Here is a 57671-nt window from a genome sequence, read left to right on the forward strand (position 1 = left end):
GAAGTTAAGCTCTTCAGCGCCGATGGTAGTTGGGGCTTTGCCCCTGCAAGAGTAGGACGCCGCCAGGCATTTGTACTTTCCATTCAGGAAGGAACAAGTTTCCATTTTACACATTTATTATTATCGCGGGGTGGAGCAGTCTGGTAGCTCGTCGGGCTCATAACCCGAAGGTCGTAGGTTCAAATCCTGCCCCCGCAACCAATTTGGTCCGGTAGTTCAGCTGGTTAGAATGCCTGCCTGTCACGCAGGAGGTCGCGGGTTCGAGTCCCGTCCGGACCGCCATTTTAAAAAATGATATACATACACAGCACATGACAATTATAAGTCATGTGCTTTATTTTATGTCGTTACATAAAAAACTACTAAGGATGGATCATTTGGAGACAAATTTATTTCCAGTGACCCAGAAGCGATATGGATAATCTTTCGCCTCTCCCGAGTTATCAATACCTATTCTGGTTCCTATTGATATATCTGGTAGTTTATTGGCTTTTGCGATAAAGAGTCCCGGCTCTGTAAATGAACGGCCATAATCCTGCATAGTGATTCCCATTGCCTGAGTCAATTTTCCGGGGCCGCTAGTAAGGTTTTGAAACTTGCTTACAGGCCTTCTTTTTAACATCAATTCAATTCCGGAATATGGTTCCAGCGCCCGGATCAAAACAGATTCCGGTTCACCTTTTGTTCCGCTGACAACATTGATGAGGCAATGGGTATGCATCACATGCGTATAAGCATATCCGGGCTCTCCAAACATAATTTCAGTCCGTTTAGTCCGACGGTTGCGGAAGCCATGAGCGGCACGGTCTTTTGCGCCAAGATAACCTTCTGTTTCGACGATGATGCCAGAAGTCACGCCATCCTCTGTATGTTTTACGAGCATACAGCCCAGGAGGCTTTTAGCAAGTTCAATGGTTGGTTTTTGGTAAAATGTTTCCGGGAGAGGGTATAGTTTAGATAGATGATTCATGTGGCTGTTTTCCTTTCTATGCGTTGTTTCAATCAATCGTTGTTACGGTTAGGCCGTATTTGTAATATACCCTTAAACAGCAGCGGAAAACAGGGAATTGCGGATTTACCGCAGGTCTGTAATAAAATACACGCTACATTATGGAGGCAGAAACAGCATGTTCTCTCCATCCAAGTAAAGTGAAATGAAAAGCCTGTTAAGAAATAGTTACTGCTAAAAAAAGCTGTTTTGAATAAATACTAACTCATCAATGAAATACTTTTTCCTTTTCGAGTTTTTTTTGCTATCATGAGTATAGTCAATATGCTGATAGAATGGGCAAATAATGTTTTGCCAGTAGATAAAATGAAGCGCAGCTTAAATAAGCAGGTGAAAATATGGGCTATGAATATCGTGCAGATTCATTGGAAAAAACAAAGAATTTAGCTGTCTCATTGGCGAAGTCATTAAGGCCAGGAGATGTGATTACACTGGAAGGTGAATTGGGAACTGGAAAAACAACTTTTACAAAAAGTTTAGCTTCTGGATTGGGTGTAGAAGCTACTGTAAGCAGTCCCACATTTACCATTATAAAGCAATATGAAGGGCGTTTACCCTTGTACCATATGGACGTGTATCGTTTGGAACATGAAGAGGAAGATCTCGGTTTTGAAGAGTATTTTCAAGGTGGCGGAGTGACTGTAGTAGAGTGGGCACAGTTTATTGCCGATTTTCTACCTGACGAATTCTTGAACATTTCCATTGCATATGAAGATGAAAGCTCACGAACTTATTCTTTTACCCCGAGAGGGAAGCACTATGAAGAACTTGTTGATCAGTTAATGTGGGAAATGAAGGAGAATGCTTAAGATGTACATACTTGCAATAGATACGTCTAATCAGGTGCTCGGTGTGGCGATCATGAAGGATGATGAAGTTGTTGGAGAAATGGTGACCAATATCGCCAAGAATCATTCCGTCCGATTAATGCCTGCTATTGATCAATTGATGAAGGATGTACAAATCACTCCTGAACAACTGGAAAAAATCGTTGTAGCGGAGGGACCTGGTTCTTATACGGGTGTCAGAATCGGGATGACAACAGCCAAGACATTGGCCTGGGCACTACAAATCCCTATCACAGGTGCATCAAGTTTAAAGGTACTTGCATATCAAGGTATATACTTTGATGGGTTGATCTGCCCTTTTTTTGATGCAAGAAGAGGGCGGGTATATACTGGGCTTTATCATCCTAGGGATGAGCGTTTACAGCTTGAGAAGGCAGAGAGAAATACAGATATGCAGGGATGGCTCCATGAACTGGCAGTAATTGGCAAGCCTGTGCTTTTCTTAAGCCCGGATATGGAGAAACACCGCGCAGCAATAGCATCGACTCCTGGATTAAATGCATTCATTCCACAAGCCAAAGCTTTACAAACCTCAAATCCTTCTCATCTGGTACTGGCAAGTGAAGAAAATAGTGCCGATGCCGTATATCATATGACTCCCAATTATTTGCGGCTGGCAGAAGCAGAAGCGAAGTGGCTAAAAGCAGAAGGGAAGAAGGTTGATGAATGAACCATTAATTCGACCCATGGCCTTGGCAGATATAGAAGCAGTGATGAAGGTGGAAACAGCAACTTACACCTCACCATGGGAGAGGCATATTTTTTTTCAGGAGCTTTCTCAAAACTTTCATGCGCATTATTATGTGCTTGAATTGGAGGGGGAAGTGATAGGATATGCCGGTATGTGGGTGGTAGTTGATGATGCGCAAATTACCAATATTGCTATTTTACCGGGATATCGTGGTAAAAAGTATGGAGAGCAATTATTCCGTTTCATGGTGGGTAAGGCGGTTATCCTTGGGGCGGTGCACTTATCATTGGAAGTGAGGGTTTCCAACCATATAGCACAGCGAATGTACAGCAAGTTCGGCCTTGTGGAAGGGGGCATTCGCAAAAATTATTATTCAGACAATCAGGAAGATGCGATTGTAATGTGGGTGACATTGAAATGAAAAATGCGACTTATATACTTGGAATAGAGACAAGCTGTGATGAAACTGCTGTGGCGATTGTAAGGAACGGTACTGAAATCGTCGCAAATGTAGTTGCTTCACAAATAGAAAGCCATAAACGTTTTGGCGGGGTAGTTCCTGAGATTGCATCACGTCATCATGTAGAGCAAATCACTGTGGTTTTGGAAGATGCTATGAAGCAATCCGAATTGAATTGGGAAGATATAAATGCAATTGCAGTGACACAGGGGCCAGGCCTAGTTGGTGCATTGCTGATAGGTGTAAGTGCTGCGAAAGCTTTGGCGTTTGCAAAGCAGAAGCCGCTAGTGCCTGTCCATCATATTGCAGGGCATATTTATGCCAATCGGTTGGTCCAGGAACTGGAATTCCCATTGCTTGCTTTAGTTGTATCAGGTGGTCATACTGAGTTGGTTCTGATGAAACAACACGGCCAATTTGAGTTGATTGGCGAGACTCGGGATGATGCTGCAGGAGAAGCATATGACAAAGTTGCCAGAATGCTTGATATGCCTTACCCGGGCGGGCCCCATATAGACCGGCAGGCTGCTGAAGGAAAAATCAGCATCGATTTTCCGAGAGCCTGGCTGGAACCAGATAGTTTCGACTTCAGCTTTAGCGGATTGAAGTCAGCAGTTATTAACACTATTCACAACGCACGACAACGTGGAGATAGATTGGAAAAAGCGGACATAGCCGCAAGTTTCCAGGAAAGTGTTGTGGACGTATTGACGGCGAAAACGCGAAGGGCCGCTGAATTGCACCAAGTCAAGCAGGTACTGGTAGCTGGAGGCGTCGCGGCGAATAGGGGACTTCGTACAGCGCTTGAAAAAGCATTTAAACCGATGGGCATTCCGCTTCTCATCCCACCAGTCAAATTGTGTACAGACAACGCCGCAATGATTGCTGCAGCAGGAACCATTGCATATGAACAAGGAAGAAGAGCTGGACTGGAGTTAAACGCTGATCCCTCCTTATCGCTCCAATAGTTTATGACAAATATATTTACGGCCATCCATGTCATGAAATGATGGCCCATTTTTATGCACAAATGTTTATCCACAGGTGTGTGAATAATAACTGAATATGTGATAAGTAAAGTAATTGTGGGTGTGGACCTTTTTGTGCATAATTTTGCCTTGTTCTGTGGATAATGTGGATTACTTTGTTAATATGTGATTATAACAACGTTCAGTTGTTAATAGGTTTGTGGATAAGTTCAATGATAATGTTCCTAGGCTTTCAGGACATTTCCTGGATCTGGAATGGCGTGAGGAAAATCCAGCGGCTAACCCTTTTAGCACAATGGTTCACTTTATGAAAAATGTGTTTCATATGCTACAATGTCAATATGCATTTTGGAAAAATATTACTGTTTGAATTGAGGAATGAAAGAAACTGGTGATAAGGTATGTCAAACAAACAATCACATTATTTGCAATTTGACTTTATCCTTTTATTCATGCTGTTTGCCGGCGTCAGTCTACTGGCGATTTACAATGCACAGCAGCTGGAACAATATGCTGGCAAAAATTTTGTTGTGTTACAGATTTTTTGGTTTGCAGTCGGAGCAGGTATTGTAGCTCTGATTCAATTGTTCGATTTGGAACAGTTATATAAAATTAGTCTTTTTGCATATATTTTTGGGGTTTTGCTATTGGCCGTTCTCCTTGTGAGTCCGGAAAGCATTGCGCGGACAATTAACCATTCCAAGAGCTGGTTCACTTTGCCAGGATTCTCCATGCAGCCTTCAGAGTTTGCCAAGATATCCACAGTGCTTTACTTTGCGGCAGTTATCAGTAAACATAAAGAAAAATACCCCAAGTCGAATTGGAAAACAGACGTATTTTTGTTGCTTAAAATTGGAATGATTGTCATCGCTCCTGTTTTACTAATCAATATGCAGCCTGACTTCGGTTCTTCCATGGTGTATTTGTTTATCGCAGCTGTTTTTGTACTGTTGTCGGGTATCGATTGGAAAATCATTGCTACGCTTGTTTTGGGCGGAGCAGCAGTGTTATTTTCTGCGCTTTGGGTCATCGTCACCTTTCCGCAGATGTCTGAACAGGTGCTTGGTCTCGAACAATACCAAGTTCAGCGTGTGCTCACATGGTTTGATGCTTCAGGGCAGACAAGTGATGACACGTTCCATTTCGACCGCTCGCTCTCGGCCCTTGGGTCTGGGCAGCTTACAGGAAAAGGGATGAGTGCCCTGCAAGTGTCCTTGCCGGAGGCACACACTGATTTTATCTTTTCAGTGGTGGGGGAAAGCTTTGGATTTGTAGGGTGTGCTATAGTCGTTTTCTTGTATTTTCTATTGCTTTACCGTATGTTGATGCTTGGATTAAATAGCTTCCATTTCACCATGTTCGGCGCTTATATTTGTTTTGGATTTTTGAGTTTGATCTTTATCCATGCTTTCCAAAACATCGGGATGATTGTGGGGATCATGCCGATAACAGGAATCCCGCTCTTGCTGCTGAGCTATGGAGGCAGTTCAGTCATGTCGTCGATGATTGGACTTGGGCTTGTATATCGTGTCGCCGTGGAAAATACGATGCAGAATGATTACTTATTTAAATAGGAATCAAAAAAGGCGGGCCCTATGTTTTGCGGGCCCGCCTTTTTTTAGGAGCAGTGACAGTTTTCTCTACTGTTCAATCTTTTCTATTCTTCCTGCAAAATCTCCCATGCCTGCATTTCTTCCTCTATTCTCGATTTGATTTCTTCGCTTTGACGGGTCAATTTCAACGACATTTCATGATCCTGGAAAATTTCCGGCTCTGCCATTCTTTCTTCGAGTTGGGATAGCTCATTTTCAAGCTGATCGATTTTTTCTTCTATGGCTGCAATTTGTCTTTCTCTTTTTCGTTTTTCGCTTTGCAGTCTTTTTTCTTCTTCAAAGCTAAGCCTGTTTTCAGATGGGGCTGTCTTGCCCTTGCCGTTTGTTTGTTCCAAGGCTGCCATTTCCAGCTCTTCCTGTTTCTTAGCAATGTAGTAATCATAATCTCCAAGATAGATGGTGGCACCGCCCGGCTGCATTTCCACGACATGATCGGCAATTTTATTAATGAAATACCGGTCATGGGATACAAATAAGATGGTACCTTCAAATGCAGTTAATGCAGATTCCAGTACTTCTTTACTGTCGATATCCAGATGGTTGGTCGGTTCATCTAATACAAGCAAATTCGCTTTTTGCATTCGCAGCTTCGACAGGGCCAGCCGGGCTTTTTCCCCACCAGATAAAGAGTGGACGATTTTTAACACATCATCCCCTGAAAAGAGAAAATTGCCAAGCACTGTACGTATATCTTTTTCATTGGTGGTGGGATAGTCATCCCATAGCTCATGCAGCACCGTTTTGGAAGAAGAAAGGTCAGCTTGTTCCTGGTCATAATAGCCGATCTCGACATTTGTACCTACCCGGATTTCCCCGGAAGCCGGTTTCAATTTGCCGATGACATTTTTCAGAAGCGTGGTTTTGCCTACACCATTTGGACCGACTATGGCAAATCTGTCTCCGCGGTGGAGCTGCATATCGAGATGGCGAAACAGAAATTCTTCCGATTCATCATAACGAAAAGAAAGATTTTGTACGGATAATACATCATTGCCGCTGCGCTTATTCGCTTGAAAAGCGATACTTGCTGATGATTCTTCGCCGAGCGGTTTGTCGATACGTTCCATTTTTTCCAGTTGCTTACGCCGGCTCTGTGCGCGTTTTGTAGTGGAGGCACGTACAATATTTTTCTGAATGAAGTCTTCCATTTTTTTAATTTCTGTTTGCTGTTTCTCATATTCATCCAATTCTTGCTCGTATTGAAGAGCGCGTTGTTCCAAATAAGATGAGTATGTGCCGTGGTATTTTTTTATATGATGGCGCGACACATCATAAATGATGGAAACGGTCTTGTCCAAGAAATAACGGTCGTGAGAGACGATGACGACCGCACCCGGATAGCTTGAAAGATACCCTTCCAGCCATGTCAGTGTTTCAATATCCAGATGGTTGGTCGGTTCATCCAATATTAATATATCTGGTTTTGCAAGAAGCAATTTACCGAGTGCCAATCGTGTTTTCTGACCGCCGCTGAGTTCATTGATCACGGTGGCTTCATCGTAATCACCAAAATGCAACCCGTGCAGTACTGTACGAATTTCTGACTCATAATTGTAGCCGCCGGCTTTTTCAAAGGCATGCTGCAGCTGGTCATAATTTTTAAGCAGCTGTTCATAATCATTGGAACTCAAAGCCGCAGCATTGGCCATTTTTGTTTCTAACTCGCGAAGTTTCTTTTCCTGTTGAAGAATATCGGTGAAGACTTCCAGCATCTCATCCCAAATGGTATGCTCTGATTCAAGGCCGGTATGCTGAGATAAATAACCAGTACTGACATCCTTCGGTTTGAAAAATTCGCCCGTGTCATACGATTGCAGGCCGGCCATGATCTGAAGCAGGGTAGATTTTCCCGCTCCATTTCTGCCAACAATAGCCATCCTGTCTTTCATTTTTACTTCCAATTTGATATCGGATAATATTTCATCGGCTCCAAAGGATTTGGAGATGCCGTTGAGTTGCATCAAAATCATACGCTTTCACCTCTATTGATAAATCCTCCCACATCTCAGTGTATCTTAAAGGGAATCAACTGGGCAATCCTTTTGTGAAAAGAATCACGACTTCCGAACGATTTTCTGCTAGAATAGGAATGAGATCTTTTGAACTATTTGCTTTGTTCTTGGTTATTATACATTGGGAACGACAAAATGATATCAGAAATAAAACATATTAGTGAAGGGAAGGATGACGGTACAGATGGCTGAATTCACACATTTTAACGAGCAGGGACATGCCCGAATGGTTGATATCAGCGGCAAAGCGGACACAGAACGTACAGCGTTGGCTGCAAGCAGTATTTTCGTCAATGAGGAAATCCATGAAGGCATCGTGAAGCAAACAATAAAAAAAGGCGATGTACTTGCTGTTGCACAAGTAGCGGGAATCATGGCTGCCAAAAAAACGTCTGACTGGATACCGATGTGCCATCCGCTTTCACTGAAAGGCGTCGATATATCTTTTAGCTGGGAGCAAGCGGGAGATACGTATGAATTGAAAATAGAAGTCTTTGTAAAAACCAAGGGAAGTACCGGGGTGGAGATGGAGGCGCTGACAGCCGCATCTGCGACGGCATTGACAATTTATGATATGTGTAAGGCATTGGATAAAGGGATGGTTATCGGCCAAACATATTTATTGGAAAAGAAGGGCGGGAAATCCGGGGATTTCCATCGGGGCATGAAGGAGGAGTAATATGGAACGCAAAATTCCACAAGCCACTGCAAAGCGTTTGCCGCTTTATTATCGTTTTTTAAATAATTTACAGCATCAAGGCAAATCACGGGTTTCATCTAAGGAGCTGAGTTTGGCTGTCAAGGTTGATTCAGCGACTATTCGCAGAGATTTTTCTTATTTTGGCGCTTTAGGCAAAAAAGGATATGGCTATAATGTAGAATATTTATTGGGTTTTTTCCGTAAAACATTGAACCAGGATGAATTGACGAATGTGGCAATCATCGGTGTTGGTAATTTAGGTACAGCATTTTTACATTATAATTTCTTGAAAAATAATAACACCAAAATCGTGATGGCATTCGATGCAGATCCTGAGAAAGCGGGCCAGGATGTTGAAGGAGTCCCTATTTATTCAATCGATGAGCTGGAAGAAAAACTGAAGGACGTGAAAGTGGCTATTCTGACAATCCCCGCGCAGGTCGCAGATGCTGTCACCGAGCGATTGGTCAATTGCGGGATCGAAGGCATTCTGAATTTCACTCCCGCCAGGATCAGTGTGCCAAGTCATATTCGCGTACATCATATCGATTTGGCGGTTGAACTCCAGGCATTGGTATATTTCCTGAAGCATTATCCTTTAAATGAAAAAGAAGAAATATGAGCATAACAACCTGGCAGCGGATTTTCGCTGCCAGGTTTTTTTATGTACAGGATAGTCATGGGTATTAAGGCTCAATATTTTGAAAAGATGGTACTTTCGACATCTTCTATTCATCGCTTGCATTGGCTATGATGAATTGGTGAGAAAAAGAAAAACGTAGAGGAGAAGTGCAAACAATGTGGGGTAAAAAACTGATGGCTCTTTGCGTGATGCTATTACTGAGCTTGGCTATTGCTGCCTGTTCAGACAACGCCAGCAAAGATAAGAAGGATGAAGACAAAACGAAAACAGAAGAAAAGGGCAGTAAAGTTGCTGCGGCAGAAAAAACAGAGACAGACAAAGAAAAAGAAAATGCTGTCGCTAGCGATGAAGTGTTATTTGCTGTATTGGATGCTAATTTGCAAGCATACAAAGATAAAGACCTTGATGCGTACATGGACACGATCCATAGTGGATCTCCTGTGTTCGATACGACCAGACAACAGATGGAAGCGATCATTGACAAAGATCTGGACATGGAAATCACGGATATGAAAGTAGAAGAGAAAAACGAGGATAAAGCAAAAGTGAGTTATGTGCAACGGACTGTAGCGAAGGAACCAATTCCCGAATTTAAAAACAATGAAGTGAAGGGTTATCATGAACTGCGCCAGGAAGACGGCCAATGGAAAATTTACGCCTCACAGGCGAACGATGTGACGTATCTGGATGAGGATGGCAATCCGATTGATGAAGATACGATTGCAGAAACGCAGGCAAGTGCTGATAATGGTGAAATGGACGGACAATATGCAGATCAGCTAAAGCAGATGCAGCAAACCATCGCCATGAAATTGACGGTAGCGGAATATACTGAAGATGATGGCTTTGCTTCCGCACTTTTCACCATTGCTGATGGGAAATATAAGGATAACCAGGTTACATTGGAATATGTAGCAGGTGCCAAGGGCGAGCTTTCACCGAAGGAATGGATGGAGCTTGTGCGAGAACAGTATACAGCACAGGTCGGCGACAAGTTCGATTTGCAAGTTTACGATACGACGAAGAATGAAACGATGTTCGAATTGGTTATCAAAGCTGACGATGACCAGATCGATCAGGCACAAATCGGCCGTGTTTTCTTTAAAGGGAATGATTTGTACGCAGTGACATTCGGTGCTTCAGGGGCGGATGAAGTCCCTAAAGAAGTCAAACAGGATTTGACAAAGGTATTGAAAAAGGTGAAATAGGAATCGATCAAACGGGTTACTCTGGAAAAGACAGCATGTCTCAATCAAAAGCGAATGTCTCGTTCAACCAAAAAAGCGTCCATCGCCTGGACGCTTTATATAAAAAGTTATTTTTTTTGATCCCGTTTCAGTTTAAAATGCAATCCTATTAATTTGAACCCCATGCCGAAATCCAAGGTGGCAATCACTGCCAATAACATAGTAGTGATATTCCACATCGTGTCATGCGCGCTGCGGACCGCAAAAAATATGAATAAGGCCCCCATGGCGAAATATAAAATAGCCCGGCTGATAAGAGATGAAATCATAAAAGTTATCCTCCAATAATTTGCTGCTGTATGAAATTCATTTGCTGTTCCAATTTTTCCATTTTTTCCGGGGTCAACAACAGCTGCCCCAATACTGCGGTCGTGTTCATCCCCATATGAACAAGGATTGGAACGATAATCCGTTTTGTCTTGACATATAGAAATGCAAATGTGAGCCCCATAGAAGCATACACCAGAATGTGTTTAGGGTCTTGATGGATAACAGCGAAAATGACTGATGAAATCAATGCGGCTATCCAAAAATTGGTGCGGTTATACAATGCTCCGAAGATGATTTTTCGGAACAGGATTTCCTCCAAAATCGGTGCGATCAACACAGGAATGACGTAGAATATTGGAAATGCTTTTGATATATCCATGATATTTTTCGTGTTTTCCGATTCTGTTTTTATACCGAATACATGGATTTCAATATTTGCAGCTAAAGCTTGTGCTGCCAGTGCCATAAATACGCCGCCGATTATCCATCCAACCGTGGTGCCTGTGGCGGATGCGTCCGGGGATACTCCTTCCTTCATATCCGGTTTCATCAATAGAAGGAAGACGACAAGGCCGGCGAGGAAACTGAAAATGGTAAAGTAAATGATTGCCTCGGCCTCTGTCAGTTTAAATAGAAAGTAAAATAAAGGGGCGCCAAGAATTACGGAAAATTGCATAATCACGTAGGAAATGACTACCCACCAATAGCGTTTTGTCAAAGTATAACCGTCCCTTTCGAAATTGGAATCATCTATTCATTGTATGTGCTTGAACATTTTTTATTTCAAATCCAACTTTATTTATCATGCACAATGCTATAATATAATTCATTCTAACATATTACGGATATCGGAGGCGACTGTGGTCATCCAGAGCAAAAAAAGAAAAAGATTTTTCGTTTGGCGATTCGGGAATTGTCAAACGGGTGGCTGCGAGATTTGTCTAAAAAAGCAGAACGAAATTGAAGTGCAATGCTTGCAATTTCAGACAGAATTAATTATTATAATAATGGTGTTAGCACTCAGTTGCTTTGAGTGCTAAATTTAAAAAATACTTTTTGATAGGAATTAAGGAGGTTGTCTACATGATTAAACCACTAGGAGATCGTGTTGTCATCGAGCTCGTAGAACAAGAGGAAAAAACAGCAAGCGGAATCGTATTGCCAGACTCTGCAAAAGAAAAACCGCAGGAGGGCAAAGTTGTTTCAGTTGGATCCGGCAGAGTTACTGACAGCGGTGAAAAAGTAGCGCTGGAAGTAAAAGAAGGAGACCATATCATTTTCTCTAAATTCGCCGGCACCGAAGTGAAATACGAAGGCACTGAATACTTAATTCTTCGCGAAAATGACATTTTGGCTATTGTTGGTTAATAGAACGATTGAAATAAACTTGAATGAATCATAGGGAGGGCATTTTATATGGCTAAAGAAATTAAATTCAGTGAAGACGCTCGTCGTGCAATGGCACGCGGTGTAGATACATTGGCAAATGCTGTAAAAGTGACATTGGGACCAAAAGGACGCAACGTCGTATTGGACAAGAAATTCGGTTCCCCGCTAATTACTAATGACGGTGTAACTATTGCCAAGGAAATCGAATTGGAAGACCATTTTGAAAATATGGGTGCACAATTGGTTTCTGAAGTAGCATCTAAAACAAACGATGTTGCCGGTGACGGTACAACTACTGCAACTGTTTTGGCGCAAGCGTTGATTCAGGAAGGTTTGAAAAACGTCACTTCTGGTGCAAACCCTGTAGGTATTCGCCGTGGTATCGAAAAAGCGGTTGAAGCTGCTGTATCCGAGTTGAAAGTGATCTCCAAGCCAATCGAAGGCAAAGAATCCATCGCACAAGTTGCTGCTGTTTCTTCTGATGATAAAGAAGTCGGCAATCTGATTTCTGAAGCAATGGAGCGCGTTGGCAACGATGGTGTTATCACTATTGAGGAGTCCAAAGGCTTCAATACTGAGCTTGAAGTAGTCGAAGGTATGCAATTCGATCGCGGATATGCTTCGCCATACATGGTTACTGATCAGGATAAAATGGAAGCAGTACTTGAAAATCCTTATATCCTTATCACAGATAAGAAAATCACAAACATCCAGGAAGTATTGCCTGTATTGGAACAAGTTGTTCAACAAGGCAAACCGCTTCTGTTGATTGCTGAAGATGTAGAAGGCGAAGCACTTGCTACACTCGTATTGAATAAACTGCGTGGCACATTCAACGCTGTAGCTGTAAAAGCTCCTGGCTTTGGTGACCGCCGTAAAGCAATGCTGGAAGATATCGCTGTATTGACTGGTGCAGATGTTATTACAGAAGACCTTGGTCTTGAGTTGAAAAACGCATCTGTAGAACAGCTGGGCCGTGCTTCTAAAGTAGTTGTTTCCAAAGAAAACACTACAATCGTAGAAGGTGCTGGCAATCCAGAAAACATTGCTTCCCGTGTGACACAAATCCGTGCACAAGCAGAAGAAACTACTTCTGAATTCGATAAAGAGAAATTGCAAGAGCGTCTTGCTAAACTTGCTGGCGGTGTAGCAGTTGTTAAAGTCGGTGCAGCTACTGAGACAGAATTGAAAGAACGCAAGCTTCGCATTGAAGATGCTTTGAACTCAACTCGTGCTGCTGTAGAAGAAGGTATTGTTTCCGGTGGTGGTACTGCTCTCTTGAACGTATACCACAAAGTGGAAGAACTCGCTTTGGAAGGCGACGAAGCAACAGGTGCAAGCATCGTACTTCGCGCACTGGAAGAGCCAGTACGTCAGATCGCTCACAATGCTGGTCTGGAAGGATCAATCGTTGTTGATCGCCTGAAACGCGAAGAAGTTGGCGTTGGTTTCAACGCAGCAACTGGCGAATGGGTAAACATGGTTGACACTGGAATCGTTGACCCTACAAAAGTTACGCGTTCTGCATTGCAAAACGCAGCATCTGTAGCGGCTATGTTCCTGACTACTGAAGCTGTGGTAGCAGACCTGCCTGAAGAAAACGCTGGTGCGCCAGCAATGCCTGACATGGGCGGAATGGGCGGCATGATGTAAGGAACGCCTTATCCATTGATATACAAAGGTTTGAAGGTCGCGAGTTTATCTCGCGGCCTTTTTTTGATCTTATTTATCAATTTTGAGGACATTTTTTATAAGGTTTCCGAACTTTTTAGCATCTTGTTTTCGGACAGCGTCGGTCGTATGTAAATATACTTGTTTAGTTGTTTCATCATCCGAGTGCCCTTGTCGTTCCATTATTCGTTCGATACTTACTCCTGCTTCCGCAAGCAATGAAGTGTGAGTATGTCGTAAAGAGTGTGGGGTTAGTTCTTCATTAAGTTTAGCTAACTTTAAAATACGTGCCATGCGTTGCTGAATTATTTTTGGATAGATCGGATAATCTGCATACCGACTGGTGACAAAAATAAATTTTTCGTTGTGATACTCAGTGCCCACTTCTTTTTTTAGCTGCTCATCCTTTGGCTATCAGACCGCGTTAAGAAAAAACCAGACTTGCATGTGGTGCGTAAAACCAATATGCCAGCGGTACTCACTGAAGACGGCTTTATTGATAATAAAGCTGATTCGGATAAGATGAAAGATCAATCTTGGATCAATAAGGTTGCACGTGGCCATGTTAATGGATTAGCTAAAGCATTCAATTTGAAAAAGAAATCCGACGGTGGTTCTGGTGGCGGATCAGCGAAAAACAAAGTATGTTGAAGTATTGGCACCAGCTTGTGGATATATGATAAGCCTGATTGGCACGCTCGCTATCAGATAGTTTCTAAAGGAGAAGTATTCACCATTAAGAAAACGATTATGGTGGCCGGAGCCAAAATGCATCAGCTGAAATCTGGTTTGTATATTACAGACAATCGTAATTACGTCCGGGTTTATACAAAATAATAAAAACACCCCAAGTGTTAGTTTTTTACTCTAACATTTGGGGTGCGGCACCTATGCGGGGGCTAAATACATATCACTGCATATTTTTTCGATTTGTCTAATAGCTTTTATTGTGGTAAAAGTGATATAAAGGGTATTGTAGAATTAGGAGCTGTATAGATGAAATTTGTTATTAGACAAGAACGGGAAAGTGACTATAAATTAACTGAGAAGGTTGTAAAGATTGCCTTTGCTTCTGCAGATCAAAGTGATCACAATGAGCATAAGTTAGTTTCACGAATCAGGCAATCTGATGTATTCATTCCTGAACTATCCTTAGTGGCTATAAATAAGGATACTAATGAAATACTGGGGCATATACTTTTATCTAAAGTGCTAATTGTTAATGGCAATCAAAAGACAGGGTCATTAGCGCTTGCACCTGTTTCTGTTTTACCTAACTACCAAAATAAAGGGGTGGGGAGGGCTTTAATACTCAGGGCGTTAGAGAAGGCAGGAGAGCTTGGATTTCGGTCGGTTATTGTATTGGGTCATCCAGAATATTATCCGAAATTTGGCTTTAGGAAGTCTTCTCTGTGGCAAATAAAAGCGCCATTTGAAGTGCCGGAAGAAGCATTAATGGCTATTGAATTACAAAAAGGTTCTCTTGATAATGTCTCTGGTGTAATTCAGTATCCGAATGTCTTTTTTGAATAAGGTTTTCCATTAACAAGCACATAAAAGCAAGGAGAAAATGCCCTCACGCTTGTGGGGGCTAAATACATAAGTGCATATTTTTTTGATTTGTCTATTGCCCATCATTGTGGTAAAAGTGATATAAGGTTATTCAGTTACGCCATTTATTTGAATAAAGCAAGGGATAGGTGTTGAACAGAAACTAGGGAATTGTTCCAACAAATGATTTCACGTTTTTTTAAAAAGGGGGATTTAAATTGGGTAAAGTAATTGGATTTGAATTAAGTAGTCAGGAACCAGAAAAAGCAACAAAATTTTATCCCGAAGTATTTGGATGGAAGATTTCTGAACCAAAATGGGATTATTGGGCCATTTCCACTGAAAAAGATACTGAGAATAGCGGAATTAATGGTGGAATAAGTAAAGGACCTAACGATTATCCACATGGAACACGAATTCAAATTGAAGTCGAGTCAGTGGATGAAGCTATCTATAAAGCGAAAGCAAACGGGGCAATGGTGGTACGAGAGAAGATGGATTTCGATGAATTCTACCTCGCTTATTTAGTTGATCCAACGGGAATTGGCTTTGGTCTCATCCAAAATAAATGAAACAGGTTTATTAAACAAAAGAGCGCGATTGCTCAACAATGGTATTCGATTATCGGGTCATTTAGTTGAAGGTGCCTTGAATAATAATTTGAGTTTTATTTTGTATGAGTTGGGAGGAATATCAAATGGAAGCAAAGGAATTTCAAAAGTGGATTGCTGAATATTATAAATCAAGAGGTTGGGCTGATTTAGATATTTTTGTACGTATCGGCTTCCTGTCGGAAGAGACAGGGGAAGTCGCTAGAGCAATAAGAGCACTTGAAATAGGACGAGATCGTCCAGATGAACAAGCCAGTTCATTCACTGAAAATAAGAGTAATTTAACAGAAGAACTAGGGGATGTACTAGGTAATGTAGCAGTCATTGCGAATAAATACGATATTGATTTGGAAGAAATCTTCCTAGAACATAAACGTAAACTGTCAAATAGATATTATCTAGAACAATAAACAAGAATGAAGGTGTGATTGGAATGGAAATTAAAAGTCTTGCTGTGTTTTGTGGATCAAGTAAGGGATTAAACAGCGTTTACATAGAGCATGCGGAAAAGTTCGGTAAAGAGTTAGCCAACAATAATAAGACCTTAATTTATGGTGGCGCACAAGTCGGATGTATGGGTGCATTAGCCGACGCTTCTTTACACAGTGGCGGTAATGTAATAGGGGTGATTCCTGAAAAACTAAAAGCTGTAGAAATTGCTCATGACAGATTAACAGATTTGCATGTAGTTAATACAATGCATGAACGTAAATCAAAAATGGCAGAATTAGCAGATGCATTTGTTGCTTTGCCTGGAGGGTCAGGAACATTAGAGGAATGGTTTGAAGTATTTACTTGGTCGCAACTTGGTTATCATGCAAAACCCTGCGGATTGCTAAACGTTAATAATTTTTTTGGCCCTTTAATCAACATGTTAGATCATACAATAGAACAAGGGTTTATGAATGAAAAATACCGAGAAATGATAATTGTATCCTCAAATCCCAAAGAGTTATTAGAAAAAATGGATTGTTATACTCCGAACCATGTCGTGAAATGGACATAGATAATATGTGTTCTATTGCCACAAACAGGCGCGATTGTTTTAACTGCCATAAAGGCATTGCTGGCTTTTTTCTTGCTGTGGGGGCTTACTATTCATCCATAATAATTTTTTCCTATCCCCTCGACTAGGAATGTAAGTTCTGGTTAAAGAAATCAAATGTTCTTATTGAAGGGGATAGAATGTCAGCAGTACCAAAACCAACAAAAACAAAGAAAAAATCTACACAATATCCACAACTAACTGAAGGTGAGTATATTGAGATTGGATAAAAGTTGGCTGAAGCATATGAGTTCGGAACGCAAATAACAATTACAACATTTTCAAATAGGAAATATGATAAATTTGGGGAACGGTAAAGGGAGTTAATCAGGAAACAAAAATGATCACTTTTGATATTGGGGAAATTGACTTTCTGAAAATTAGTGTTAACGGATAAAATACAGACCATAAATTGCCCCTTTAAAAAATATAAATGGGTAGAAACAGAAAACAAATGTTCCCTATTCCATTTTTGGAAAAACGCTTTGCGAGCATGGTTTTTACATAAAAATAAAAACCTGTAGATCCCGTAACCACATGAGCGGCATGATGTAATTCTCGATCAAACGCTGATACAACAATGTTTAATAGTTTATGTGATGCCAAACAACCAAAAACGTCACATTTTTAGTTAAAATTAATTTTTTCCAAGATGTTTCCGTACGAAGTTGTTCTGATTTTGACGGAAGCATCTTTTTTTATCTTTTTAGTAACGTGTGAGTAAATCTTTAGAGTTGTGTTTCCATAATCGTAGCAAGAGGTCCACACCGGCTTCTGTCACCATGCTGATTTCATCACAACATATTCCGTATAATTGTAAAGCACGTCTAGCATGAAAGTGGGGATGCAACAATAATAAGCAAATCGGTCTGCCTGCCATACCGGCAGTTGGATAAGCAACAAATCTAAACGTCTCCACTATCCATCATGCCACAGTACGTGACACAATTCATGTGCAAAACCCTGTCGCTGCTGTTCTTTTGTAAGTCTTTCTATAAATATGCGATATTTCCCATAACTGAAGCTTGACTCGTTTGTTCATACCAAAAGTGCGGGAATATTCATCTTTTTAGATAAGATTATCATATCTAAATGCCTTGAGTTACTAATAGATAGCAACTTCAAAATTTGATGTACAACCTCTTTTATTCGATTCATTGAAAACCTCTTAACAATAGAATGTAGGTACTATTTAATTGTATAAAAAGGGTGTGCAGTTTTATGCACACCCACATTTAAATTATTTTACAGGAAAGGTCATTTTGACTTTGTCGCCAGTTTTCTCAAAATCTTCATCGTGGGCCCCGTCAATGATTAAATTGACTTCTTTAATATCCTTGGAAGGTGTATCTACTAAAAAGATGATATTACCTTCCTTTTTGACCTTACCGATGAAATCCCCGCCAATGTCATCGGACAAGAACATGTCAGCGTCTACTTGATCGCCGGCATCAGTTGTTAAAGTTGCCTGGTCGGGATAAAATCCCATCGTTTCATCAGATGTATTTTCTGATTTAACTTTCATTGTGATGGCTGTTGCTTTTTCTTTACCATCGAATGAATCCTGATAATCCTTAGCTATTTCGAGATCGCCAACTTGAATGGCATATACATTGAACTTAATTGCACCACTTTCAGCATTTTCGTTTATATCCTTATCTTTATAAGTGATTGTCATTTTACCGACTTCGGATTCTTGTACATTTTCATCTTTTGTTTTTTCTTCTTTTTCGGTTTTAGTCTCTGAACCGTCATCAGACTTACTTATTTTCTTTTCCCCACAAGCTACAAGACCAGCAGCTAATAACGCTGCGACTAATAAAAATAAAAATTTCTTCAAACTAATCTCCCCTTATTTATAAAAAATTTATCTATGATTATACACCAGGTGTTAATCAACAATTATATACCGTGCAGTTGTTTTTTTTTATGTAATCCTATAAGTTTTAATATTTCTTCCGTATTAGAAGCTTTACTATTATTATCGGTTTCATTGTGGTTTTGTTTATCGCATATCAAGAAGTTAGTAGAACTTATAAAGATATTTCAAAGTAATTGATATAAGTGAAAATAGAAAAAGTAATAATATGTTTTTTTGGACAATAATACGACATTAAATTTGTCCTTACTGACGATGTATTATATTCGGGAGTGTGATAAATTATATAACATATAATTTTCAGTAAAATGAAAGCCCTTTCCAACATTGGTGAAAAAGCGTTTCAAAGCATTATCTAGTAAGTGTTTGGAGATTGAATTACTGTTAATTGAATCGTAGTTATACTTATACATAATATGGAGGGGTGTCTAAATGGAAATAACTAAAAAGGTACAGGAAACACAAATTAATAGTTCAGAATCCTCAAAATACCAGTGGCAAACGTTGTGGGCATCCAGTGTAGGCTATATGTTGGACGGTTTGGACCTTATGGTTTTGTCTTTTACGCTTCCTCTTATTATCGCAGGTCTATCCTTGAGTACTGTGGAGGGAGGAGCATTGTCAACCATTACGATGATGGGAGCGGTTGTTGGCGGCATCATTTTTGGTATATTAGCAGACAAATATGGCAGAGTAAAAGTTTTTTCTTGGACAGTGCTCATTTTTTCCCTCTTCACTGGTCTTAGTGCGATTGCAATTGGCTTTTGGGATTTTTCTATTTACCGCTTTTTGTCCGGCCTTGGTTTAGGAGGGGAATTTGGTATAGGGATGACCCTAGTTACGGAAGCATGGCCGAAAGAAAAGCGATCCCGTGCAACTTCAGGTGTAGCTGTAGGGTATCAGGCAGGAATTATACTGGCTTCAGTGGTTACGGCAATAATCGCGCCTCATTTTGGCTGGCGTGGTGTATTTTTAGCTGGTGTGTTACCTGCCATTTTTGCTTTTTGGGTCCGTAGAGGATTAAAAGAACCAGAAATGTGGGAAAGGATTCGGGAAAATAACAATAAAAGATTACACAAAAAGGTACCAATAAAACAACTTTTTGATTCTCCCAGGAAATTAGGTATCACAATTGGATTAATTATTATTTGCGGGGTCCAAAATTTTGGCTTTTACGGTGTAATGACGTGGGTACCGACTGCACTAGCCCAAGATGTTGGTTTTTCTTTTAAAGGCACAACTTTATGGACAGTGGTGACTACAATCGGTATGGTTTTAGGGATATTGATATTCGGTATTCTTGCTGATAAATTCGGAAGAAAGCCGTCCTTTATCATATTTCAAATTTGTAGTGCTGTTGGTATTTGGATTTATTTTCAATTTACCATTCCAGTATTGTTGATTTTATTTGGCGCTGTGTTGGGATTTCTGGTAAATGGTATGATGGGAGGGTATGGTGCAATCTTATCAGAACATTATCCAACAGAGGTTCGGGCAACAGCGCAGAATGTTGTTTGGAATATTGGACGTGCTATAGGTGGTTTTGGTCCTCTAGCTATCGGTATTATGGCGCTTCATGGGTCAATAAGCTCGGCCTTAGGATTGATTTCGGGGGTCTATGTCATAGCTGCACTGGCAATGTTTTTCTTAATACCCGAGACAAGAGGAAAAGAGATTAATTAAGACTAACCTTTGCTTTCCAGTTGCATCATACAAAATAATTAAATAGGTTAAAAAGAACAACAAATGTGATTTTTCATTTGTTGTTCTTTTGAATACGCTAAAATGTACATATGTGGTTTATGGTTTTTAGTATCTTCGTGTATCTTTGTAATTTTTATTCACACTGTCAATTGCTTCAATATACTTAATTGAAAAAGGTGAGGTAGATGGGAATAACATTAAAAAACGCAATGAAAATCGGGGGGTTAAAAGATTGCCGTATTTTAACGGGAGAAGAAAGATTATCAAATGTAATCGACAATGTAACAATTATGGAGGTCCCCGATATCACGCGCTGGTTGAAGGGGAGGGAACTGTTATTAACTAGTCTATTTACAAAAAATGAACCATCTGAACAACGACTATTCATAAGGCAGCTAGCTGATATCAATACCGCCGCTTTAGCAATTAAACCATATCATTATGTGGGTGAAATCCCTGAAGCTATATTGGATGAGGCTAAAAAGGTTAATTTACCAGTCATAGAAGTCCCCGAAAAAGTAAGTTATTTGGATATACTATCCCCGGTTATGAGTGCAGTCTTTGGTAATAAATCTATACTTCAAGATGACATCGAACAAGCTAACAAAATTCTAAGGGAAGTTTCGATAAGTGGAGGGGGCATCGCCGACTTTATTAAAACATTAGAATCACTTATACAAAACGTTATTACGATAGAAAGCCAATTGCCTTTTATAGATGTTCCGACACCTAATTTTAAAATAAGTTCGTTAACAGACAAAGAGATAAGGGAAATGGAATTAATTAAACGTCCGATTCGTTTAAAACGTCATTATAATGATGAAGAAATTTCGTGTATTGTTGCCCCCATATTGCTTGATGGGATTGTATATGGCTATATCACAAGCTGGGGTTATAGATCTGAAAACTTACAGTTGGACCTGTCGATATTGGAGCAGGCATCCATCTTTTTATCACTTGAATTTTTAAGACTTAAAGTAAAACATGATGTGGAACAACAATATAAAAACGATTTCGTTCGAGAGTTGCTTTTTAATAATTCAATCAGCTTCCAGGATTTAATTGAAAGAGGTAAAGAGCATCAATTCTGTAACGAAAAGAATTATGCCTGCATTTTATTCACGACGGGAAATGAAGAGGATAAAAACAAGGGAGTCGATGTTACAAAAGTTAGCAGGATTGACTACGTCATTCGTCAACGATGGCCAAATGCCATTGTAGGAAGTATTCGAGAACATATTTGTATCATTTTTCCAATAGATAATAAAACAAAAAAAGAGATCAAGCATCAATGTGAAGTTTTATGTAATTATTTGGACGCTTATGTAGGACGTCGGTTTGTAACTCATATGGGCGTTGGAAAAAGTTGTGCAGGTATAGCAGAATTGCGGGAAAGTTTTACGCAGGCCGAGCATGCATTTAAATTAGGTAAAGAAATGACTAATTCCTATGCGATCACCTTTTATGAAGATTTAGGAGTATATCGTTTGCTTGGTGAGCTAATTGGAAATGAAGGATTGCTTGATTTCTTTCATGATACCGTAGGGAAGCTTATTAAATATGATGAATCGCATAATTTAAAACTGGTTGAAACATTGATGGCTTATTTTAAACATAATGAGAATCTTAAGGAAACGTCTGGTTCTTTGTTTATACACGTAAATACATTGAAGTACAGGATTCAAAAAATCGCATCTTTAACTGGCTATTCGTTGAATGATACAGAGGGAAAAATGATGTTATACCTTGGTTTGAAAATTAATGAATTATCCAGATAGAATTGTATAAAGAGACAATATTATAATAAAAACCATGTCATTAAAGACGAAGCATTATTGTAAATCCTCTAATATAATAAGAATAAATTATTCATTTAATTGTTAGAATATATATTTAATTGTATCTGGGGGAGAAACAATGAGTCTTGAACGAATTGAAAAGATGTTAAAACAATTTAATGCGATTGGTTATTCAGAAGGTGGCATGAATCGATTGGCATTTACGGAAAATGAACTGAAAGCAAAAGAGCTTTTTAAAGAAATGTGTAAGGAGAAAGGTCTGAATGTCAGGATGGACAATAGTGGTAATATCATTGCTCGTAGAGAAGGGATAAATCCAGAATTGCCGCCTGTTTCTACTGGTTCTCATCTGGATACTGTCATTAATGGGGGAAAATATGACGGTACGGTAGGTGTTGTGGCCGCATTAGAATTAATTTGTCGTTTGAATACACGACATATACAAACACTTCACCCCGTCGAGATTATCTGTTTTACGGCTGAGGAATCATCAAGATTTGGACTCTCCACGATAGGCAGTAAGTTTATGACTGGGAATTTGAACAAGGATGAAATTGAAAATATTAAGGATAAAGATGATATAAGTATGGTTGAGGCGTTTTCTCAAGTAGGTTTACATTTTGATCAAGTAGAAAGCGCATTCAGAAGAAATGAGAATATAAAAGCATTTTTTGAGGTTCATATTGAACAAGGACCTGTATTAGAGCAGGAAAATGTAAATATAGGAGTTGTAACTGGAATTGCAGCTCCTACTCGGTTAAAGGTAACGGTGGAAGGAGAGGCATCTCACTCTGGCGCAACACCTATGAACCTGCGAAAGGATGCATTTCTGGGTGCTGCAGAAATCGGTCTGGCTGTAGAAAATGCTGCGAATTTGGAAGCTTTGAAAGGAACTGTGGCTACTGTAGGTGATTGTGTCATCACTCCTGGTGTGATGAATGTGATCCCTGCAAAAGCAGAGATGAAAATTGATATTCGTGGAATCGATATTGGTTCCAAACGAGTTGTTTATGAAAGAGTAATGGCGACTATTAAAAGTATTGAAAGAGAGCGGCATCTGTTGATCCATACTGAATTATTGTCAGATGAGGAGCCTGTTTTATTAGAAGAAGATATTATATCTTCTATTTCGCAAACGTGTAAACAATTAGGTATTTCATATAAAAAAATGCCAAGTGGAGCCGGCCATGATGCCATGAATATGGCAAGATTATGTTCAACGGGACTGATTTTTATCCCATGTCGTGATGGTTTAAGCCATCACAAAGATGAATTCACCTCCATTCGTTCCATTAAATTGGGATGTGATGTACTGGAAAAAGAGGTATTAAAATGGGCTGAACCAGTTAATGAAAAGGTTTCAGCAAATAATGGAGGTGAATCTGATGAGAGACTATAAATTAACGTTGCTGTCCAATCAACAGGTAAGTACTCGTTATTGGCACATGATATTGGACTCATCTGATATTCAGGAAAGCATTGAACCGGGACAATTCTTTAATATCCAATCCACTGATCATCATTCGTATTACCCCTTGTTAAGGCGCCCATTAAGTATTTTTCTCATAAATGATGATACTTTGGAATTTCTTTATAAGGTTGAAGGTGCGGGGACGACCCAGTTAACGAAATATGCTCCAGGAAAAAATATGCAATTACTTGGGCCTGCGGGGGTTCCTTTCACAATAGACAGGGATTGCAATCGAATCTTATTACTTGCAAGAGGTGTAGGGATTGCTACTCTTGCTGCCCTTGCTCAAAAAGCCTTTCAAAAGGGAATAGAAATACATTCGATTTTAAGTGCTCGAAAACGGGATGATTTATTGGCTACCAAGACATTGGAAAAATATTGCAAGGAAATTTACTGTGTAACGGAAGAAGATAAATCAAGTGACGTGGAAAATGTACGTGAAATCATTCATCATTTAACGAAGACGTATAACTTCGACGCAATGTACACCTGTGGGTCGAAAAGGTTGTCTTTATTGCTGCAAGAATTATCAATAGAAAGTGGAATCAGTGGGCAAGTTGCTTTGGAAGAGTATATGGCATGCGGAATGGGCGTTTGTTATTCATGCGTATGTGATGTTAAAAGAGAAGGAATGATCCATACTGTTAAATCGTGTGAGGATGGCCCCGTTTTTCCTCTTAGTGAGGTGGTATTCAGATGATAAGGGCTAAGTTAAATCTAGAGGTGAATATTGGTGGATTAAGAATAAAAAATCCAGTTATGCCTGCTTCGGGGGCATTCGGGGAGGGAATGGATAAGATTATTGATTTTAATCTCCTTGGTGCAGTTATCCCTAAAAGTATTACGAAATACCCGCAAAGAGGGAATCAAAATCCCCGGGCATGTGAAACAAAAGGCGGAATGATTAATTCAATCGGTATTCAGAGCAATGGAATAGATTATTATTTAAAAGAAATAGTTCCATATTACAAACAATACAGGGCACCATTAATATCCAGTATTTCTGCAGAGTCTATTGATGAATTTGTGGAAATGTCAGAAATTATCGGGGCTGTACCCAAAGTGTCTGCACTAGAATTAAATATATCTTGCCCCAATTTAAAAAGTGATGGCCGGGCATTTGGAATGAGCGATGATGTGACCCATCATTTGGTAAGCAGAGTAAGAAAAGTGACGGATAAACCAATTCTTGTCAAACTGACACCAAATGTAACGGATATTCGGTCTATTGCATTAGCTGCAGAAGGCGCGGGTGCGGATTCTCTGATAGTTGCTAATACCCCCTTAGCAATGGCGATTGATATTCACTCCCGTCAGCCCAAAATAGGGAATATTATGGGGGGGTTATCTGGGCCGGCTATTAAACCGATCATTGTCAGACAAATATACCAGGTCCATCAAGTGTCCAGCATCCCAATTATTGGCTGCGGTGGTGTAATGACTTCCGATGATGCCATTGAAATGATGCTGGCAGGTGCATCTGCAGTACAAGTAGGGACGGCAAATTTTGTATCTCCAACAGCAATGATTGATATTGTAAAAGGCATTCAAACGTATATGGAAGAACACCAGTTAAAGCGTATCGATGATCTGGTGGGAGGCGTTATAATACCAGATCAAAGAAATGAGAATACTTTTAATAGAAGGGGAGAGGGAAAATGACTGAATGGGATCATATTATCAAGAATGGAAAAATTGCAACTTCCGAAAATTGCTATGCAGGTGATATCTACATTAAAGATGGAAAGATTGCAGCTGTTACGTCAGAAGAACTGCCTGGTGAAGCAGAGCAAATCACTGATGCTTCAGGGTGTTATGTATTACCAGGATTAATGGATACCCACATCCATTCAAGAGATCCAGGGTCTACATACAAAGAAGATTTCTACCACTCTACTTTGGCCGCTGCATCTGGTGGGATAACACTTGTTTTTGAGATGCCCAATACAAATCCGCCTGTCAATAACGTGGAGAACCTTCATAATCAAATTCAAAACCTCTCCAAAAAGGCTAATGTAGATTTTGGGGTCTGGGGAATTTGTCTGGGAGATTTAAATCTAAGTAGTATCCAACCGCTCTATGAAGCGGGTGTTATAGGATTTAAGTTTTTTTGGGGCTATGCTATAAAACGCGACACTTATGAATTAGTCTATAACTATACTCCTGAAATGAAAGATATTATACCGCCCTTAAATGATGGTGAAGTTTATAAGATGTTCAGGGAGGTTTCCAAAACAGGCAAAATTTTAGCAATCCATGCAGAAAATAATGAATTAATTCATCAATTATCAGACGAGATACAAAAAGAGGGCCGCAAAGATTATGAAGCGCTAGTTGAGGGGAGACCGGACCTAGCGGAATTGACTACCATCCAAACTGGAATTGCTTTTGCTAAGCATACCGGTGCGCGACTTCATGTACTCCACATTACGTCCGCGGAAGGTGTAGACGCTGTGAAAGATGCACAGGAAAAAGGAGAAAGCATCACTTGTGAAACTTGCCCGCATTTTCTGTTTTTGAACGCCGATGATTATGAAGATATCGGACCAATGATGAAGGTTTACCCGCCTGTGAAATATAAAGACGACCAGGATACACTTTGGGACCGTATTACGGACGGGACGATTTCAATTGTTTGCTCCGATCATGCCCCTCATACAGAGGAAGAAAAAAGTGGGGATTTATGGTCCATACCGGCTGGTATGTGTGGAGTAGAGACAACAGTACCATTAATGTTAAATGCAGTTAACGAGGGGAAAATAACAATTCAACAATTGGTTTCGCTTTTGTCAACCAATCCGGCTAAACAATTCGATATTTATCCTGAAAAAGGATCGCTGCAAATTGGTACGGATGCTGATCTTACTATTGTAGATTTAAATCAACCGTTTGAAATAAAAAAAGAGAATCTGCATAGTAAAAGTAAAGTTACGGCATTCGATGGTTTCCGTGGAAAAGGTAAACCGGTAGCAACCATTGTTCATGGCAAAACAATTATGCATCATGGTGAAATTGTAAATGAGCATCAAGGTAAATGGATTAAACCTAGTAACAATAGTCTAAGAACTAATTGAGTAAAGCTGGCTAACAAAGGAGATGAAACAGTGGGAACAAACGAAATTGCTATTTGCGCAACTGGTGATAGTTTTATTACACGCAGGTTGCCATCACATTCATCAGATTCCTTCCGCGAGGTTTCACAACTATTAAAGCATGCAGATGTTCGCTTTACTAACCTTGAAGTGACAACACACCAAATGGAGGGTTATCCCTCAGCTGTTAGCGGGGGAACATGGGCAATTGCATCACCGAACATTTTATATGATCTGAAAGCATATGGTTTTAACATGTGTGCTTGGGCAAATAACCATACAATGGATTATTCACAAGGAGGTTTGTTGGCAACTAAAAGACACTTGGATGAACATGAGTTAGTTCATAGCGGGGTCGGAGAAAACATGGCAGAGGCGAGCTCTCCGAAATATCTTGAAACTCCTTCAGGAAGGGTTGCTTTGATTAGTGCAACATCGACCTTTCACGAATCGTGGCGGGCAGGAGAGCAACGCCCTGATATGATGGGTCGTCCTGGTGTCAATCCTTTAAGATACTGTACAACGTTTTTTGTTACAAAACCTGAAATGGAAAAACTTCAAGAGATCGCGGATAGCACATTTATCAATGCGGATCATAATCTTGCTATTAAAGAAGGATTTGAAGTAGAGAAAGAGGATGAGTTCTCCTTTGGTCCTCTACATTTTAAGGTGGGAGAAAAACCAAAAAAAGAGACAGTTCCGCATGCATCTGATATGCGAAGATTAGAAAAAGCTATTCATGAAGCACGCCGGCAGGCAGATGTTGTGATGGTTAGTATTCATTCACATGAGATGAAAGGGGAAAACAAAGCGCTTCCTGCACAGTTCATCGAAATTGCGGCCAGGAATTGTATCGATGCCGGGGCAGATGCAGTTATTGGCCATGGCCCCCATATTTTACGCGGAATTGAAGTATACCGGGGGAAGCCCATTTTTTATAGTTTAGGAAATTTTATTTTTCATAATGAGACAGTAACAACGCTCCCTGCAGATTTCTATGAAAAATATGGTTTGGATTCCCGACACAATGTGGCAGACGCGCTTGATAAAAGGAGCGATAATAATACTAAGGGGTTAGGTGTTAATCCACTTGTTTGGGAATCTGTCATCGCAAAATGGAATATGAAAGAAAATAATGTGGCAAGTATAAGCCTGCATCCTATAGAACTTGGGTTTGGCTTACCAAGATATAGCAGGGGCTGGCCCACGCTTTCGGGCAACCAGCATATTTTGGAAAAACTACAGAAATTAAGCCAGCCGTATGGGACTAATATTAAGATTGAAAAAGGCATAGGAGTAATCCAGCTATAGAAATTTTAAGGTTGAATATTTTGTCAGGTCAATTCGAAGTCAGGAAGTGTATGTAATGGAAAAAACATCTTTCAGGATAGAGAAGGACGCTTTGGGTCCCAAAAAAGTTGATTAAGATGCTTACTATGGGGTGCAAACTTTGCGCGCCTTGGAAAATTTCCCTATTACTGATATTCCTGTACATAAGGAGTTAATTCTGGCCCTTGCAGAAGTAAAAAAAGCAGCGGCAGTAGCAAATATGTTTACGGATATGCTGCCTGGACCTCTTGGAAAATCTATTGTAAAAGCGGCAGATGAAGTGATCGAGGGGAAACATTTAGACCAATTTGTTGTTGATTCTATACAGGGTGGTGCTGGCACCTCTATTAATATGAACATGAATGAGGTTCTGGCCAACCGGGCACTAGAAATGTTGGGAAGAGAAAAGGGGGATTATGATTTTTGTTCTCCAAATACTCATGTGAATATGTCCCAATCGACGAATGATACAATACCAACCGCATTGAAAATCGCAGCTTTCCGGATGGCCAGAGAACTTGCCGCGACTATGACGGCTTTAAAGGAAGAACTTGTACTAAAAGAAAATGAGTTCCAAGATGTTTTGAAAATGGGGCGAACTCACTTGCAGGACGCAGTTCCAATCCGGTTAGGACAGGAGTTTGGCGCTTATTCTGAAGTTGTCAGCCGGGATATAAAAAGGGTTACAGAAGCTGCGAAAGAAATGCTGACTGTGAATCTGGGTGCTACTGCAGTTGGCACAGGACTCAACGCAAAGCCTGAATATATTGAAGAGGTTGTCAAACAATTATCCATTCAGATAGGAGTGAGGCTGCATCGGCCAAATAGCATGGTTGATAGCACACAAAATACGGATGGATATACAACTCTATCCTCGGCATTGAAAGTGTCGGCCCTTAACATGTCTAAAATATGCAATGATATCCGGTTGATGGCATCGGGACCAATGACAGGATTTCGCGAAATAAATCTTCCCGCCAAGCAGCCCGGTTCCTCAATTATGCCAGGGAAAGTGAATCCAGTCATGATAGAAGTGGTTAATCAGATTGCATTTCAGGTTGCAGGCAATGATCAATCAATCTGCATGGCTTCTGAAGCGGGTCAATTTGAATTGAATGTAATGGGACCCGTTATTATTTTTAACTTACTGCAGTCATTAAAAATCATGAAAAACGGAATTGAGGTATTTACACGCCATGCTGTTAGCGGTATAGAGGCCAATGTACAGCGTTGCCGTGAATATGTGAAGGAAAGTTATGGCATTATAACCGCATTAAATCCATATTTAGGATATGAAACATCTGCGAAAGTAGTCAAACAGGCTATAGAGACTGGGCGAACTATCCAAGAAATTTGTGAGGTGCATCATTTATTATCAGAGAAGGAACTAAAAGCCATTTTAGATCCAAAAGAAATGACCACACCTGGCATTGCAGGAAATAAGATTTTAAAATTGACACATTAAAATGCTAAGCGTTGAGTTGTCACGGCCAATCGATTTAATGGGGATAAATAAAGCGGGAAAATGATTAATGAATTTATGAGAAGAGTTATTAAAATTTCATCAGAAATTCGAAACATGTTGCAAAGATTCTCTGATCGTAATACAAGGAATTTAAGTCTAGGGATATTTTCCGTGGGTTGCAGATTCGTATAAAAAATACCCAGTAGGAAAAATGCTGATTATGATTACACAATGAAAGCAAACTGTCGGGAAACACATTATTTATAAACGTTAGATAAATCCAAACCTCCCAATCAAAGTAGATTGAGAGGTGGGTTGGTAATTAAGCAAAAGTTATTTTTTTACAGCATGAATGTAATGAATCGTTTCGAACGCAGATAAATAATCTGAACGATCACGGAAGAATCGATTATTAATAGCAACAGGTGATAAATGTTCATAAATGAGTAAGCCCGAGTCTTCTAACATCTTTTCCACTTCCTCATAAGTAAAACACGATTTCATTGGCTCGCCACTGGCTGAAGCCATTTGAACCATATTTTGAACGCGATTGGACATACCTTTTTCTTCAAAAAGCTTTTCATCTGCATAGTCAAACACGATGGAACTTCCAGGTGGTATTTTTGTGAATAATTCATTTATCAAATTAGTGTTTTCCTCTTTTGTTAAGTAATAAGAAACCCCTAAAAGACTGACAAAAGCTTTTTTGCTAGTGCTAAAGCCTTCTTTGATAAGGTACTGTAATGTAAAGTTTTTAGTGAAATCCATTGCAACGAAATGAAGGTTATCCGGAATTTGAAAATTAGCATCTGCCAACCTTCTCTTTTTAAAATCTTGTGTAGCAGGATAATCTACTTCAAATATCTCCAAGATTTTGTCTAATTCTGGTTTTCTAAAACAAAAGGTATCCAGTCCAGCCCCTAGAATGACATACTGTGCAGCACCTAGCGCTAATTCATGAAATAATACATCTTCACTATAGGCAGCACGTGCTAAAGGTGTCGGAGAAAGTTGAACTTGCGTAATCCATTTTAAAATTTCATCCGGCTGATCTTTGTATTTCCTGGCAATTTCATTATTGAAAAATGGAATTCCTTTAATCATATTTTCACGAATGTCCCTAAATTCCTTGTGGGTAATTAAATCTTTTGCCATAAAATCATCAAAAATTTTTGGTGTGTCGTATTTGCTGTGGTATGCTCGACCAAAAGCTGATATTAAGGAAGTTAAGCTTGATTCATTTTTCTCCATCCATTAATCCTCCCATATAGCAAAATAAGATTCCCCTGGCCAGGAGAATCTTATTATATACAAAAAAATATTAAATGTAAATTATAGCATAAATAAATATTTTGTCAATAAAAACGACTTACGTGTGATGATGATAAATCGCCTCATGGGAATAGTTTTAATGCAGCCACATAACTGTATTAAAAATGTGAGCCGAGCAGCCGGCAACAAATAGCTGAACATCTAAGGTAAGCGTTCAAAAAAACATGTTACACTAAATGGAGCATACCTTATGAGTAGAATGATCAACCATTGTTATTTGTAACCAGACAGATTGCACGGATAAAGTTTAGAACGTTCGACCATTGTGGATTCTAAACGAAAGAAGGGTGGATCTAAATGAGAAACATTATTTGGCTTCAATTAGATATAGTTTGTCATGTTAGTAAGTGATTTGAAAAAATAGAGGGATTATTTTGCAGCAATACTTTCAATCACTATTATTCGGGCTAACAAAAATGTGAAGCAATTGCGAAGTGCATAAAAGTGGAGGAAAAAGAAACAGACTGTGGATTTATGAAACAAGCGGCTTTCAGTTTGCCTGCCTGGGACAATTTAATAGATTGTCAAATAACGCCATTCAACCAAATGAAGGGAGATAAAAACAATGAAAAGAGTAATCACTATTCTCATTACATTAATTGTTTTAGCGGGATTGAGCTATGGCGTAACTTATTTTACCCATACAAAGTTCATTGATTTCGCATTTTTAATTGGAATAGCTGTCACAGTGATTATTTGGTTTTTCACGTCAAAAGGAGGCCAGACCACAAGAATTTTAGATGCAACTATTCAAGAATCAACTGGGATTAAAGGAGATCAGGAGAAGCATGAGTTCTCTCCCAATGTTGCTTTCTATACATCTTTAATCTATACCATCATAACTTTGGCAGCAGTGATATATCACTACAAAAGTTATTTTTTAAGATTTTTGAATAAATCACTGCTAAAGGATGGAACCTAGGGAAACTTATTCCTCGTGTTGGCTGACAATATTTGCCACTAATGTGCTGAATGAAATCACCTTTTCAACGTCAATAAATGGAACTCCTTCGTGAGAAATATCCCTGATGAAGGTATGATTTACAGAAAATCTGCGGTGTGTTGCACCCCTGATGGGAAGCACCCGGGCTATGAACCACCCACCCCGAAGAAAATCCCCCAAATAAGTTGTTCATCCACCCTATGAACTACGCCAAATGAGCAACAGAGTGTTGGCAATGCAGCAATCTCTAACAAATAAACAATGCATATGCAAGATGGTGAAATGGGTGTACAAAACGCGTACATATGGTATATTGTAAGTAGAACATCATAAGATAGGAAAAACCGCTCCATGCTGTAACATGGAACGGTTCCAATAGACCAACCCCATCAAGAGGGGTCTGGCACCCTTAGAAAATAATCCCTCAGTTGCCAAAGCGAAGATGACATGAGGGGTTATTTTTTGTCGTTGTTGGCTGTGATGATAATGGCAACCAATGTGCCAAACGAAATCATCAATGTCAGCGCCTCTTCAACGTCCATAGGCAACACCTCCTTCGTGGGAAATATCCCTGGCGAAGGTACGATTTGCAAAAAACGTGATGTGCCCAACCCCTCATGTGAAGCTTGTCTATTGTCAGTTCATTATAGCATGAAGGGAACATTTGTTCCAATATGTAATTGGTATAATTTACAAAAATTCGTTCGAACTAATCGGAGAGTTAGTCCGAACCAACACAATGCAAAGTAACGCCATACACTTTTGACCCCTTTTTTGTTCTTCGTAGAATTTAGCTGTTTTCCTGTAACATAGGGATATCCAGGCTTTCCACTAGTTTGTTTAAACTTCTGGGAAGCTTTTTCCATTTCACGGGTTACATGCAGGTATGCACTTTCGGTTACCTGGCGGCCAAACAGTTAACAATAGAATATACTTTTGTCAAAACTACTCGGCAATCGCAGACTGAGATAAAACCGACACAATTTATCCGTTGACAAGTATAATGTATCTCTTTAATATATATCGTGTACGATGTATCGTATGCGATTTTTTGGGGAGAGGAAGTTGAGGCGAATTGGAAAAGGCTGATTTTATAGGGGATTCTATTGCGTATATACATCGTTACACGATGAAAAGTCTGCAAAAGCAGGCTGAGGAGCATGGTGTTACCATTCCCCAAGTAAGGGTGATAGCGGAAGTTTTTTCGCATAAAACGGTAAGCGTCAAGCAACTTTCTCAAAACTTGAAAATGACGCAAAGCACCGTTTCGGATATTGTGGAAAGACTGGTGTCAAAAGGATTTCTAATTAAAACACCTAATGAAAAGGACAAGCGTCTGGTAGATATATCCTTGTCTCCGAGACTTGCTGAAGATATAGATGAGAGTATTTCACAACTAAAAAACCAGTCGTTAATCGGTGTTTTAAATCGGTTAAATCCTAAGGAACAGGAGATTGTAGAACAGGGGATGCAATTATTGGTTTCTGCTGTCAAAGAAAGAATGATAGAAGAAGGAATGGATAAAAGCGAATTCCTGGATATTCTGTACTTCTCCGAGGACAAATCTGACAAATAAACATAAAACGGAGGATATGGAATGCGAACGATTATTAAAGGACGCTGGATTATTCTGGCAGTCTGGATTATTGTTACGGTTATGTTGACCGTTTTTCAACCAGATGTCAATGCTATATTGCGAGATAAAGGACAGGAGGGTACGAGTGCAAACAGCCCTTCCGTCAAGGCCAGCGAGATGCTGAAAAAAATTGACGCAACAAAAGGTACAGACAACCTGATTGTTTTTCATGATAAACATAAAATAACCAAAGAGGACATGAAGCAAATCAAGAAGGCTGTAAATGAGATTGATAAGAGCAAATCCGAGCTTGGCATTACGGACATGATAGATCCATTCCATATGCCGGATGCCAAAAGCTCCCTCATATCTAAGGATGGCACGACTTTGATGGTGAGCTATAAGCTGGATAAAAAAGGCAGAGAAATAGATGATATCCAGAAGCAATTTGAAAAGAAACTGGATCATGTGCCTGTGGAACATTATTTAAGCGGAGAAGATTTTATTAATAATGACTATTTAAAGGCAACGCAGTCCGGTGTCGAAAAAAGTGCTGCACTGACAGTTATCTTTATTTTAGTTGTACTCATCATTGCCTTCAGATCTTTTGTAACACCGTTTATATCGCTGCTTGCAGTAGGTTTTTCCTATCTTGTTTCAATGGGAATTGCTGCACAATTAATAGATAAAGCAGGATTCCCTATTACAAGTCTTACGCAAATGCTGTTAGTGCTCATCCTGTTCGGGATTGGAACGGACTATAATATTCTTTTATTCAATCGTTTTAAGGAAGAATTGTCACATGGCAATTCTATTGATACGTCCATTGCAAATACGTACAGGACAGCAGGAAAAACAATTGGTTACAGCATATTGACGGTATTTATCGCGTTTCTTGCGCTTGTTTTCTCGGAATCACCAATTTACCAATCCGGTGTTGTCGTTGTCATTGGCGTAACCATATTATTACTGGAAATTCTCACGCTTACCCCTTTTATTATGAAGGTTCTGGGCAAGAAACTTTTCTGGCCATCTAAAAATGTCGGCGGTCACAAGGAAAATAAATTCTGGGGAAAAGCATCTGCATTGGGAACGAAGTATCCGATTATTGTTACAGTCATCATTCTTTTAATAGTCGGGCCGATGGTTTTATTCCATGAGGAGAAATTGAATTTTGATACGGTTGGGGAACTTGGGGACAACTATCCTTCTTCCAAGGCAATCAATCTGGTATCCAAGCATTTTGGAAAAGGCCAATCTATGCCGGCTTCGGTTGTCATTGAAAATGACAAGGCGCTGGATGATAACAAATCGCTTGCTGTTGTCGATGATATAACAGAAAGGCTAAAAGCTATGAAGGGTGTGAAACAGGTTTCTTCCGTTACGCAGCCTCTGGGAAAGCAGATTGATGATTTCTATGTTTCCAGCCAAATGGGAACTGTTACCGATGGCCTGTCTGATACCCAGGATGGTGTGGATTCGATAGCTGATGGTATGAAGGAAGCTTCGAAAGAACTTGGCTCTGCAGATTTTTCCCAAGTAAATGAATTGGTTAACGGAACTGCTGCACTTCAAGATGGCGTATCTGGATTATCCGATGGCCTGAAGCGAATCCAAGCTGGAATTGATGATGGAACAAGTAATCCAAAAACCATTTCAAATGGTATTGCGTCTATTGAAACCAACCTGGGAACTATGAGTGATGGTGTGTCGCAACTAGCCAAAAATTATGAGCAAATGCAGGCTGGTTACAAGGAAATGGGGACACATTACCAGGATGCTGCCAAAGCACTGCTTGGGGTGAAAGAATCCATCTCGACGATGCAATCCATGGTTTCTGAGTTGGGAAACAGTTATGCGGAGATCAATACGGATAAAAATTATCTCGGTTTGAAACAAACCTTGGACACGTTATCTTCATCCTTAAAAGATATAACACCTGAGGGCATTAACCAATTAAATGAGCAATACAATACGGTTACCAACGGTTTCGCTACTGCCAATAACAACCTTGCCGATATCAACAGTGGTTTAAATCAAATGAAAGATGGTCTAAAACAACTGAAATCCGGTCTGGGAGAAGCTTCCTCGGGGATCGGTACAATCGTAACAAATATGAATAGTGTGAATGACGGGCTTGGCCGGATGAAGTCAGGCCAGAAGGAACTTGCTGAAGGGCTTGAACAGTTTGACGCATTTGGCGATCAATTATCCGATGTAAACGGAGGATTGGAAAAAATCTCCGATGGTATTGGCCAAACGAATGGCTATTTAACGCAGCTGCATAAGGATAAAAGCTTCTTTATACCGAAAGAAGCTTTGAAGAATAAAGATTTTAAACAGTCATTGGATGCCTTCATGTCCAAAGATAGAAAGATCACAAAAATGACGGTTATTCTGAACGATGATCCATATTCAGATAAAGCATTGCAAACAGTTGAATCCATAAACAAAACGATTTCTACCGGATTAAAAGGCACTGAGCTTGAAAATGCCAAATATGGCACATCTGGACCAAGTGCGACAACCAATGATATGAACAATATCCTGTCCAGAGATTTGAATAAAACAACGGTTATTGTTATTCTCGGCGTGCTGCTTGTGCTGTTCGCTGTCATCAGGTCCTTCTGGACACCGATCTTTATTACGGCATCACTTGTAGGTGCATATTACGCAGCGATGTTTACTGTAAATTATATATTCCTGGATTTATTGGGATATGCCGGACTATCTTCCTTTGTACCATTCTTCTCCTTTATCATTATTGTGTCTCTGGGAGTGGATTACAGCATTTTCTTAATGATGCGATACAAGGAATACCCGGACATGTCACCTAAAGAAGCGATTGTTCAGGCTTCCAAGCATATCGGCGGCGTTATCATTTCTGCTGTTATCATACTGGGAGGTACTTTTGCAACACTTCTGCCGGCAGGAATTATCCTGTTATCTGAATTGGCAATTGCGGTTATCACAGGTTTAATCGTACTTTCATTCATCCTGCTTCCGCTATTCCTGCCAGCTTTAATAGCACTTCCGGATAGGCTTGCCAATTTGTTTTCCGGCAAGAAGGATAAGTCAAAGAATACAAAGCAAAAAGCTGTATAAATTGGTGTGTAATAAGTTAGGAATCTAGACTAAAACAGACCCTTCTCTAGCTGAAGAGAAGGGCCTGTTTTTTTTATAGTTCTCCAGATTTTTGCAACTGTGGAGCCATGAAATAGGATCCTCCATCTTGTCGGAAAAGTAGGGATAACTGGGGAAGGCAGAATATATGAATAAGGGAACAGTTTCATGAAGTCATGCATGTTCATTGAATGGAAACATATGATGAACTAATACTACTCTGGAGGCTTTCCATGTCTTTATTACCTTTAATATTTTCTTCGTTTTGTACAGGCTTAGGAGCCTTGCCTGTTTTATTAATAAGAAATGTTTCTCATAAAGGAAAAGATGGTTTGCTTGCCTATACCGCAGGCATTATGGTGGCTGCTTCAGCGTATGGACTGATCCCTTCTGCTATGAAGTTATCCAACCTTACTGTTTTAGTTATTGGAATATTAGTTGGGACACTGGTGTTGACAGTGCTGGAGGCATTTATTCCGCATACAGATTTGGACCATTCTGCAAACCCATCCTCAGATTCAAAAATTATCATTACGTTTTTAACCGCCATGTCTCTGCACAATCTTCCGGAAGGCTTGTCTGTTGGGATTAGTAATACAAGCGCCATTCAGGACGTGGGTCCGCTTGTTTCTTTTGCGATTGGACTTCAAAATGTTCCGGAGGGATTTTTAGTAGCTTTATTTTTAATGACGCAAAATGTCAATCGGCTGAAGGCGATTTTACTTGCGGTGTTTACGGGGATGGTTGAACTATTCGCTGGAATGATAGGGTTGTTTTTCGGAGAATCTTTTATATATATTATTCCTTATGGCCTTGCTTTTGCTGCGGGTTCAATGCTCTTTGTGATTTATAAGGAATTAATACCGGAAAGCCACGGAGATGGCAATGAAAGATTATCCACATGGGCATTTATCTTTGGGTTTATTACAATGGTCATTTTAACGGAGTGGTTTCGGTAGTACCGGGGAAAAATTTTGTGTTTATCTTTTTATGACTGACACCTCTTTTAGATGGAAGGGGTGTCATTGTAATTTAAAGCTCTCATATTACTGATGCAGATCTTATTCCCTATCCAGTTATCAGTTGGTGAAAAGATATCCAACGTCAATTCCATCGTGTGTGGAAGAATATGACAAAAATGTAAGTGCAAGCTTTCCGATTGTAAGGAAAATCAATATTTTATTCAGTACTTTCATTTTATAATGACAATATAAACTTAGATTAGAAGTACAAAGAAAGACCAAGGGCTTTTAGATTATTTACAAGTACCACATTTTGGTCTTTCAACCTAGCTCTTTTGTTAAGGGGGGATTAACCGAATATAAGCGTTTTAAATTGTAGAATTAAAGGAACACGCTTAGCAGTAAAAATATTTTAGAAGGAGAGATACAATGAACGTCAAAAAAGGTTTATTAGTCGGTGCAACTGCTGTCGGGCTCACGTTATCAGGGGCAGGAGTAACCACAGTTTCTGCTGCTGATGATGTCCAGGGAACTTCTGTCTCAGGTGTCCATTCTTCTATTACCAATCAGGAGGCCGCTGAGTATGTAAATGCGATCTACGATTCTGCTTATAGCGGTAAAATGCCTAGAGAGGCCCATGACCTTAAAATGAATAAGAGCTCCAAAAAAGCTGTTCACGAAAGATTAGGCGAACCTCAAGAAACGGAGGGTGGATTTGACTTGTACGGATGGGAAATGGGAAACGCTGGATATGGATTTGCTTACAACAAGGATAATACCATATCTGAAATAAGAAACTTTGGTACGGGAGTCGAAAGACAAAAAAATCTTGGAGGTATTACACCTGCTGTGTTGAATGAACAGTTTGGCAGTGCCGACAAGATTCTTGCGGTCCCTCAAACAAATGAGATGGACTATGTTTACAACACTGGTAAATATGAGCTTCACTTCGTTGTCGGTGGTGATAACACAGCCGACCATGTGAATTTAAAAGAAGCAAAATAATTGGTTTTTCGCAAGAGGGCCGTCTCCATGATGGGGAGATGGCCTTGTTTTTGTTTGGCGTGGCCAGAATAGAATAGGAAACTAATCATTTAAATTGTATCTTTTTAGAAGAAATAGCGTTAGCTGAGGCTAAACTTCGGGAAAAGATGATTAGAGTATTGCATTTTTTAACCTTGATGATATGGTAAGGAATATAACAATGGAAACATTTATAACACGATTGTTTATTCTGATTATGCATGTTTTACTATTTGAAGGGATATAAAAGAAATAGAAGGCGATCAAAAGATTGCCACAGCATAGCTTCCGATGAAAGCCTGAAATCATATTTTTCCATGAATCGGAACAGTTTTAAGGAGCGTTGCAGACATTGATGAAGGAGGCTGTCCGGTATGTTCACCAGTAGATCACTCATCCTTTTTTGTATATGTATTTGTCTGTTTAGTTTCATTGCCGGATGTGGTAAGTCATCCAGCGGCACGCAAAATCATAAAGATCGTGAGCCATACGACGGAGGTGGCAAAGTGACAGGAAAAATCCAAACACGAGTGTCCAGTAAGCAAGACGATGGTACTGTCCATTTCGTTTTTCACTTGAAAAACGAATCTGGTAAGGAGAAAACCTTCCATTTCAATACCGGACAGCGATTTGACTTCATTATAAAGGATAGTCAGGGCAAGAAAATCAAACAATATTCCAAGGGGCGCATATTTACACAAGCATTGGGGGAAGAGAAGGTGAAAAAGGGTGAGGAATTGACTTATAAGGCCAAGATTGCAGATTTGCCGAAGGGGAAATACACTGTGACGTTCTGGTTAACGGCCCAGAAAGAAGATTTGAAAGCAAGTCGAACATTTGAGGTTGAATAAGGGATGCTGCATTTTAAACTGCCATGGAAAAATGGCGTGTGGAAATAGTCGCTAATAGATGTATGCTTTTTCCGTCTCTCGAACAAAATCCCCACGTAAACATAGTCAGTTTACGTGGGAGAAAGATGAATCAAAAATAAACATGATTGTTGATGAAGATCTGCTTACATGGATTATTGGGTAAGAAATCTTGGCAATAAACGTTGAATTGATTTTAAGCCAAACGTTTATTTTAAGCGGTTTGTTGATAGTAAAAATGAGCTATTAAACGCAATAGTTCTGGGAATTATATGCTCATCACGCCGCCTTTGGAAGCGTTTGTCACAAGTTTAGAATACCTTCCGAGCCATCCTTGCTTGATTTTAGGTTCAAAGGCTTTTAAGGATTTTCTGCGTTCCTCTAAGGTTTCATCCAATACCTTCACGTTTAGTGTTCTATTTGGTAAGTCAATAACCACCATATCCCCGTTTTCGATCAAAGCAATAGGTCCGCCTTCCGCGGCTTCTGGAGAAATATGTCCGATAGAGATACCGCGAGACGCTCCCGAAAAACGCCCATCTGTCAGAAGCGCCACTGTGCTGCCTAAACCACGACCCATAATAGCTGAGGTAGGAGCAAGCATTTCTGGCATTCCCGGACCGCCTTTAGGCCCTTCATAACGAATGACGACAACATGTCCTTCTTTTACAGCTCCATTGTCAATGGCTTCTTGTGCTTCTTCTTGGGATTCAAAGACGATTGCTTCCCCTTTGAATACTTGTATAGCAGGATCCACAGCACCAACTTTAATGACAGCACCTTCTGGCGCTAGGTTTCCGTATAAAATGGACAACCCGCCGACTGGACTGTAGGGATTATCTATTGTGCGGATGACTTGTTCATTCGTAATTTCATATCCACTAACAAGTTCGCCCATTGTCTGTCCAGTTATCGTCAAGCGTTCTGGATGAATGGCATCGGGAATCTTTGTTAACTCATTAATTATGGCACTTACTCCGCCAGCTTTATTGATATCATCCATGGAAATATCAGATGCAGGCATGATTTTCGCAAGGTATGGTACCCGGGCAGCAATTTTGTTAATATCCTCAAGGTTATAATCTATACCCGCTTCATTAGCAATTGCTAGTGTATGGAGCACTGTATTCGTGGACCCGCCCATCGCCATATCAAGTGCAAATGCATCATCAATCGCTTCTTTCGTGATGATATCGCGGGGTTTAACATCATCTTCAACCATACGAATGAGATGTTTTGCCGCCTCGCGGATCAATTCTTGGCGCTTCTCGCTCGTGGCGACAATGGAGCCATTTCCGGGAAGGGCTACACCTAACATTTCCATTAAACAATTCATGGAATTTGCTGTGAACATGCCTGAACAAGATCCGCATGTTGGACATGCATTATTTTCGATATTGTTAAATTCTTCTTCTGTCATCTTACCTGATTTATAAGCACCGACACCTTCAAAAACCGACGTAAGCGAAAGTTGTTTTCCAGTCGAGCTTTTACCGGCTTCCATAGGTCCTCCAGAAACAAAGACGGAAGGTACATTTGTACGAGCAGCGGCCATTAACATACCAGGAGTAATCTTGTCACAATTCGGAATATAAAATACGCCGTCAAACCAATGCGCATTTATAACAGTTTCGGCACTGTCAGCAATTAGTTCACGACTAGGTAATGAGTAGCGCATACCAATGTGTCCCATTGCAATGCCATCATCAACGCCAATGGTATTGAATTCAAATGGAATGCCACCGGCCTCGATGATTGCCTCTTTTACGACATCTGCAAATGCACGTAAATGCACATGTCCAGGGATAATATCAATATAAGAATTACAGACACCAATAAACGGTTTTCCCAAATCTTTCGCTTTTACTTTCCCAGTTGCATATAACAGACTGCGGTGGGGAGCACGATCAACCCCGATTTTAATCGTATCACTTCTTCTCATCTGCGCACACCCTTGCTTTTTTGTTTGTATAATGTATTTTATATAGTGTGTTGTCTGCTGTCAATAGTGTTGTATGACAAAAAAGACATCTTAGAGCTTGCTAAGATGTCTTAAAGTGAATTGTTATTCAATTCCTAACTCTTTCATGGCATGCAAAATATGGATTTTCATTGCACTTTTTGCACCTTCAGGATTACGATTTTTCATAAAATCCATCATCATGCTATGATCGTTAATGGTGTCTTTGATGGCCATTTCTTTTTTATTGGATAATATGACTCCCTTGTCAATAGCTTGATAAATGACCGGCATCAGTTTTTCCATAAATTCATTATGGGTAGCTTTAACGATGGATTGATGGAATTTTTGTTCTAATTCCGTCCGATCCTCGTTATGCTTTATTTTTTGTTCTATTCGCCTTCCATATTCTAAAATACGCTTCAATTCAGTATCACTTGCCCGAATCGTTGCATAATACGCAGCTTCCGGTTCAAAAATCAAACGCATTTCATACAAGTCCTTCGCATTTATTTTGGCGTCTGCCAAAAAACTGAAGGATTCTATATTATTTACATCGATGTCTTCTTTTACATAGGTGCCTTTTCCCCGTCTGATCTCCAAAATGCCATTCGTAACTAATATGCGAATAGCCTCCCGAAGTGTGGTTCTGCTTATATCCAGTTCCTCGGATAGTTCATTCTCGTTTGGCAGCTTATCACCAGGCAGGAATCTTTTTTCTACAGCAATCATTGACATTATATCATCAGCGATACTATCAGATAGCCTTTTTGGCATCATATATTTTATCAACCTTTTTTCTTTTCAGTATAGCATAGAGGTATAAAGATCTCATGTAGATAAAATGTTGAGCGACCGCTCCTAGCTGGATTAACCACTAAAACCTTTGATAGCATAGGTGTGGCGAATAATCGCCGAGAAATGGAAACCTTCAGTGAATTGCAAACTTTGTCGAAGGTTTTTAATCAAAAAAACAGAAAAAGGTGATAAAATAGTCCTATAGAACACTAAAAGGCAAGTCAACTGAAAGGTTGATACGCAAAGTCACAGATCTAAGGGTTTATACCTATGATGGCTGGGCTGCAGACAGGAGTGATTATGCAGGGACTGGATGAAGAATGGGTAATGTTGATATTGGCAGCGAAAGAACTCGGTTTGACCAAGGGAAATGTAAGGGATTTTTTAAATGAAGAGTTGTAAGGCTTCCCCCTTTGGATTTCACATTATCCAAGGGGGGATTTTGAATTAAAAGTGGAACCAATTACATTCGGAAATAAACGTGATCGCTGCAATAAGCATTTGCCTACAAAGAACGACGTACAGCAATATAACATTTCATATAAAGTGATCATGTTTAGGATGAATATCAAAGATTTTGGGGGGCTTGAAGTGGAGATAAGACCTTACCGCTCCAAAGATGAAATCGGCTGGGTTCGATGCAGAACACTTTCATTTTTGGACACTGCCTATTTTGATCATGTGCTAAATAAAAAAGAGACATACCAGAATCCAGCAATTGAATTAGTCGCAATCGAAAATGAACAAATTGTTGGCTTACTGGATATCGAATACGAGAAAACTGAAAAATCAATATGCACAAAAGGTGAAGGGCTCGGCGGAATGATTTGGCATATTGCTGTTCACCCTGATTACCGGAGAAGGGCCATCGGAACGAGATTATTAAAGACAGCAGAAAAGATTGCCGAAGAAATAGGTTTAAACTATCTCGAAGCATGGACTAGGGATGATCGATGGGTTAATGAATGGTATGTAAAAAGTGGTTTTGATAAAGTTTACTCCTATTTACAAGTGTTTATGGCTGGTGATAAGGAAATCAATAAAGCAATTAAAGTAAACGATCCGCAACTTAAGGTTATACAAGCCTTCGCTCATTATTCAGGGGAGGATAAGGAAGAAGGGGTCAAATCTAATTTTGAGCGGGTCCATGAATGCAATTGCTATGAAAAAAATTTAATCTAGTATGCTATAAGGACAATGGAGAAGGATTTCTGAATAATGCTCAAATAAAATGGAGGGGAAGGCAGAACAGATGGTACCCTGTATTTTTTGTGAAATAACCAAGAAAAAAGAAGCATATATCACTCATGAGAATGAATATGTTTGTTGCTTTTGGATAGGTATCCGATAAACAAAGGGCATAGCCTTGTTGTGCCTAAAAAATATTATCAAGAGTGCTATGAAGTTAATTCGAGCATTTTGCCGCAGATTATTCTTGCATCTCAACGAGTAGCAATTGCCCTAAAAGCATTATTGAAACGAATGGCAATACTCTCATGCAAGACAGTGGGATATTCAAGGACGTCGAGCATTTGCATATGCATATCATCCCACGTTTTATAAAGCTAAAAAATTTTCTCCAACATGTTGGTCAACAATAATGCCATCCATGGAGATGTTAGTTTTTGAAGAAATGGGCAGGAAAGAATTTGTAGCTGTGCAAGTGAACGTGCAATGGTAGAGAGGATTAAAAAAATGCGGCAGGTGAGCACATTCACCGCCGCATTTTTGATTATTGAAGAGTGTATTCTGTTTAATTTGCTTTGCTTTCCGATACGGGAAGTCTCGTATCTGCAGAAAGCGAACGTTCTTTTTTGCCATGCATGAAATAATAGAGAATCGTTGTAGCTAGGACCATGATTCCCATGATGATATATAAACTGCTATATCCAGTTAATGGAATGACGTATCCTAACAAGTATGGTCCAAATCCAATTCCAGCATCGAGCGCAATATAGTAGGTTGACGTTGCTAATCCGACTCTATGTGGGGGCGTCACCTTCACTGCGATTGCTTGGGTGGTAGATTGCATATTACCGAACCCGAAGCCCATAAGTGCTCCAGCTAATAACAAAGGAATACTGCTTGACACGGAGCTTAACAGCAGTAAACCAGCTCCAAATAGAATGAAAGCTGGATACATAACCATGTTGGCACCTTTTAAATCCATTAAGCGTCCTGTGAAAGGACGTGATACCAGGATTGCTACTGCATAGACAATGAAAAACAGACTTGCAGCGTCTACCAGGTCGATTTCAATCGCATAAAAATTAATAAAAGAAAGGACGCTGGCATAACCAAGCGATATGATGATGACAACAAGTGCGATCGGCATTGCTTTTGGCTCGATAAAGTCTGAAAGCTTTAACTTCATACTTCCTGCAGATTGAGGCGTTTTTTTCACGACTGGTATTTTAGCGAATAAGGATATGATGAAACTGATGATTGCTAATGCCAGACAAAAACTGAAAATCACTTCATAAGTCGTATGCTGACTCATATAAAGACCGATGAAGGGACCAATTGCTGTTGCAAGCGTGATACTCATGCTGTAATAGCCGATGCCTTCTCCTTTTCGTTCTGCGGGCAGTACTTCCGCCACGATGGTTCCGGTTGCTGTACTTGCCGCCCCGAGTGCTATGCCGTGTAATAGACGCGTGATCATTAGAAGGGTGATTCCGCCATGGATGAAATATAGCAGAGAGGTCAAAATAAAAAATAACAGTCCAAAATATAACATTTTTCTGTTGCCGACGGATGTGATCAACCGCCCGATAACCAGGCGTCCAATCAACGTCCCGATAATAAAAATACCGGTAACAAGACCGGCCCCGCTTTCTGAAACATGGAACGCTTCCACAGCATAGACCGCCATGGTTACTAATAATAAATAAAATACTAAGTACAGAAAAAAGTTTGCCGCTGATATAATGGTAAAATCCTTCGTCCATAATTTCGGTTTTGCTTGATTCATGTAACTATCTCCTCACTTTCGAATATTGTTTCTCACTGTTTCCATCATTCGAATGGTCTCCAATTGTTCCTCCTCAGAGATGCCGTTTAAAATCTCCTTTTCCAATTTGTCAATAGAGACACGGACACGCTCATATACGTTCCTGCCAAGTGTTGTCAGCTGCATGCGTTTCTCTCGCTTGTCTTTTCCTGGTGCCTGACTTACATACCCCAGTTCCTCCAAGCTTGCAAAGGTACGCGTGATGGTCGGCTTTTCAACTCCCTGATAATGAGAGATCTCAACATTTGTTGCCGAGCCATAATTGTATAAATAGTATAAAATGGTCCATTGCGCTCGATGCAGGTCATGCTTGTTCAGTTCCATATTCAACCGATTTTCAAATGGCCGGTATAATGTAATTAATTGTTGAAAGAACTTTGCTGTGGATTCGATGGAAATCACTCCTTAAATAGTTACTTGGGGTAACTGTTACTGTGGGTAACTTTTATATAATAACAGAAATCTAAAAAATTGTCCAGTTGGATTGAAATGGTTTATAAAAGTGAGATATGAAAAAGAAAAGAGGGTTCGTATATGTACGATTAATCAAGAAAAAATAGCAGTCCTCCTTTAAAAGTTATTTTCCTTATTCAAAAGATGTGTCATTTGTTTGGTTTTCATGTTAAATAGGTAATAGGAAACGGAAGAGAGTTGATAAGATGGAACAGATACAATATGCCTGCCATGAAGATATTGAAATCGTGAAAATCCCAGTGAACCCTTTTTATCGCCTCATGTCCGTCCACTTGTATTATATTGATGGTATGCTTGTTGATACAGGTCCTCGCATCCAGAAACAACAGTTGAAGAAGGTTTTTTCCGCTTGGAATGTCCAGCAGGTAGCCTTGACGCATTCCCATGAAGATCATACAGGGATGGCTTCTTGGATTGCCAAACATAAGAATGCGGATATCTTTTGCCATGAACGGATGGTGAAGGCTGCCGCAAGAAAAGCGCATCTTCCTTGGTATAGAGAATTATTTATCGGGCCGCGTTTTGGCTTTTCTGCGCAAGCCTACCCAAATGTACTTCAGACATCTAAGCATCAGTTTCTCCCAATTGAAACGCCTGGCCATACAACTGATCACATCTGTCTGTTCGAGCCAGACAAAGGCTGGCTTTTCACGGGGGATCTGTATGTTACTCCTTATCCCAAAGTATTTATGAAAGAAGAATCGATATCCGACTATATAGCATCCATACAGAAATTAAACAAATTGGATTATCAAATGATTTTTTGTGGACATGCAGGAATGATAATGAATGGAAAAGAAATGATGCATCATAAATTGAATTATCTATTGAACGTTAGAAAAGAAGTAATTCGACTCCATCGATTGGGATATTCAGACCGTCAAATTAAAATACGGCTTTTTCCAGAAAAGGTAAAACTGGAAAAGATGACATTCGGATCGTTTTCAAGGCTGAAACTCATCCGTTCTTGCCTGAAATAGCGTTTTCCTTCGTTTGCTATTGATCGGGGGAAATAGAGATTGCATTTTTCCACATTTCATGAGGGCGTAATAACGAAAAGAGAAGGGCGCTTGCAAAGCAAAAAGCAAAAACCCCCTTTCCGGGGAGAAGCGAGCAGTCCTTTACAAGCCAATTCCAAAATAAGCTTCCAAGATGTCGGCATAGTGTTCGGCGCTGATATGGCAATGTTCTTTTTTATCTTCACTGGTAATAGTCAAGGAATTACCGGACAATGTTATTCTTCCATTTTTCGTAGCAATAGTGGCGATCTCTTTTTGCGTGAAATGTGAATGTGGCGACGTTTGGTTGTATTGACAGGCCTCCGTAAAATCCATCAGTTTGCAAGGAGTAGTATTGACGCGGTAAAGCACTGTCCATTCCCCTTCTTTTTTCCGCTGCACATCATAGATATGGTCCTTTATTTTATCTGCCCGATAGACGCCGCTGACATCCTCTATGCGTGTCCCGTCTATAGGCAGCAGGTTTCTTGCTGAATCACCAAAACCGACATCGGCTATATAAGCCTGATCCAGTTCGACAATAATACAAGCGTGGCTGCCGGATTTTGCCCATGATCCATCTGGGCGGCTGACAGTTGCCGAAACAAGATTGGAGATAAAGCCAAGCTGCTGCAAAAGCCAGTGAAATAGTCCGTTTAATTCATAGCAAAAACCACCACGATGATGTAAAACCACTTTCTCATAAAACTTTTCCATATCCAGTGCAATTGGAACATGATGCATGACATCCAAATTTTCAAAAGGGACATGCAGCATATGCTGACGTTGCAGATGGTTTAAATATGCTATTCCGCTCTGCGAAACCCTCTCACAAGCAATGCGCTGTAGATATTTGTCTTTATCCATGCGAATCCACCTTTCTATTCCCGCTTCCAATTGCTAGTATGAAAGAAACATGAAGAGATCTCAAGAATAAGGGGAAATGCTTATTTGCCGTTTATGGATTTGTTATTCCTGTGGAAATATTATTTCACATTTGCAAATCTATTCCTTCAAATGCCGGCATGCAGACAATATGGTACAATAAATAAGTTGAATTTGTATGTAAAGGGAGGCGTCTCCTATGGTTGGACGTAATGATCCTTGTCCATGTGGAAGCGGCAAGAAATATAAAAAATGTTGTATGCGGAAAGAACAACAATCGATAGAGAAATTAGTGGAGCAGGATTTGAAGCTGGTATTTGACAGCTTTTTTGAAACAGCTTTGGAAAATCCGAAAGATCTGGCCGCTTTTGAAAATCTGGAACGGAGCTGGATACAGGGGCTGGATAAGTATATGGAGGCAGAGGACATCAGAGATCACGCTGCCGAATACTTTCTGTTCATTTACCGACAGGACTTATGGAAACGGCATTTGATGAAAACCATGAATAGACCGATTCGGCCGGCAACGAGAGCGGCGCTTGAGGATTGGCTTCAGCCTTTTGTGTTATATGCTGAGATTACAGATGTGCTTTCATCCAAAGTACAGATGAAAGAAATACTGGGAAATGGAACTTACTATTATCCGAATGAACCAGATACGCAAGTCCATAAAGGGGATCTGATTTTTGGTATCGTCTTTTCAGATAACAGGGAGCTGGAAAATGGTATCTTCATTGTCCAGTCTTTAAGCTTTTTGAATGGCGAGGACCTGGTATTAAGACAGAATATCGAGAAGCTTGCTGCCGAAAGTGAAGTGGATTCCAGTACAGCATTCTTCCAGCAGAATATGATGGAAATGCATAAAATGATCGGTGACAGAGAATTGGCATGGGAAGAGGGAATGGCGGACCAAAATGGCGATCAAGGCGCCGGGGAATATACGGAAGCTGATCTCAAGCCGTCAGAAAAAGAAGTGATGAAGTCACTTCACGACGTATTGCAACCATTTCAATTATCGAAGGAACAACTGGAATTCATTCATCTACTTGCTGTCTCGTATTTCGCAAATGTGCAGCCTGAATTCCGTAAACCGGAAATTGTTGCTGCTGCGATTTTTAAAGCTGCGTACGAAGCTGGTGCTTTTCCAGATGCCCGTTATTCACAGTCAGATATTGCAAAAATGTTCCATACATCTACAGCGTCCATGATGAAGCATGCGAATAAGATTTTGGAGAATATCGAAACACTGCAGGAAATTCAGTAAGCAGCTGGGGATGAAGGAATGTACCTGTGTATCGGAATTTCAAGCGGATGGTCGATGGCTTCCATATGATGAAAGTCCATTGACAGGAAATGATATCCTGTCAATGGACTTTTTATCTTGAGTAGAAATCACGCTGATTGCCGCTTCCTTGTTCTTGCGTTCATGCCAGGTCTCGACAGTGAGAAAATAGCACATAGCAGGCTGATGATCACGATGGCACTGCCAAACCAAGCGGTGCTGGTAACAGTACCAGTTTGATTCAAAACGATGCCTCCGATACCAGATCCAAGCGAAATGCCAATCTGCAAGGCTGAATTATTAAAGCTTTGCTGGATGTCAGAAGTCTCTGGATCAGTTTGAATCAAGTAGCTTTGTTGCGGGGGCGCCAAGGCCCAGCTCAAGGCTGCCCAAACCATCATCACCGGAAAGAAGGCGACCAAAGAAAATGTGGAAAAAGGTAAAATACTAAGTATCACGGCAAAAGCACTGATGACAATAATAATTGCTTTCTTTGATCCGATTCTATCTGCTAATGAGCCGCCAAAAGCACCGCCGCTGATTGCGGCAATACCGAAAGCGAAATAACAAATGCTGATCCAATAAGAGTTAAGATGCAAATTCGTTTCCAGGAATGGTGTGAAATAGGCATATAATGTATAGTGCCCGGCAAGCATGAACAAGGTAGCTAAGTGGGCACTGCCGATTTTCGCACTCCCGACTGCTTTCAATTGCACGGAAAGGGGGACAGTCTTTCCGCCCGGTATCTTTTCCAGAAATAAAGCAATCAGCATCATCGAACCGACGGATACGACAGCTATTCCAAGGAAAATAATACGCCATCCAAAAATATTTGAAATTAGTATACCTACAGGTACGCCAAGTACAAGCGAGGAACTGATACCCATATATATCAGACCAAGTGCTTTTGCTTGATGAGCCGGGGCTACAACTTTTGCTGCGATAGTTAGCGAAAGCACTACAATAAGAGCAGTACTCATTGCAGTAATGATACGTAAGATCATCATGATGGTGAAATTCGGAGCAAAATAGGTCAAAGTATTTCCCAAGAAGAAGATAAACAATGTCACCAAGTATAATTTCTTGCGCTCAATATTGCTTGTCATCACAAGCAATACTGGCCCGGCTATGGCATAGATAAGTGCAAAAACGGTGATAAGCTGGCCAGCACTGCTGAGCGTAATATCAAAGTCGCTGGCAATTTCGGGTAAGATACCGCCAACAATCAGTTCAACAAGACCTGCTGCGATCGTGGATAATGCGAGTATAAAAACTTTTCCGTTCATGGTTCATTTCCTTTCTGCTTTTTATAAAAATAAAAAATCCTGATTACAAAAAACGATGATTTCATTTTCTGTAATCAGGATTTTACGGTTCCTGGTAGAGACCCTCAAGCCATATTCTGAGGTTATACATATGATTAAATTGTAGGACACCTAACAAATATTACTACAGTATTTCGAGATTTTCAAGTTTTATTTCAAAAAAATATCGATTTTGGTGCTAATGTCCCTTGAGTGGCATAGTACTATTCTTCACAATGGATGTAAGTAGGTATTGGGGGAGGAGAAATATATTGTTCGATGCATTGATGCTGGTCACGTTTACGATTATTGTCACCTTAAGCGCTTATTTGGTATACAAAATACCCGGTTTGCGTTATGTCATGCGTTTATTTGTTTTCGTTTTCATTTTAATGTACAGCATTGTCGTAATGGGATTGATAATTTTCATGTTCAGCATCTTCGGGTTCATGGTGATCGTGTTTATGGGATTTAACAGCAAAGATTTGATTACTTATCATGGAGAGCAAGTGAATATCTTGCTGCATCAAGAGCAAGTTTTGTACTTGTCAGTAACGTTTGGTGTGTTATATTTCATCGTATATTTAATGAGCAATGTGCTGTTCGCATTGATTCGTCTTCGTAAAGGAAGAGAAGAGTTGATTTTGCTTGTCAACGCGTTTGTTGTCATCAAAGTATACCCTTTATTGATAGCAAACTTATTCCCGGATATCCATGTCAAACCATCAGCGGCATATTTGATGTGCCTGGTCGTGATCGCCATGTATGTCAAGGATAGAAGATCTCTGCACAGGGGCGATAATAGAAGGTATAGTGGAAGTACATATGAGAGGATGGGGAGCCGGGCGTCACATGTAATATCGTATTTACGAAGAAAAACTGGGTAATGAACCAGTAGGATAAGAAAACTGCCAAAGCAGGTCATGTTTGGCAGTTTTTCGCATGAAATGATTATTTTTTTGGCTGGTAATTTCCAGGTACTGCACGTGTTGCGATGGCCAGACGGTTCCAACTGTTGATGGTGTTGATCGCATAAAGAAGATCGACGAAATCTTTCTCATCGAAATAGCTGCGTACATGATCGTATAACTCATCTGATACGTGTTGTGTGGAGATTTCTGTAACCGCCTCTGTCAAGGCTAAGGCTGCACGCTCTTTTTCTGAGTAATAGTCTGTTTCCTTCCAAGCGTTCAACCCATATAAGCGTTGTTCAGTCTCCCCAAGAGCCCGGGCATCCTTTGTATGCATATCCAGGCAAAAGGCGCATCCGTTAATCTGCGAGGCGCGTGTCTTGACCAGTTCTATCAATTTCGTACCCAGATTGGTGGATTTAACATATTTTTCGAATGCAAGCATAATTTGAGCTGCTTCCGGCGCAGCCTTAAAATAATCTAAGCGTGCTTCCATCATCCTACCTCCTATGAATTGATTTCTCAACTTTAGTATACCAGCCTCAAGCACTGTTCTTGCAAATATTCAGGTCAATATCATTAAATAATCGAACGTAATGAAGCTGCATTTTGAATTAATGATTAGCTTGCGCTCAAAAATAAATGTCTTTTTTGGCATAAGTAATGTAAAATTTGAAGTAGTTTCGCTAGTCTCAACACGATGGAAAAGGGTGAAAAGATGGATATGGCGTAATCAAAAATCTAGCAGATACATACAGGTGGATAAAGAAGGAATGGAAATGAATACATAGGAGGCAGACACCATGTTTAAAAACGGGAATGGGCAGGTTAGATCTGGCTGGGTACTTATCTTAGCTGTTATTGTTTATTTGATTGGGCAGAGTGTTTTCATGTTCCCAGGTCTTTTAGCCTGGATGGCGATGGAGAAAGGGGAAATTCTGGGGCTTTCAGAAAGTGAGATTTTAACGAAAATAGAAGCATTTCCATGGATTTCCTTGCTGACAAATGGCGGAGGTGTCATAGGAGCGATCATTGTAACATGGCTGTTATGGAAGCTGATCTTTAAAAGAAAATTACGGGATATGGGCTTTCATCGCTCCAGAGGAGATTTTCTCTTTGGTTTGTTTTTAGGGGCTATATCAATTACAATCATTTTCCTGGTTTTGTTTGTCTCTAAACAAATCACATTGGAAAACGGAATGATGCATCCCATTTTCTCAATGTATACACTGACGTATTTGCTGCTTTTTATTTTGGTCGGGTTTTCGGAAGAGATGTTCTTCCGCGGGCTGATTGTATCTACATTAAGAAGCAGGGGCAATAGTACAGTTGTTGTATATGTTGTGTCTGCCTTGATATTCGGACTAGCACATGGGGCAAACCCCAATGCATCACTACTTGGCATTATCAATATTTTTCTGGTAGGTTTGCTGTTCATATATATGTATGTGGTGACCGAGCGTCTGTGGCTGCCTATTGGCTATCATATCACCTGGAATTATTTTCAAGGGAATGTCTTTGGCTTTCCGGTCAGCGGTACCAATCCGCATGGTATTTATCATGTGACGGTTGATGATAATACCAGTTTCTTGACCGGCGGCAGCTTTGGCTTGGAAGGCGGGCTGATGGCGACAATATTAATTATAGTCGGTTTTATAGCTACCAGATGGTATGCATCCCGGCGAAAGCATGCATGATAAGTAGGAGGGCTGGAATGAAACAAGTTGCACTGGTCTCAGATATACATGGAAACAAGACGGCTCTGGAGGCTGTACTATCAGACATTCGTAAAAGAGGCATTGCACATGTATTTTGTTTAGGTGATTTGATTGGTAAAGGCCCGCAGGGTTCAGCTTGTATCGAAAGGGTTCAACAAACGTGTGAAAAAGTGATTTGTGGAAATTGGGATGTGTTCATTCAAGAACCCCAGGACAATCCATTCCTGCAGTGGTTTCAGAAACGCCTATCCCGCAAGGATTATAATTATTTGGCAGCGTTGCCTTTTCATATTGATTTTGAAATGAACGGACAATTGATTCGTTGTATACACGCGTCGCCAAGAAGTGTATTTGAGCGCATCGCACCTGGCTATTCCTCCGAAGAAGAATGTTTGAATCTTTTTGAGAATAGCTCTGCGACAAATACAGCAGCTGCTACCCGTTGTCCAGACATTGTATGCTACGGTGATATCCACACTGCCATGCTGACAACCTATGAGATTGGTACTTTGTGCAATGTGGGCAGTGTAGGAAATTCCCTGGATTTAACGATGGCATCCTATGTGATTTTGGATGGTACATATGGTACGAATACGATTCAATTTGTCAGGGTTCCATATAATCGGGTGAAGGAGTTGGCCATCGCTAAGGAAATGGGGATGCCAGGGTACGAACAATATTATGATGAACTGATGTATGCCACATATCGCGGAGCAAAGTCTGAAGCAGGGACGTAAGATACAAGTGGATCGATGGAGGTAATTTTTTAATGAACCTATGCAGAATGTTATAGAAAAGGAAGTCCTATCAACTATCGATAAGCTCAGGAAAATTATTCCAAGAGGAGGACAAGCAAATGAGTTCAATTGAATCAGTGAAAGAGTCACTATTCACAGATGCATTTACAAAAAATCCTTATCCAGCATACACCGCTCTTCGGGGTCAAGAGCCTGTTTTCCGTGTGTTACTTCCAGATGGGAACTACGCATGGTTTATAACGAAATATGATGATGCACTTGAGGCGCTGAAAGACCAGAGATTGATCAAAGACTATTCAAAACTCGATGACAGCGCTTCGGAGAATAAAAGCATATTCTCCGAAAATATGCTTTTTGCTGACATGCCTGAGCATAGGCGCCTTCGGGGACTAGTTTCGAAAGCATTTACCCCGAAAATGGTTGCAGAAATGCGGGGACGTATTCAGGAGATTGCAAATGAACTGCTTGATAAGATGGAGGGAAAGGAACAAGTTGACCTCATTGATGCATTTGCTTTTCCACTGCCAATTATTGTCATTTGCGAAATTCTTGGAATCCCGGCCAAGGACAGAGATAAATTCCGCGTTTGGTCCAATTCAATGATTGAAGGTGCAAACGGTGAACATGCAGCAAGCGCAACAGAACATATGAAAGATTTTGTGGCGTATCTTGGAAAGAGATTTGCGGAGGTAAGAGAAAATCCCGCTGATGACTTGATCAGTAAACTAATCATTGCTGAAGAAGAAGGCGACCAACTGACAGAACAGGAATTATACGGAGTTGTATCACTCTTAATCATTGCCGGACACGAGACAACTGTCAATTTGATTAGTAATTGTGTGATGGCTTTATTAGCGCATCCAGAGCAACTTGAACTGTTGAAAAATAAACCAGAACTTATCCATACAACTATAGAGGAAGCGCTTCGTTTCAATGATCCTGTAGAATTCAGCACCTCCAGATGGGCTGGAGAGGATTTAGAATTTAAAGGGAAACGCATGAAAAAGGGTGATCTCGTTATCGTCATTTTAAATTCGGCCAACCACGACCCAAGTCAATTCGATCATCCGGAGGTTTTTGATATTACCAGACAGAAAAGTAAGCATCTAGCTTTCGGAAAAGGAATTCATACTTGCTTGGGTGCGCCACTTGCCCGTTTGGAAGGAGAAATAGCAATTAACAGTTTTATTAACCGTTTTCCTGAGTGTAAACTGCACGCGGATAAAAATGAATTGGTCTGGAGGCCGGGTATGATTGTCAGAGGTGTAAAAAAGCTTCCAATAACTTTATGACTTTCATATTTGATTGCTGCATGCTCTTTTCCGTGCAGCAATCAAATATGAATACTCACTTCAGCTAAGTTTCAAGATTTTTAAGTAGTTATTTTTTTTCATCCTCCCTTCATGTTTGCACGATAAAGGTGTGTATTTTTTTCCTGTTGCAATCTTCTTTCTAAGCAGTATTCAGTTAAACAGATAATACTGTATGTATCCTCCCTATGCTATATTCAATTATCTTATAACAAAAATTTAATATACGTATATTAAGTCTACGATTAAAACTTCCAAATCCTTGTTCAGACCCATATCTCTGCCAATGAAACTATAAGATGGACTCATTTGAATTGTTGAAAAAATGCGTTGACTTCTATTCTTTACAAAGTTATAATAACTAACTAATAAACATTAGGTGCATGAAAGGCTGTTCAAGTAACCTATTTGTGGTAGTAAGATGTCAGCTCGTTGAACAGAATTTTTTAGGGGTGATTGAATGATGTAAAGTCAGTATCTTCGGATAAATTTAGATTGAACGGGGTAGCTGCGAAACTGCAGGGCAGAATAAGTACCCGATATTCATAAATTACTACGTGGCTGGCACCTTGCCATAGTTGATGTTTCTATTTGAACTATTCGTTCACTGAGACGCAGGGAGTGAGAAGGAAATGAAAATTAAAGTGATCATGCCGATTGTTTCAGATATTTTTAACGAAGAAATAAAAGAAGAAGTGAAATATTATGCATCTGAAAACACTGAAGTTGCAGTTTGTAACCTGGATTACGGACCTGCATCCATCGAAAGTGAGTATGATGAAGCCTTAAGTATCCCTGATTTTTTAGAAAAGGCCAAGGAAGCAGAAGAGGCAGGGTACCAAGGTGTGATTAGCGACTGCTTAGCGGACCCGGGAGTGAAGGCTGCCAGAGAGATACTGGATATACCAGTAGTTGGCCCTGGAGAAACTGCAATGTATTATGCCTGCTCGCTTGGAAGTTCATTTTCAATTGTGACAGTGTTGCCAAACGTTATCTCCATGCTTGAAAATTTAAGTAAGACTGCTGGTGTGGACGGCAAGTTAGCTTCCATTAGATCTGTAAATATTCCTGTCTTGGAGGTCCATGATAAAGTCAGGCTGAAAAAAGCGCTCTACGATGAAATGATAAAAGCAATCGAACAAGATCATGCACATACCATCGTATTGGGCTGTACTGGTTTTATGGGTGTGGCTTTTGAGCTTCAGGAAAGGTTAAAGGAAAATGGATACGATGTGCCCGTCATTGATCCAATGTTTGCTGCAACAAAAATGTTGGAGAGTCTTATAACGATGAAGGTAAAACAAAGTCGCTTGACATACATGACGCCTCCATCTAAACAAAGAGTGAAAAGCCGTGATTAAACTTTTCTTATGTCATGAAATCTTTGAAATGGAGGGGAATTATGGAAGAGAAAGATACAGTCGCAGAAAAATTTGATGACTATGCATTGTCGCGCGTCCCGCAAAAGGAAAGAAAGCATTGGCTTGGTATTGCTACAATGCGTTTTGGGCAAATCTCAGCTTTGACACAATTTTTGCTGGGGGCGGCACTTGGTTTTGGAATGGACTTTTGGACAGCATTTTGGGCTCTTACTTTAGGGTCAGTCATTTTGGAGATAGTCTCTATATTGGTTGGTATTGCAGGGATGAAGGAAGGGATGAGCACGACGCTCCTTGTTCGATGGACAGGGTTTGGCAAGTTTGGCTCTATCCTATTAAGTTTCATTTTGGCTATTTCGATGATTGGCTGGTTTGGTATTCAGAACGAGGTATTTGCTCATGGATTACAAGAGTTGCTGGGCGGACCAATATGGGCCTGGGCTATTGCTACAGGACTATTGGTAACACTCATTGTCGTATTTGGCATATTTTCACTGGGAATAGCGGCATACATTACCGTGCCATTGTTTTTGATAGTGGTTTTATATTCGATAAGCAGTGTGCTTGGAGATCATTCTTTGAGTGAACTAATCCATATGCATGCACCAGGACCCTCGCTTTCCCTGGCAGCAGGAACAACCATGGTTGCAGGGGGCTTTATTGCCGGAGCGATTATTACACCGGATTTAAGCCGATACAATAAATCAGCAGCGGATGTTGTAAAGCAGTCTATCGTTGGTATAGCCTTAGGTGAATACTTGATTGGTTTAATTGGGGTTCTGTTGGCGCACGCAGCCCAATCCTCTGATGTCATCACGATTGTAATGGGTACGAGCGGCATTCTCGGAACCATAGTGCTGATCACGGCAACAATAAAAATAAATGATTTTAATCTATATGCACCTTCGTTGGCAATAGTGAACATCTTTGATTCATTATTTGGCAAACAGGTGAATCGAACAGTTGTCACGATTGTTATCGGAATTGTAGGAACCTTGCTCTCTATTATGGGGATTTTAGGTCAGTTTCAAGGGTTTTTAAGTCTACTCGGAATTGCTTTACCTCCTGTTGGTGGTATTTTGGTTGCAGAATATTTCCTGGTTAAACGGTATAAAAAGGCTTTTGATGAAACGAGGGAGCAAAATGTGCTTCCGAAAACATATGAAAAATGGAATCCTATTACGCTTGTGTCCTGGGCGGCAGCATTTTTGGTCGGTTTGCTGATTAATTGGGGAATTCCTTCTTTGAATTCATTGCTGACAAGTTTCATCTTGTACCTCATGATCAGTAAAATCGTTAATCGGCGCGGTATGGTCACATTTGATGAAATAGATACGTACCAGGATTTACAGATTAAGGATCAAAAAGTAATTAATTAGTCGCTGTACATTGGCTTCAGAATAATACCATGTCTGGCCGTTTCATGGTCGAGAGGCTGCTGCCAGGCTTATTATTCAGAAAATATTGACCAAATGAAGATTTATTGTTATTATTGCCTAACAAATATTAATTAGGTGATAAACGTGACTAAAAATAAATTGGTACAAGCAACCATTAAAAACTTT

The 57671-nt window shown here is 40.1% G+C and carries 56 protein-coding genes, 2 tRNA genes, 2 pseudogenes and 2 riboswitches (1 of these 62 running past the window's edge); of the genes and pseudogenes, 44 read left to right on the top strand and 16 right to left on the bottom strand.

Going from position 1 to position 57671, the window contains the following annotated elements:
• Positions 1-124: 124 nt before the first annotated feature.
• Positions 125-201: transfer RNA gene (locus ACFSMW_RS17895), tRNA-Met, on the top strand.
• 4 nt (positions 202-205) lie between these two features.
• Positions 206-282, top strand: a tRNA-Asp gene (locus ACFSMW_RS17900).
• Positions 283-373: 91 nt separating this feature from the next.
• Here ACFSMW_RS17900 and ACFSMW_RS17905 read toward each other — a convergent pair.
• The gene (locus tag ACFSMW_RS17905) at positions 374-970 is read right to left on the bottom strand and encodes a DNA-3-methyladenine glycosylase (RefSeq protein ID WP_390357679.1); all 597 of its coding nucleotides are present in this window, start codon (positions 968-970) and stop codon (positions 374-376) included.
• Between the two features lie 377 nt (positions 971-1347).
• On the opposite strand from ACFSMW_RS17905, the gene tsaE reads away from it, so the two are divergent.
• From tsaE to ACFSMW_RS17930, 5 genes are all read left to right on the top strand, one after another.
• Positions 1348-1818, top strand: a complete 471-nt coding sequence (gene tsaE / locus ACFSMW_RS17910) for a tRNA (adenosine(37)-N6)-threonylcarbamoyltransferase complex ATPase subunit type 1 TsaE (protein WP_390357680.1) — start codon at positions 1348-1350, stop codon at positions 1816-1818.
• 1 nt (position 1819) lies between these two features.
• Positions 1820-2527, top strand: a complete 708-nt coding sequence (gene tsaB, locus ACFSMW_RS17915; protein WP_390357681.1) for a tRNA (adenosine(37)-N6)-threonylcarbamoyltransferase complex dimerization subunit type 1 TsaB — start codon at positions 1820-1822, stop codon at positions 2525-2527.
• Complete coding sequence (rimI, locus tag ACFSMW_RS17920) at positions 2520-2969, top strand: ribosomal protein S18-alanine N-acetyltransferase (RefSeq protein ID WP_390357682.1); 450 nt, start codon at positions 2520-2522, stop codon at positions 2967-2969. The genes tsaB and rimI overlap by 8 nt, the downstream gene beginning before the upstream one ends.
• A complete protein-coding gene (gene tsaD, locus ACFSMW_RS17925; RefSeq protein WP_390357683.1) occupies positions 2966-3976 on the top strand; it encodes a tRNA (adenosine(37)-N6)-threonylcarbamoyltransferase complex transferase subunit TsaD in 1011 nt (336 codons plus the stop codon). The genes rimI and tsaD overlap by 4 nt, the downstream gene beginning before the upstream one ends.
• Before the next feature lie 422 nt (positions 3977-4398).
• Entirely contained in the window at positions 4399-5571 is a 1173-nt protein-coding gene (locus tag ACFSMW_RS17930) for an FtsW/RodA/SpoVE family cell cycle protein (RefSeq protein WP_390357684.1), read from the top strand.
• Positions 5572-5654: 83 nt separating this feature from the next.
• On the opposite strand, the gene ACFSMW_RS17935 is transcribed toward ACFSMW_RS17930, so the two are convergent.
• Complete coding sequence (locus ACFSMW_RS17935; protein WP_390357685.1) at positions 5655-7580, bottom strand: ABC-F family ATP-binding cassette domain-containing protein; 1926 nt, start codon at positions 7578-7580, stop codon at positions 5655-5657.
• Between the two features lie 226 nt (positions 7581-7806).
• Here ACFSMW_RS17935 and moaC point away from each other — a divergent pair, with 226 nt between their 5' ends.
• The 3 genes from moaC to ACFSMW_RS17950 all read left to right on the top strand — a co-directional run bounded on the left by moaC (position 7807) and on the right by ACFSMW_RS17950 (position 10173).
• Positions 7807-8301 (top strand): cyclic pyranopterin monophosphate synthase MoaC, encoded by a 495-nt coding sequence (gene moaC / locus ACFSMW_RS17940; RefSeq protein ID WP_390357686.1) that lies wholly within the window; start codon positions 7807-7809, stop codon positions 8299-8301.
• A gap of 1 nt (position 8302) precedes the next feature.
• The gene (locus ACFSMW_RS17945; protein WP_390357687.1) at positions 8303-8944 is read left to right on the top strand and encodes a redox-sensing transcriptional repressor Rex; all 642 of its coding nucleotides are present in this window, start codon (positions 8303-8305) and stop codon (positions 8942-8944) included.
• Positions 8945-9120: 176 nt separating this feature from the next.
• Positions 9121-10173: a nuclear transport factor 2 family protein gene (locus ACFSMW_RS17950; RefSeq protein ID WP_390357688.1), complete on the top strand. Its 1053-nt coding sequence runs from the start codon at positions 9121-9123 to the stop codon at positions 10171-10173.
• A 107-nt stretch (positions 10174-10280) separates the two neighbouring features.
• Here the strand turns inward: ACFSMW_RS17950 and ACFSMW_RS17955 are convergent, their stop codons facing one another.
• Both ACFSMW_RS17955 and ACFSMW_RS17960 read right to left on the bottom strand, forming a co-directional pair.
• Positions 10281-10481, bottom strand: a complete 201-nt coding sequence (locus ACFSMW_RS17955) for a YdiK family protein (protein WP_390357689.1) — start codon at positions 10479-10481, stop codon at positions 10281-10283.
• A 5-nt stretch (positions 10482-10486) separates the two neighbouring features.
• On the bottom strand, positions 10487-11200 hold the full coding sequence (locus ACFSMW_RS17960; protein ID WP_390357690.1) for a CPBP family intramembrane glutamic endopeptidase: 714 nt from the start codon (positions 11198-11200) through the stop codon (positions 10487-10489).
• A gap of 365 nt (positions 11201-11565) precedes the next feature.
• Between ACFSMW_RS17960 and groES the strand changes: the two genes are divergently transcribed.
• Together groES and groL are read left to right on the top strand one after the other, a co-directional pair.
• The gene (gene groES / locus ACFSMW_RS17965) at positions 11566-11850 is read left to right on the top strand and encodes a co-chaperone GroES (RefSeq protein ID WP_390357691.1); all 285 of its coding nucleotides are present in this window, start codon (positions 11566-11568) and stop codon (positions 11848-11850) included.
• 48 nt (positions 11851-11898) lie between these two features.
• The gene (groL, locus tag ACFSMW_RS17970) at positions 11899-13524 is read left to right on the top strand and encodes a chaperonin GroEL (RefSeq protein ID WP_390357692.1); all 1626 of its coding nucleotides are present in this window, start codon (positions 11899-11901) and stop codon (positions 13522-13524) included.
• A 69-nt stretch (positions 13525-13593) separates the two neighbouring features.
• Here groL and ACFSMW_RS17975 read toward each other — a convergent pair whose 3' ends face one another.
• Complete coding sequence (locus ACFSMW_RS17975) at positions 13594-13926, bottom strand: tyrosine-type recombinase/integrase (RefSeq protein WP_390357693.1); 333 nt, start codon at positions 13924-13926, stop codon at positions 13594-13596.
• Between the two features lie 18 nt (positions 13927-13944).
• Between ACFSMW_RS17975 and ACFSMW_RS17980 the strand changes: the two genes are divergently transcribed.
• From ACFSMW_RS17980 to ACFSMW_RS18005, 6 genes are all read left to right on the top strand, one after another.
• Complete coding sequence (locus tag ACFSMW_RS17980) at positions 13945-14193, top strand: N-acetylmuramoyl-L-alanine amidase (RefSeq protein WP_390357782.1); 249 nt, start codon at positions 13945-13947, stop codon at positions 14191-14193.
• Between the two features lie 15 nt (positions 14194-14208).
• A complete protein-coding gene (locus ACFSMW_RS17985; protein ID WP_390357694.1) occupies positions 14209-14379 on the top strand; it encodes a hypothetical protein in 171 nt (56 codons plus the stop codon).
• Positions 14380-14538: 159 nt separating this feature from the next.
• Entirely contained in the window at positions 14539-15075 is a 537-nt protein-coding gene (locus tag ACFSMW_RS17990; RefSeq protein ID WP_390357695.1) for a GNAT family N-acetyltransferase, read from the top strand.
• A 236-nt stretch (positions 15076-15311) separates the two neighbouring features.
• Positions 15312-15665: a VOC family protein gene (locus tag ACFSMW_RS17995; RefSeq protein ID WP_390357696.1), complete on the top strand. Its 354-nt coding sequence runs from the start codon at positions 15312-15314 to the stop codon at positions 15663-15665.
• A 125-nt stretch (positions 15666-15790) separates the two neighbouring features.
• Entirely contained in the window at positions 15791-16114 is a 324-nt protein-coding gene (locus ACFSMW_RS18000; protein ID WP_390357697.1) for a MazG nucleotide pyrophosphohydrolase domain-containing protein, read from the top strand.
• Positions 16115-16137: 23 nt separating this feature from the next.
• The gene (locus ACFSMW_RS18005) at positions 16138-16710 is read left to right on the top strand and encodes an LOG family protein (RefSeq protein WP_390357698.1); all 573 of its coding nucleotides are present in this window, start codon (positions 16138-16140) and stop codon (positions 16708-16710) included.
• 957 nt (positions 16711-17667) lie between these two features.
• Here the strand turns inward: ACFSMW_RS18005 and ACFSMW_RS18010 are convergent.
• Positions 17668-17763, bottom strand: a pseudogene (locus tag ACFSMW_RS18010) (ImmA/IrrE family metallo-endopeptidase); the annotation flags it as partial.
• A gap of 226 nt (positions 17764-17989) precedes the next feature.
• Positions 17990-18589, bottom strand: coding sequence for a hypothetical protein (locus ACFSMW_RS18015; RefSeq protein ID WP_390357699.1), 600 nt, complete (start codon positions 18587-18589; stop codon positions 17990-17992).
• A gap of 471 nt (positions 18590-19060) precedes the next feature.
• Here ACFSMW_RS18015 and ACFSMW_RS18020 point away from each other — a divergent pair, with 471 nt between their 5' ends.
• From ACFSMW_RS18020 to ACFSMW_RS18055, 8 genes and pseudogenes are all read left to right on the top strand, one after another.
• Positions 19061-20311: an MFS transporter gene (locus ACFSMW_RS18020; RefSeq protein ID WP_390357700.1), complete on the top strand. Its 1251-nt coding sequence runs from the start codon at positions 19061-19063 to the stop codon at positions 20309-20311.
• A 206-nt stretch (positions 20312-20517) separates the two neighbouring features.
• Positions 20518-22110 carry a PucR family transcriptional regulator gene (locus tag ACFSMW_RS18025; RefSeq protein ID WP_390357701.1) on the top strand — a complete coding sequence of 531 codons (1593 nt, stop codon included), beginning with the start codon at positions 20518-20520 and terminating at the stop codon, positions 22108-22110.
• Positions 22111-22249: 139 nt separating this feature from the next.
• Positions 22250-23530 (top strand): M20 family metallo-hydrolase, encoded by a 1281-nt coding sequence (locus ACFSMW_RS18030; protein WP_390357702.1) that lies wholly within the window; start codon positions 22250-22252, stop codon positions 23528-23530.
• Entirely contained in the window at positions 23517-24302 is a 786-nt protein-coding gene (locus ACFSMW_RS18035; protein WP_390357703.1) for a dihydroorotate dehydrogenase electron transfer subunit, read from the top strand. The genes ACFSMW_RS18030 and ACFSMW_RS18035 overlap by 14 nt, the downstream gene beginning before the upstream one ends.
• The gene (locus ACFSMW_RS18040; protein WP_390357704.1) at positions 24299-25264 is read left to right on the top strand and encodes a dihydroorotate dehydrogenase; all 966 of its coding nucleotides are present in this window, start codon (positions 24299-24301) and stop codon (positions 25262-25264) included. Before ACFSMW_RS18035 ends, ACFSMW_RS18040 begins: the two co-directional genes overlap by 4 nt.
• Positions 25261-26676 carry an allantoinase AllB gene (allB, locus tag ACFSMW_RS18045; RefSeq protein WP_390357705.1) on the top strand — a complete coding sequence of 472 codons (1416 nt, stop codon included), beginning with the start codon at positions 25261-25263 and terminating at the stop codon, positions 26674-26676. Before ACFSMW_RS18040 ends, allB begins: the two co-directional genes overlap by 4 nt.
• A gap of 30 nt (positions 26677-26706) precedes the next feature.
• The gene (locus ACFSMW_RS18050) at positions 26707-28005 is read left to right on the top strand and encodes a CapA family protein (RefSeq protein ID WP_390357706.1); all 1299 of its coding nucleotides are present in this window, start codon (positions 26707-26709) and stop codon (positions 28003-28005) included.
• A 55-nt stretch (positions 28006-28060) separates the two neighbouring features.
• Positions 28061-29488: pseudogene (locus ACFSMW_RS18055) on the top strand (aspartate ammonia-lyase).
• A 333-nt stretch (positions 29489-29821) separates the two neighbouring features.
• Here the strand turns inward: ACFSMW_RS18055 and ACFSMW_RS18060 are convergent.
• Positions 29822-30739, bottom strand: a complete 918-nt coding sequence (locus ACFSMW_RS18060) for a class I SAM-dependent methyltransferase (RefSeq protein WP_390357707.1) — start codon at positions 30737-30739, stop codon at positions 29822-29824.
• Between the two features lie 646 nt (positions 30740-31385).
• On the opposite strand from ACFSMW_RS18060, the gene ACFSMW_RS18065 reads away from it, so the two are divergent.
• Positions 31386-31742 (top strand): hypothetical protein, encoded by a 357-nt coding sequence (locus tag ACFSMW_RS18065; protein WP_390357708.1) that lies wholly within the window; start codon positions 31386-31388, stop codon positions 31740-31742.
• Positions 31743-32218: 476 nt separating this feature from the next.
• On the opposite strand, the gene ACFSMW_RS18070 is transcribed toward ACFSMW_RS18065, so the two are convergent.
• Positions 32219-32305, bottom strand: coding sequence for a putative holin-like toxin (locus ACFSMW_RS18070; RefSeq protein ID WP_390357783.1), 87 nt, complete (start codon positions 32303-32305; stop codon positions 32219-32221).
• Positions 32306-32838: 533 nt separating this feature from the next.
• Here ACFSMW_RS18070 and ACFSMW_RS18075 point away from each other — a divergent pair.
• The 5 genes from ACFSMW_RS18075 (at position 32839) to ACFSMW_RS18095 (ending at position 39298) form a co-directional block, all read left to right on the top strand.
• On the top strand, positions 32839-33339 hold the full coding sequence (locus ACFSMW_RS18075; protein WP_390357709.1) for a MarR family winged helix-turn-helix transcriptional regulator: 501 nt from the start codon (positions 32839-32841) through the stop codon (positions 33337-33339).
• A gap of 21 nt (positions 33340-33360) precedes the next feature.
• Positions 33361-36444: an MMPL family transporter gene (locus ACFSMW_RS18080; protein WP_390357710.1), complete on the top strand. Its 3084-nt coding sequence runs from the start codon at positions 33361-33363 to the stop codon at positions 36442-36444.
• 251 nt (positions 36445-36695) lie between these two features.
• Positions 36696-37421, top strand: a complete 726-nt coding sequence (locus tag ACFSMW_RS18085; RefSeq protein WP_390357711.1) for a ZIP family metal transporter — start codon at positions 36696-36698, stop codon at positions 37419-37421.
• A gap of 432 nt (positions 37422-37853) precedes the next feature.
• Positions 37854-38429: a YjgB family protein gene (locus ACFSMW_RS18090; protein ID WP_390357712.1), complete on the top strand. Its 576-nt coding sequence runs from the start codon at positions 37854-37856 to the stop codon at positions 38427-38429.
• Positions 38430-38821: 392 nt separating this feature from the next.
• Positions 38822-39298 carry a BsuPI-related putative proteinase inhibitor gene (locus tag ACFSMW_RS18095; RefSeq protein WP_390357713.1) on the top strand — a complete coding sequence of 159 codons (477 nt, stop codon included), beginning with the start codon at positions 38822-38824 and terminating at the stop codon, positions 39296-39298.
• A gap of 286 nt (positions 39299-39584) precedes the next feature.
• Here the strand turns inward: ACFSMW_RS18095 and ilvD are convergent, their stop codons facing one another.
• Together ilvD and ACFSMW_RS18105 are read right to left on the bottom strand one after the other, a co-directional pair.
• Positions 39585-41258 carry a dihydroxy-acid dehydratase gene (gene ilvD / locus ACFSMW_RS18100; RefSeq protein ID WP_390357714.1) on the bottom strand — a complete coding sequence of 558 codons (1674 nt, stop codon included), beginning with the start codon at positions 41256-41258 and terminating at the stop codon, positions 39585-39587.
• Positions 41259-41381: 123 nt separating this feature from the next.
• Positions 41382-42056 carry a FadR/GntR family transcriptional regulator gene (locus tag ACFSMW_RS18105; RefSeq protein ID WP_390357715.1) on the bottom strand — a complete coding sequence of 225 codons (675 nt, stop codon included), beginning with the start codon at positions 42054-42056 and terminating at the stop codon, positions 41382-41384.
• A 223-nt stretch (positions 42057-42279) separates the two neighbouring features.
• Positions 42280-42364, top strand: a riboswitch (cyclic di-GMP riboswitch).
• Between ACFSMW_RS18105 and ACFSMW_RS18110 the strand changes: the two genes are divergently transcribed.
• The 3 genes from ACFSMW_RS18110 (at position 42345) to ACFSMW_RS18120 (ending at position 43637) form a co-directional block, all read left to right on the top strand.
• Positions 42345-42476: an anti-repressor SinI family protein gene (locus ACFSMW_RS18110; RefSeq protein WP_390357716.1), complete on the top strand. Its 132-nt coding sequence runs from the start codon at positions 42345-42347 to the stop codon at positions 42474-42476. (Overlaps the previous riboswitch by 20 nt.)
• A 159-nt stretch (positions 42477-42635) precedes the next feature.
• Complete coding sequence (locus ACFSMW_RS18115; protein ID WP_390357784.1) at positions 42636-43256, top strand: GNAT family N-acetyltransferase; 621 nt, start codon at positions 42636-42638, stop codon at positions 43254-43256.
• Between the two features lie 189 nt (positions 43257-43445).
• Entirely contained in the window at positions 43446-43637 is a 192-nt protein-coding gene (locus tag ACFSMW_RS18120) for a hypothetical protein (RefSeq protein ID WP_390357785.1), read from the top strand.
• A gap of 190 nt (positions 43638-43827) precedes the next feature.
• On the opposite strand, the gene ACFSMW_RS18125 is transcribed toward ACFSMW_RS18120, so the two are convergent.
• Together ACFSMW_RS18125 and ACFSMW_RS18130 are read right to left on the bottom strand one after the other, a co-directional pair.
• Positions 43828-45048, bottom strand: a complete 1221-nt coding sequence (locus ACFSMW_RS18125; RefSeq protein ID WP_390357717.1) for an MFS transporter — start codon at positions 45046-45048, stop codon at positions 43828-43830.
• Between the two features lie 12 nt (positions 45049-45060).
• Positions 45061-45480: a MarR family winged helix-turn-helix transcriptional regulator gene (locus tag ACFSMW_RS18130; RefSeq protein ID WP_390357786.1), complete on the bottom strand. Its 420-nt coding sequence runs from the start codon at positions 45478-45480 to the stop codon at positions 45061-45063.
• 266 nt (positions 45481-45746) lie between these two features.
• On the opposite strand from ACFSMW_RS18130, the gene ACFSMW_RS18135 reads away from it, so the two are divergent.
• Positions 45747-46541, top strand: a complete 795-nt coding sequence (locus tag ACFSMW_RS18135; protein ID WP_390357718.1) for an MBL fold metallo-hydrolase — start codon at positions 45747-45749, stop codon at positions 46539-46541.
• 141 nt (positions 46542-46682) lie between these two features.
• Here ACFSMW_RS18135 and ACFSMW_RS18140 read toward each other — a convergent pair whose 3' ends face one another.
• A complete protein-coding gene (locus ACFSMW_RS18140) occupies positions 46683-47426 on the bottom strand; it encodes an arylamine N-acetyltransferase family protein (RefSeq protein ID WP_390357719.1) in 744 nt (247 codons plus the stop codon).
• A gap of 217 nt (positions 47427-47643) precedes the next feature.
• Here ACFSMW_RS18140 and ACFSMW_RS18145 point away from each other — a divergent pair, with 217 nt between their 5' ends.
• Complete coding sequence (locus ACFSMW_RS18145) at positions 47644-48708, top strand: YecA family protein (protein WP_390357720.1); 1065 nt, start codon at positions 47644-47646, stop codon at positions 48706-48708.
• A gap of 128 nt (positions 48709-48836) precedes the next feature.
• On the opposite strand, the gene ACFSMW_RS18150 is transcribed toward ACFSMW_RS18145, so the two are convergent.
• Positions 48837-50012, bottom strand: coding sequence for an MFS transporter (locus ACFSMW_RS18150; RefSeq protein ID WP_390357721.1), 1176 nt, complete (start codon positions 50010-50012; stop codon positions 48837-48839).
• A gap of 51 nt (positions 50013-50063) precedes the next feature.
• Positions 50064-50162: riboswitch (purine riboswitch) on the bottom strand.
• Between the two features lie 140 nt (positions 50163-50302).
• Between ACFSMW_RS18150 and ACFSMW_RS18155 the strand changes: the two genes are divergently transcribed.
• Positions 50303-50917: a hypothetical protein gene (locus ACFSMW_RS18155; RefSeq protein ID WP_390357722.1), complete on the top strand. Its 615-nt coding sequence runs from the start codon at positions 50303-50305 to the stop codon at positions 50915-50917.
• Between the two features lie 64 nt (positions 50918-50981).
• On the opposite strand, the gene ACFSMW_RS18160 is transcribed toward ACFSMW_RS18155, so the two are convergent.
• Positions 50982-51437: a carboxymuconolactone decarboxylase family protein gene (locus ACFSMW_RS18160; protein ID WP_390357723.1), complete on the bottom strand. Its 456-nt coding sequence runs from the start codon at positions 51435-51437 to the stop codon at positions 50982-50984.
• Between the two features lie 307 nt (positions 51438-51744).
• On the opposite strand from ACFSMW_RS18160, the gene ACFSMW_RS18165 reads away from it, so the two are divergent.
• The 6 genes from ACFSMW_RS18165 to ACFSMW_RS18190 all read left to right on the top strand — a co-directional run.
• The gene (locus tag ACFSMW_RS18165; protein ID WP_390357724.1) at positions 51745-52638 is read left to right on the top strand and encodes a CPBP family intramembrane glutamic endopeptidase; all 894 of its coding nucleotides are present in this window, start codon (positions 51745-51747) and stop codon (positions 52636-52638) included.
• Positions 52639-52655: 17 nt separating this feature from the next.
• The gene (locus ACFSMW_RS18170) at positions 52656-53396 is read left to right on the top strand and encodes a metallophosphoesterase family protein (RefSeq protein ID WP_390357725.1); all 741 of its coding nucleotides are present in this window, start codon (positions 52656-52658) and stop codon (positions 53394-53396) included.
• 119 nt (positions 53397-53515) lie between these two features.
• Positions 53516-54709 carry a cytochrome P450 family protein gene (locus ACFSMW_RS18175; protein WP_390357726.1) on the top strand — a complete coding sequence of 398 codons (1194 nt, stop codon included), beginning with the start codon at positions 53516-53518 and terminating at the stop codon, positions 54707-54709.
• A gap of 650 nt (positions 54710-55359) precedes the next feature.
• Complete coding sequence (locus ACFSMW_RS18180; protein ID WP_390357727.1) at positions 55360-56088, top strand: aspartate/glutamate racemase family protein; 729 nt, start codon at positions 55360-55362, stop codon at positions 56086-56088.
• Between the two features lie 41 nt (positions 56089-56129).
• Positions 56130-57485 (top strand): purine-cytosine permease family protein, encoded by a 1356-nt coding sequence (locus tag ACFSMW_RS18185; protein WP_390357728.1) that lies wholly within the window; start codon positions 56130-56132, stop codon positions 57483-57485.
• Positions 57486-57629: 144 nt separating this feature from the next.
• Positions 57630-57671, top strand: partial view of a TetR/AcrR family transcriptional regulator gene (locus tag ACFSMW_RS18190; protein ID WP_390357729.1) — the beginning only. It continues 543 nt past the right edge of the window; 42 of the gene's 585 nt are visible here — the first part of the coding sequence; its start codon is at positions 57630-57632; its stop codon lies beyond the right edge, outside the window.

Source organism: Tigheibacillus halophilus (assembly GCF_042683165.1).
Lineage (GTDB): Bacteria > Bacillota > Bacilli > Bacillales > Amphibacillaceae > Tigheibacillus > Tigheibacillus halophilus.

Bases quoted from the DNA above. Each gene is read 5' to 3' on its own strand.
- ACFSMW_RS17905 (WP_390357679.1), bottom strand. From the start codon at position 970: ATGAATCATCTATCTAAACTATACCCTCTCCCGGAAACATTTTACCAA.
- tsaE (WP_390357680.1), top strand. From the start codon at position 1,348: ATGGGCTATGAATATCGTGCAGATTCATTGGAAAAAACAAAGAATTTA.
- tsaB (WP_390357681.1), top strand. From the start codon at position 1,820: ATGTACATACTTGCAATAGATACGTCTAATCAGGTGCTCGGTGTGGCG.
- rimI (WP_390357682.1), top strand. From the start codon at position 2,520: ATGAATGAACCATTAATTCGACCCATGGCCTTGGCAGATATAGAAGCA.
- tsaD (WP_390357683.1), top strand. From the start codon at position 2,966: ATGAAAAATGCGACTTATATACTTGGAATAGAGACAAGCTGTGATGAA.
- ACFSMW_RS17930 (WP_390357684.1), top strand. From the start codon at position 4,399: ATGTCAAACAAACAATCACATTATTTGCAATTTGACTTTATCCTTTTA.
- ACFSMW_RS17935 (WP_390357685.1), bottom strand. From the start codon at position 7,580: ATGATTTTGATGCAACTCAACGGCATCTCCAAATCCTTTGGAGCCGAT.
- moaC (WP_390357686.1), top strand. From the start codon at position 7,807: ATGGCTGAATTCACACATTTTAACGAGCAGGGACATGCCCGAATGGTT.
- ACFSMW_RS17945 (WP_390357687.1), top strand. From the start codon at position 8,303: ATGGAACGCAAAATTCCACAAGCCACTGCAAAGCGTTTGCCGCTTTAT.
- ACFSMW_RS17950 (WP_390357688.1), top strand. From the start codon at position 9,121: ATGTGGGGTAAAAAACTGATGGCTCTTTGCGTGATGCTATTACTGAGC.
- ACFSMW_RS17955 (WP_390357689.1), bottom strand. From the start codon at position 10,481: ATGATTTCATCTCTTATCAGCCGGGCTATTTTATATTTCGCCATGGGG.
- groES (WP_390357691.1), top strand. From the start codon at position 11,566: ATGATTAAACCACTAGGAGATCGTGTTGTCATCGAGCTCGTAGAACAA.
- groL (WP_390357692.1), top strand. From the start codon at position 11,899: ATGGCTAAAGAAATTAAATTCAGTGAAGACGCTCGTCGTGCAATGGCA.
- ACFSMW_RS17990 (WP_390357695.1), top strand. From the start codon at position 14,539: ATGAAATTTGTTATTAGACAAGAACGGGAAAGTGACTATAAATTAACT.
- ACFSMW_RS18000 (WP_390357697.1), top strand. From the start codon at position 15,791: ATGGAAGCAAAGGAATTTCAAAAGTGGATTGCTGAATATTATAAATCA.
- ACFSMW_RS18005 (WP_390357698.1), top strand. From the start codon at position 16,138: ATGGAAATTAAAAGTCTTGCTGTGTTTTGTGGATCAAGTAAGGGATTA.
- ACFSMW_RS18020 (WP_390357700.1), top strand. From the start codon at position 19,061: ATGGAAATAACTAAAAAGGTACAGGAAACACAAATTAATAGTTCAGAA.
- ACFSMW_RS18025 (WP_390357701.1), top strand. From the start codon at position 20,518: ATGGGAATAACATTAAAAAACGCAATGAAAATCGGGGGGTTAAAAGAT.
- ACFSMW_RS18030 (WP_390357702.1), top strand. From the start codon at position 22,250: ATGAGTCTTGAACGAATTGAAAAGATGTTAAAACAATTTAATGCGATT.
- ACFSMW_RS18035 (WP_390357703.1), top strand. From the start codon at position 23,517: ATGAGAGACTATAAATTAACGTTGCTGTCCAATCAACAGGTAAGTACT.
- ACFSMW_RS18040 (WP_390357704.1), top strand. From the start codon at position 24,299: ATGATAAGGGCTAAGTTAAATCTAGAGGTGAATATTGGTGGATTAAGA.
- allB (WP_390357705.1), top strand. From the start codon at position 25,261: ATGACTGAATGGGATCATATTATCAAGAATGGAAAAATTGCAACTTCC.
- ACFSMW_RS18060 (WP_390357707.1), bottom strand. From the start codon at position 30,739: ATGGAGAAAAATGAATCAAGCTTAACTTCCTTAATATCAGCTTTTGGT.
- ACFSMW_RS18065 (WP_390357708.1), top strand. From the start codon at position 31,386: ATGAAAAGAGTAATCACTATTCTCATTACATTAATTGTTTTAGCGGGA.
- ACFSMW_RS18070 (WP_390357783.1), bottom strand. From the start codon at position 32,305: ATGGACGTTGAAGAGGCGCTGACATTGATGATTTCGTTTGGCACATTG.
- ACFSMW_RS18080 (WP_390357710.1), top strand. From the start codon at position 33,361: ATGCGAACGATTATTAAAGGACGCTGGATTATTCTGGCAGTCTGGATT.
- ACFSMW_RS18085 (WP_390357711.1), top strand. From the start codon at position 36,696: ATGTCTTTATTACCTTTAATATTTTCTTCGTTTTGTACAGGCTTAGGA.
- ACFSMW_RS18090 (WP_390357712.1), top strand. From the start codon at position 37,854: ATGAACGTCAAAAAAGGTTTATTAGTCGGTGCAACTGCTGTCGGGCTC.
- ACFSMW_RS18095 (WP_390357713.1), top strand. From the start codon at position 38,822: ATGTTCACCAGTAGATCACTCATCCTTTTTTGTATATGTATTTGTCTG.
- ilvD (WP_390357714.1), bottom strand. From the start codon at position 41,258: ATGAGAAGAAGTGATACGATTAAAATCGGGGTTGATCGTGCTCCCCAC.
- ACFSMW_RS18105 (WP_390357715.1), bottom strand. From the start codon at position 42,056: ATGATGCCAAAAAGGCTATCTGATAGTATCGCTGATGATATAATGTCA.
- ACFSMW_RS18110 (WP_390357716.1), top strand. From the start codon at position 42,345: ATGATGGCTGGGCTGCAGACAGGAGTGATTATGCAGGGACTGGATGAA.
- ACFSMW_RS18115 (WP_390357784.1), top strand. From the start codon at position 42,636: ATGAATATCAAAGATTTTGGGGGGCTTGAAGTGGAGATAAGACCTTAC.
- ACFSMW_RS18125 (WP_390357717.1), bottom strand. From the start codon at position 45,048: ATGAATCAAGCAAAACCGAAATTATGGACGAAGGATTTTACCATTATA.
- ACFSMW_RS18135 (WP_390357718.1), top strand. From the start codon at position 45,747: ATGGAACAGATACAATATGCCTGCCATGAAGATATTGAAATCGTGAAA.
- ACFSMW_RS18140 (WP_390357719.1), bottom strand. From the start codon at position 47,426: ATGGATAAAGACAAATATCTACAGCGCATTGCTTGTGAGAGGGTTTCG.
- ACFSMW_RS18145 (WP_390357720.1), top strand. From the start codon at position 47,644: ATGGTTGGACGTAATGATCCTTGTCCATGTGGAAGCGGCAAGAAATAT.
- ACFSMW_RS18150 (WP_390357721.1), bottom strand. From the start codon at position 50,012: ATGAACGGAAAAGTTTTTATACTCGCATTATCCACGATCGCAGCAGGT.
- ACFSMW_RS18160 (WP_390357723.1), bottom strand. From the start codon at position 51,437: ATGGAAGCACGCTTAGATTATTTTAAGGCTGCGCCGGAAGCAGCTCAA.
- ACFSMW_RS18165 (WP_390357724.1), top strand. From the start codon at position 51,745: ATGTTTAAAAACGGGAATGGGCAGGTTAGATCTGGCTGGGTACTTATC.
- ACFSMW_RS18170 (WP_390357725.1), top strand. From the start codon at position 52,656: ATGAAACAAGTTGCACTGGTCTCAGATATACATGGAAACAAGACGGCT.
- ACFSMW_RS18175 (WP_390357726.1), top strand. From the start codon at position 53,516: ATGAGTTCAATTGAATCAGTGAAAGAGTCACTATTCACAGATGCATTT.
- ACFSMW_RS18180 (WP_390357727.1), top strand. From the start codon at position 55,360: ATGAAAATTAAAGTGATCATGCCGATTGTTTCAGATATTTTTAACGAA.
- ACFSMW_RS18185 (WP_390357728.1), top strand. From the start codon at position 56,130: ATGGAAGAGAAAGATACAGTCGCAGAAAAATTTGATGACTATGCATTG.